Source organism: Robertkochia sediminum (genome assembly GCF_016786255.1).
In the GTDB taxonomy this organism is placed as follows: domain Bacteria; phylum Bacteroidota; class Bacteroidia; order Flavobacteriales; family Flavobacteriaceae; genus Robertkochia; species Robertkochia sediminum.
In genome coordinates this window covers 239,482-297,152 of record NZ_JADMKT010000080.1, presented here as the reverse complement: position 1 = coordinate 297,152, position 57,671 = coordinate 239,482, and the positions used below count along the sequence as shown (strand labels likewise).

Annotated in this window: 41 protein-coding genes and 1 tRNA gene (2 of these 42 only partly in view); 26 read left to right on the top strand and 16 right to left on the bottom strand. The window is 47.4% G+C overall.

From position 1 onward, the window contains the following. The 5 genes from IS446_RS14515 to IS446_RS14495 form a co-directional block, all read left to right on the top strand. A protein-coding gene (locus tag IS446_RS14515) for a SusF/SusE family outer membrane protein (protein ID WP_203061479.1) crosses the window boundary here: on the top strand, positions 1–170 show its end. 1,213 nt of this gene lie to the left of the window's left edge; 170 of the gene's 1,383 nt are visible here — the last part of the coding sequence; its start codon lies beyond the left edge, outside the window; it ends in the stop codon at positions 168–170. A gap of 123 nt (positions 171–293) precedes the next feature. Next, positions 294–3,623 (top strand): alpha-amylase family glycosyl hydrolase, encoded by a 3,330-nt coding sequence (locus IS446_RS14510; protein ID WP_235996516.1) that lies wholly within the window; start codon positions 294–296, stop codon positions 3,621–3,623. Beyond that, positions 3,620–4,336 (top strand): fibronectin type III domain-containing protein, encoded by a 717-nt coding sequence (locus IS446_RS14505; RefSeq protein WP_203061477.1) that lies wholly within the window; start codon positions 3,620–3,622, stop codon positions 4,334–4,336. The genes IS446_RS14510 and IS446_RS14505 overlap by 4 nt, the downstream gene beginning before the upstream one ends. A 237-nt stretch (positions 4,337–4,573) precedes the next feature. Further along, positions 4,574–7,669, top strand: coding sequence for a SusC/RagA family TonB-linked outer membrane protein (locus tag IS446_RS14500; protein ID WP_203061476.1), 3,096 nt, complete (start codon positions 4,574–4,576; stop codon positions 7,667–7,669). Positions 7,670–7,681: 12 nt separating this feature from the next. Continuing rightward, positions 7,682–9,205, top strand: coding sequence for a RagB/SusD family nutrient uptake outer membrane protein (locus IS446_RS14495; RefSeq protein WP_203061475.1), 1,524 nt, complete (start codon positions 7,682–7,684; stop codon positions 9,203–9,205). A gap of 244 nt (positions 9,206–9,449) precedes the next feature. Here IS446_RS14495 and IS446_RS14490 read toward each other — a convergent pair whose 3' ends face one another. Beyond that, positions 9,450–10,160 (bottom strand): response regulator transcription factor, encoded by a 711-nt coding sequence (locus IS446_RS14490; protein ID WP_203061474.1) that lies wholly within the window; start codon positions 10,158–10,160, stop codon positions 9,450–9,452. Next, positions 10,160–11,425 carry a sensor histidine kinase gene (locus tag IS446_RS14485; protein ID WP_203061473.1) on the bottom strand — a complete coding sequence of 422 codons (1,266 nt, stop codon included), beginning with the start codon at positions 11,423–11,425 and terminating at the stop codon, positions 10,160–10,162. The genes IS446_RS14490 and IS446_RS14485 overlap by 1 nt, the downstream gene beginning before the upstream one ends. Positions 11,426–11,699: 274 nt before the next feature. Between IS446_RS14485 and IS446_RS14480 the strand changes: the two genes are divergently transcribed. From IS446_RS14480 to IS446_RS14460, 5 genes are read left to right on the top strand one after another with little or no spacing between them, the layout of a single operon-like run. Beyond that, the gene (locus tag IS446_RS14480; protein ID WP_203061472.1) at positions 11,700–15,008 is read left to right on the top strand and encodes a VCBS repeat-containing protein; all 3,309 of its coding nucleotides are present in this window, start codon (positions 11,700–11,702) and stop codon (positions 15,006–15,008) included. Further along, on the top strand, positions 14,992–18,354 hold the full coding sequence (locus IS446_RS14475; protein WP_203061471.1) for a VCBS repeat-containing protein: 3,363 nt from the start codon (positions 14,992–14,994) through the stop codon (positions 18,352–18,354). Before IS446_RS14480 ends, IS446_RS14475 begins: the two co-directional genes overlap by 17 nt. Next, the gene (locus tag IS446_RS14470) at positions 18,341–21,604 is read left to right on the top strand and encodes a VCBS repeat-containing protein (RefSeq protein WP_235996515.1); all 3,264 of its coding nucleotides are present in this window, start codon (positions 18,341–18,343) and stop codon (positions 21,602–21,604) included. The genes IS446_RS14475 and IS446_RS14470 overlap by 14 nt, the downstream gene beginning before the upstream one ends. Beyond that, complete coding sequence (locus tag IS446_RS14465; RefSeq protein ID WP_394370973.1) at positions 21,604–22,956, top strand: vanadium-dependent haloperoxidase; 1,353 nt, start codon at positions 21,604–21,606, stop codon at positions 22,954–22,956. Before IS446_RS14470 ends, IS446_RS14465 begins: the two co-directional genes overlap by 1 nt. A 5-nt stretch (positions 22,957–22,961) precedes the next feature. Next, entirely contained in the window at positions 22,962–23,861 is a 900-nt protein-coding gene (locus IS446_RS14460) for a GyrI-like domain-containing protein (protein WP_203061469.1), read from the top strand. A 2-nt stretch (positions 23,862–23,863) separates the two neighbouring features. Here the strand turns inward: IS446_RS14460 and IS446_RS14455 are convergent, their stop codons facing one another. Beyond that, positions 23,864–24,883: a LacI family DNA-binding transcriptional regulator gene (locus IS446_RS14455; protein ID WP_203061468.1), complete on the bottom strand. Its 1,020-nt coding sequence runs from the start codon at positions 24,881–24,883 to the stop codon at positions 23,864–23,866. A gap of 92 nt (positions 24,884–24,975) precedes the next feature. On the opposite strand from IS446_RS14455, the gene IS446_RS14450 reads away from it, so the two are divergent. Then, positions 24,976–25,827 (top strand): hypothetical protein, encoded by an 852-nt coding sequence (locus IS446_RS14450; protein WP_203061467.1) that lies wholly within the window; start codon positions 24,976–24,978, stop codon positions 25,825–25,827. Between the two features lie 107 nt (positions 25,828–25,934). Continuing rightward, on the top strand, positions 25,935–26,297 hold the full coding sequence (locus tag IS446_RS14445) for an endonuclease domain-containing protein (RefSeq protein WP_203061466.1): 363 nt from the start codon (positions 25,935–25,937) through the stop codon (positions 26,295–26,297). A gap of 65 nt (positions 26,298–26,362) precedes the next feature. Here IS446_RS14445 and IS446_RS14440 read toward each other — a convergent pair whose 3' ends face one another. From IS446_RS14440 to IS446_RS14430, 3 genes are all read right to left on the bottom strand, one after another. Then, the gene (locus IS446_RS14440; protein WP_203061465.1) at positions 26,363–27,337 is read right to left on the bottom strand and encodes a LuxE/PaaK family acyltransferase; all 975 of its coding nucleotides are present in this window, start codon (positions 27,335–27,337) and stop codon (positions 26,363–26,365) included. Positions 27,338–27,419: 82 nt separating this feature from the next. Next, complete coding sequence (locus IS446_RS14435) at positions 27,420–29,390, bottom strand: hypothetical protein (protein ID WP_203061464.1); 1,971 nt, start codon at positions 29,388–29,390, stop codon at positions 27,420–27,422. Between the two features lie 50 nt (positions 29,391–29,440). Then, positions 29,441–32,230 (bottom strand): TonB-dependent receptor, encoded by a 2,790-nt coding sequence (locus tag IS446_RS14430; protein WP_203061463.1) that lies wholly within the window; start codon positions 32,228–32,230, stop codon positions 29,441–29,443. A gap of 178 nt (positions 32,231–32,408) precedes the next feature. On the opposite strand from IS446_RS14430, the gene IS446_RS14425 reads away from it, so the two are divergent. After that, positions 32,409–33,095, top strand: a complete 687-nt coding sequence (locus IS446_RS14425) for a response regulator transcription factor (protein WP_203061462.1) — start codon at positions 32,409–32,411, stop codon at positions 33,093–33,095. Positions 33,096–33,150: 55 nt separating this feature from the next. After that, entirely contained in the window at positions 33,151–34,239 is a 1,089-nt protein-coding gene (locus IS446_RS14420) for a sensor histidine kinase (RefSeq protein WP_203061461.1), read from the top strand. Here the strand turns inward: IS446_RS14420 and IS446_RS14415 are convergent. Continuing rightward, positions 34,168–35,238: a glycosyltransferase gene (locus IS446_RS14415; RefSeq protein ID WP_203061460.1), complete on the bottom strand. Its 1,071-nt coding sequence runs from the start codon at positions 35,236–35,238 to the stop codon at positions 34,168–34,170. The genes IS446_RS14420 and IS446_RS14415 overlap by 72 nt on opposite strands. 71 nt (positions 35,239–35,309) lie before the next feature. Here IS446_RS14415 and trmB point away from each other — a divergent pair, with 71 nt between their 5' ends. The 7 genes from trmB (at position 35,310) to IS446_RS14380 (ending at position 40,077) form a co-directional block, all read left to right on the top strand. Beyond that, positions 35,310–35,984 carry a tRNA (guanosine(46)-N7)-methyltransferase TrmB gene (gene trmB, locus IS446_RS14410; RefSeq protein WP_203061459.1) on the top strand — a complete coding sequence of 225 codons (675 nt, stop codon included), beginning with the start codon at positions 35,310–35,312 and terminating at the stop codon, positions 35,982–35,984. Continuing rightward, positions 35,984–36,619: a LysE family transporter gene (locus tag IS446_RS14405; protein ID WP_203061458.1), complete on the top strand. Its 636-nt coding sequence runs from the start codon at positions 35,984–35,986 to the stop codon at positions 36,617–36,619. The genes trmB and IS446_RS14405 overlap by 1 nt, the downstream gene beginning before the upstream one ends. Then, positions 36,606–36,959, top strand: coding sequence for an MGMT family protein (locus IS446_RS14400; RefSeq protein WP_203061457.1), 354 nt, complete (start codon positions 36,606–36,608; stop codon positions 36,957–36,959). Before IS446_RS14405 ends, IS446_RS14400 begins: the two co-directional genes overlap by 14 nt. Before the next feature lie 181 nt (positions 36,960–37,140). Continuing rightward, complete coding sequence (locus IS446_RS14395; RefSeq protein ID WP_203061456.1) at positions 37,141–38,274, top strand: Mrp/NBP35 family ATP-binding protein; 1,134 nt, start codon at positions 37,141–37,143, stop codon at positions 38,272–38,274. A 3-nt stretch (positions 38,275–38,277) separates the two neighbouring features. Continuing rightward, a complete protein-coding gene (locus IS446_RS14390) occupies positions 38,278–38,517 on the top strand; it encodes a NifU family protein (protein WP_203061455.1) in 240 nt (79 codons plus the stop codon). Between the two features lie 109 nt (positions 38,518–38,626). Further along, a complete protein-coding gene (locus tag IS446_RS14385) occupies positions 38,627–39,679 on the top strand; it encodes an NAD(P)/FAD-dependent oxidoreductase (RefSeq protein WP_203061454.1) in 1,053 nt (350 codons plus the stop codon). Positions 39,680–39,756: 77 nt separating this feature from the next. Beyond that, complete coding sequence (locus IS446_RS14380) at positions 39,757–40,077, top strand: 2Fe-2S iron-sulfur cluster-binding protein (RefSeq protein WP_203061453.1); 321 nt, start codon at positions 39,757–39,759, stop codon at positions 40,075–40,077. A 76-nt stretch (positions 40,078–40,153) separates the two neighbouring features. Here IS446_RS14380 and IS446_RS14375 read toward each other — a convergent pair whose 3' ends face one another. Continuing rightward, positions 40,154–41,038 carry a metallophosphoesterase gene (locus IS446_RS14375; RefSeq protein WP_203061452.1) on the bottom strand — a complete coding sequence of 295 codons (885 nt, stop codon included), beginning with the start codon at positions 41,036–41,038 and terminating at the stop codon, positions 40,154–40,156. A 397-nt stretch (positions 41,039–41,435) separates the two neighbouring features. Between IS446_RS14375 and IS446_RS14370 the strand changes: the two genes are divergently transcribed. Then, a complete protein-coding gene (locus IS446_RS14370; RefSeq protein WP_203061451.1) occupies positions 41,436–43,799 on the top strand; it encodes a GAF domain-containing protein in 2,364 nt (787 codons plus the stop codon). Positions 43,800–43,830: 31 nt separating this feature from the next. Here IS446_RS14370 and IS446_RS14365 read toward each other — a convergent pair whose 3' ends face one another. After that, on the bottom strand, positions 43,831–45,015 hold the full coding sequence (locus IS446_RS14365) for a Pycsar system effector family protein (protein WP_203061450.1): 1,185 nt from the start codon (positions 45,013–45,015) through the stop codon (positions 43,831–43,833). Between the two features lie 47 nt (positions 45,016–45,062). Here IS446_RS14365 and IS446_RS14360 point away from each other — a divergent pair, with 47 nt between their 5' ends. Next, a complete protein-coding gene (locus IS446_RS14360; RefSeq protein ID WP_203061449.1) occupies positions 45,063–48,764 on the top strand; it encodes a metallophosphoesterase in 3,702 nt (1,233 codons plus the stop codon). On the opposite strand, the gene IS446_RS14355 is transcribed toward IS446_RS14360, so the two are convergent. The 4 genes from IS446_RS14355 to IS446_RS14340 form a co-directional block, all read right to left on the bottom strand. Beyond that, a complete protein-coding gene (locus tag IS446_RS14355) occupies positions 48,754–49,302 on the bottom strand; it encodes a pyridoxamine 5'-phosphate oxidase family protein (RefSeq protein ID WP_203061448.1) in 549 nt (182 codons plus the stop codon). The two genes, IS446_RS14360 and IS446_RS14355, sit on opposite strands and share 11 nt — an antisense overlap. 32 nt (positions 49,303–49,334) lie before the next feature. Beyond that, a complete protein-coding gene (locus IS446_RS14350) occupies positions 49,335–50,435 on the bottom strand; it encodes a DUF4407 domain-containing protein (protein WP_203061447.1) in 1,101 nt (366 codons plus the stop codon). A 91-nt stretch (positions 50,436–50,526) separates the two neighbouring features. Further along, on the bottom strand, positions 50,527–51,009 hold the full coding sequence (locus IS446_RS14345; protein ID WP_203061446.1) for a YybH family protein: 483 nt from the start codon (positions 51,007–51,009) through the stop codon (positions 50,527–50,529). A gap of 376 nt (positions 51,010–51,385) precedes the next feature. After that, positions 51,386–52,777 carry a dipeptidase gene (locus IS446_RS14340; protein ID WP_203061445.1) on the bottom strand — a complete coding sequence of 464 codons (1,392 nt, stop codon included), beginning with the start codon at positions 52,775–52,777 and terminating at the stop codon, positions 51,386–51,388. Positions 52,778–52,875: 98 nt separating this feature from the next. Here IS446_RS14340 and IS446_RS14335 point away from each other — a divergent pair. The 3 genes from IS446_RS14335 to IS446_RS14325 all read left to right on the top strand — a co-directional run bounded on the left by IS446_RS14335 (position 52,876) and on the right by IS446_RS14325 (position 54,746). Beyond that, positions 52,876–52,957, top strand: a tRNA-Leu gene (locus IS446_RS14335). 366 nt (positions 52,958–53,323) lie between these two features. Continuing rightward, positions 53,324–54,064, top strand: coding sequence for an SOS response-associated peptidase (locus IS446_RS14330; protein WP_203061444.1), 741 nt, complete (start codon positions 53,324–53,326; stop codon positions 54,062–54,064). A gap of 214 nt (positions 54,065–54,278) precedes the next feature. Continuing rightward, complete coding sequence (locus IS446_RS14325; RefSeq protein WP_203061443.1) at positions 54,279–54,746, top strand: hypothetical protein; 468 nt, start codon at positions 54,279–54,281, stop codon at positions 54,744–54,746. Between the two features lie 70 nt (positions 54,747–54,816). On the opposite strand, the gene IS446_RS14320 is transcribed toward IS446_RS14325, so the two are convergent. The 3 genes from IS446_RS14320 to IS446_RS14310 form a co-directional block, all read right to left on the bottom strand. Beyond that, positions 54,817–55,584 carry a glycoside hydrolase family 16 protein gene (locus tag IS446_RS14320; RefSeq protein ID WP_203061442.1) on the bottom strand — a complete coding sequence of 256 codons (768 nt, stop codon included), beginning with the start codon at positions 55,582–55,584 and terminating at the stop codon, positions 54,817–54,819. A gap of 76 nt (positions 55,585–55,660) precedes the next feature. Further along, positions 55,661–56,746: a family 16 glycosylhydrolase gene (locus tag IS446_RS14315; protein ID WP_203061441.1), complete on the bottom strand. Its 1,086-nt coding sequence runs from the start codon at positions 56,744–56,746 to the stop codon at positions 55,661–55,663. Positions 56,747–56,892: 146 nt separating this feature from the next. Next, a protein-coding gene (locus IS446_RS14310) for a glucan endo-1,3-beta-D-glucosidase (RefSeq protein ID WP_203061440.1) crosses the window boundary here: on the bottom strand, positions 56,893–57,671 show its 3' portion. 127 nt of this gene lie beyond the right edge of the window; 779 of the gene's 906 nt are visible here — the last part of the coding sequence; the start codon falls outside the window, past its right edge — the gene reads right to left on this strand; it ends in the stop codon at positions 56,893–56,895.

The window sequence follows — 57,671 nt, the reverse complement described above, 5'->3', positions numbered from 1 at the left end:
TGAAGTTCCGTGTGAACAACGACTGGGGAGTGAACTACGGTGATACCGGAGTTGACGGAATCCTCGATCTTGATGGAGACAACATCGCTACTACTGCCGGTACATACCGAGTAATGGTAGACTTTACAGACAGCAGTGCTCCTACCTACACACTTTACGGTTTCGAATAAATGATCTATTCAAAATCCATATAAGTACCAAAGGGAGGGTTTTTGCCGCAAGGCAAAAGCCCTCCCTTATTTTATATTAAATGTTTTATGAAGAAATTTTTACAATTATTAATACTATGCGTCATGCCCGCCACGCTTTTTGCCCAGGTGCAAAATGCTACGGCAAGCATTGACCCTCCGACCTTTGATGAGAACACGGAGATCACCATTACCATCTCCGGGATCGACCCCGCAGCATGGGGTGTTACCGATGTGTATTTCTGGACCTGGTACAACCTGGAGAGCGACACGAATAACAGCAATGATATTGGTGTAGACAGCAATGGTGCCTGGACCAACTCTGATGAATCTCATAAAATGACCGACAACGGCGACGGTTCATTTAGCTACACCCTTACACCAGCTACTTTTTACGGCGCCACAGGCATAGGTAATATCGGTTTTCTAGCCAAGGCTAAAGACGGAACCGGGGACAAGAAGACCCAGGATTTCGAGTTCAAAGTTGGTGGTTACCAGTTAACACTTACCAATCCAACCAGTCCTACCATACAGGTTACTGCAGGTGAAACAGCAACTATCGAAGCCGTAACTTCAGAAAATTCGACCTTTACCCTGACCGCCAACGGCACCCAGGTAGACACCCAAAGTGGAACCGATACGTACACGTATATAACAACGATCAACGAAACGACCAATTTCACCCTGGAGGCCACCAATGGCACCGAAACCCTGAGTGAGAGCTTTACCTACATCATTCCGCCGAATGTGGTAGAGGAAGCCCTTCCCACCGGTCTGGTGAATGGTATCAACTACGATCCGGCAGACAACACCAGGGCCACCCTGGTACTCTTTGCCCCGGGAAAAAGCTTTGCACACGTGATCGGTAGCTTTAACAACTGGGAGATCAATGACGACTACCTGATGAAAAAAGTGCCAGGTGAAGATACCTTCTGGCTGGAACTTACAGGACTCACCCCCGGTGAGAATTACAGTTTCCAGTACCTGGTAGACCTGAGCATCAATGTGGCCGACCCCTACTCGACCACCATCCTGGATCCCTTTAACGATCAGTTCATCGATGAGACCACCTATCCGGGACTTCCGGCCTATCCTGAAGCCACCACCGAGGCGGTAACCCTGCTTCGCACAGGTGATGCACCATACAATTGGTCTGCTGCCACTACCGGGTTTACCCCACCGGCAAAGACCGACCTGGTGATCTATGAATTGCTTATCAGGGATTTTGATGAGCTACACAGCTTTGCAGCAGTAGAAGCGCGATTGGACTACCTGGAAACGCTTGGGATCAATGCCATTGAGCTTATGCCCGTAAATGAATTTGACGGTAACGAAAGCTGGGGGTACAACCCTGCTTTCCATATGGCGCTCGATAAATACTACGGAACACCGGAAGCTTTTAAACAATTCATCGATGCCTGCCACGCCAGAGGTATGGCCGTGATCATTGATGTGGTGTACAACCACGCAACGGGACAACATCCATACGTACGACTGTGGAACCAGACCAACGGCACCCCAAGTGGAGCGCCTTCAGAAGAAAACCCTTTCTTTAATACCCAGGCCACCCACAGCTACAGTGTATTTAACGACTTTGACCACTCTTCAGAATTCACCAGAGACTACGTAAACCGCACCCTGGAATACTGGATCGAAGAGTATAAGGTAGACGGTTTCCGTTGGGACCTTACCAAAGGATTTACCCAGAATTGTAGTGATGCCGACCAGGGGTGTACCAACAGCACCCAGGCCGACCGTATCGCCTATCTCAAGGAATACGCCGATACCCAATGGGCTGTCGATGACGACTTCTACGTGATCTTCGAACACCTCGGAGGCTTGCAAGAAGAAGAGCAATGGGCCGATTACCGTGCTGAAGAGGGAAAAGGCATTATGCTTTGGAATAAGATGACCGGACCTTACAACGAGGCTACCATGGGTTATAATGCGACCTCAGACTTTTCAGGAGTTTCCTGGAAGGCCAAAGGCTTTAAACAACCTTCGGCGGTTTCGTATATGGAAAGTCACGATGAAGAGCGCCTGATGTTCAAAAACCTCCAATTCGGTAATGGTGAAGGCGGGTACAATGTCACCGACCTGAACACCGCATTAAGCAGGATGCCTGCTGCCGGAGCCGTATTTTTTACCGTTCCCGGACCTAAAATGATCTGGCAGTTCGGAGAACTGGGATACGATATCAGTATCGATGAGAACGGAAGAACAGGAAACAAACCCATTCTCTGGCAGTATTTTGATGTAGCCGAAAGAAAGGCTATCTACGACAGCTGGAGCGACCTGATCAAACTCAGAACCGGGGAGCCGATCTTTGAAACGACAGACTTCACCATGGACGTTGGTAACGGAAGCGCCATTAAAAAGATCGATCTCTACGACCCCAATGCGGGAGAAGGAGCTATTTCGCATGTCACCGTGATCGCAAACTTCGCCTTATCTGAAGTGACCACCACTGTGGATTTCTCAGCGATCGGACCATGGTACGAAGTGCTTAAAGAAAATAAGAAGTACGTGGTGGCCAGCTTAGACCAGACCATTACACTTGCTCCCGGCGAGTTCAGACTCTTCGCTAATAATCCGTCTGCCTTATTCCCGGATAATAACATCCCGGACCAGGATCACGATGGAGTAGCCGATACAGAAGACCTTTGTCCGGACACCCCTCTTGGCGCTACAGTTGACCTTACGGGTTGTGAGATCTTCACCCTGCCGGCAGACAACTTCAGCCTTGCATCCAAAGGAGAAAGTTGCCCGGACAGTAATGACGGAAGCATCGCAGTAACTACCCTTGAAACCCATAATTACGAAGTGACCGTTACCGGAACAGCGTATACTTTCAGTGACGCCTTCAACGGTACTTCCTGGAACGTCGGAGACCTCGAAGCAGGACGTTATCAAGTGTGTTTTACCGTAGCAGGAGAAGACGATTTTGAGCAGTGTTTTGAAGTAGAACTGGGAGCACCAGAACCCCTTTCTGTTTACAGTAAGGTGAATACGGCTGCAAGAAGTATGAACCTCGATCTCAGCGGAAGTGATCGCTACCTGATCACCCTTAATGGCTTCACCTATGAGACCAGCGAAGCAACGTATAAACTACCGCTAAAGGAAGGATGGAATGAAGTAAGCGTTAAAACCGCAACACCGTGCCAGGGCGAATACAAGGAACGCATCTTTATTGGCGAGACCGCCATGGCCTATCCGAACCCTGCGCGCGACCATGTTTCAGTAGCCCTCCCTTCGGGAACACAGGCCAATTACAGCCTGTACGACCTGCAAGGACGCCTCGTAACTCAAGGCTCCCTGAACGGCAACACTAGTGCTACCGCAAGGATCGATGTTACCCAACTGGTTCCCGGCACCTATCTCCTGCAATTAAAAGGAGAAGGCCTGAGTAAAACGCTAAAAATCATGAAAAAATGAAAAAGTCAATAATAAAGTTCCTCGCCGGGATCACCTTTGCCTCGGCATTCATGCTGATCGCTTCCTGTGGAGGAAGTTCGTCTGACGATACCACACCTCCTCCGGTACCGGATCCCGTAGCTGCTGAACTCTCCTTTCCGGTAAATAATGAGGTGTGTTTTGACGGCACCGTTATTTCACCAAGCATGAGTGAGGTACCCTTTTCATGGAACCCGGCAGAAAATGCCGACAAATACGAACTGGTGGTTACCAACCTCGAAACAAATGTGATCCAGAGGTATCCCGCTCCTACGGTAGACATTGCAGTTTCCCTTGAACGAGCAACACCCTATTCGTGGTATGTAAAATCCCTGGGGAATAACACCACCGCTGAGGCTACTTCAGAGACGTGGAAGTTCTATCTCGCAGGAGAAGGCGTGACCAATTACGCCCCCTTCCCTGCCGAATTACTGGAACCTGCTTCAGGAAGTACAACCAATGCATCGGGAATCATATTTACCTGGAATGGGGACGACCCTGACAGCAATGTGCTTACCTACGAGCTTTTCGCAGACACCACCGATGGGAAAACCGAATCGCTTGCAGCTAACCTGTCCGAAACTCGTTTTGAAACCTCCCTGCAACCTGCCACCACCTATTACTGGAGTGTGGTAACGACCGACCAGGAAGGTAACACCTCGCGTTCGTCCGTATATTCCTTTAAAACCAACTAGAGGGACATAGGCTATAATTTGCCTGACAGGCAAGACTTATTAACAAATTCATAAACAGAAGGGCTTTTCATTACGAAAAGCCCTTCTTTTTTCTACCTCAAACGTTAAATTTTCTTAATATACTGTTAGAATTTTACTATATTGGCAAGCAATGCGTTTCACGCTTGTTCCACAAACACCAGTAGCACAAGCCGTTACGTATTTTCAACTAACTATTTGAACTTTAAATTTAACTGTATGAAAAGTAATTTACTTAAAAGCTTGATGCTTTTGGGGGCATTTATGTGTTTTGCCTTTACCCAAGCTCAAACTGTAAGTGGTACGGTTTCAGATGCCAGCGGGCCGCTGCCGGGAGCTAATGTCCTGGTAAAAGGCACTACCATTGGTACACAAACCGATTTTGACGGGAACTACACCCTCGAGAACGTACCTTCAGACGGGGTACTGGTGTTTAGTTACGTCGGATTTGTTACCCAGGAGGTTCCGGTTAACGGAAGATCCAACATTAGTGTAACCCTCGAAGAAAATGCCCAGGCACTGGGTGAGGTGGTTGTTATCGGTTACGGTACGCAAGCCGTACAAGATGCGACCGGTGCTGTAGATGTAGTATCTTCAGACGACTTCCAAAAAGGGGTTATCTCATCCCCTGAACAATTAATACAAGGTAAGACCGCCGGGGTACAGATCACCCAAACCAGTGGTGAGCCAGGAGCGGGAGTAAACATCCGTATTCGTGGTACGGCCTCTGTACGTTCCAACAACAACCCGCTTTTCGTGGTTGATGGTGTGCCACTTGCAGCAGACGACAGCCAGAGTGGTGGTACCGATGTAGGGGTTGGAGCTACTTCAGCAAGAAACCCGTTGAACTTCCTTAACCCTAATGATATCGAAAGCATCTCTATCCTTAAGGATGCATCGGCTACAGCGATCTACGGTTCTCGTGGGGCGAACGGGGTGGTACTTATTACCACTAAAGGCGGTAAAGCCGGAGCAGGCGGACGTTGGGAAGTGAATGCCAACGTTGCTCATGCCACACCGGCCAACGATTTTGACCTTCTGGACCGCGATGGTTACCTGGCCGGGATCGCACAGTACGGAAACGATCCTTCCGGACTTGATTTTGGGAGCAACACCGACTGGCAGCAGGTAGTTACCCGTAACGCCATGTCTCCTATTGCCGACATTGCTTATTCAAACAACTGGGGATCCGGTAACGTTCGTACGTCTTTCGGATATCAAAAGCAATTCGGAGTTATTGAAAACTCATCTCAGGAGCGTATCACAGGAAGATTAAACCTTTCTCAGCGCTTTATGGACGATAAATTAAAGATCGACTTCAACGGAACACTTTCAAGAGTGAACGACGAGTCTCCACTGGTAACCAGAAATGCCGGTTCTCAGGGTGATATTCTTGGTGCCGCATATTTTGCGAACCCGACTTACCCTAACGATCCTACCTTCGATCCGGGTGGTGCCGAGCTTAACCCTGCAAACCTGCTTACAGAATACCAGGATCTAGCCAATACCAACAGAGTACTTTTAAATGCTTCTGCTGAGTACGAGATCGTAGAAAACCTTAAAGCCAAAGTGATCTTTGGATACGACTTCTCTAAGTCTGATCGTAACCAAACCCTGACCAAAGACGTTGTAGGGTTTAACAACGGTACGATCGGAAATGGTAGAGGTGCACTTAACGAGGTGAACCAGAAGAACAACCTTCTTGACGCTACCCTTTCTTATAACAAGGAATTCGATAATTCTGCCCTCGAAGCCTTAGTAGGTTATTCTTACCAGAGCTTCCAGCGTTACGGAGCCACCACTCTTGGGTTTGGATATGGTTCTGCAGACCACGGAGACATGAGAGATGCCCTTTACGAAACCAGAGACCTTATGCTGGGTGCAGTTGATGGTGACTTCCAACAGATCATCAATTCTCCGGACCTGGATCAGCTCGCGGTGAACAGACTATTCTCAGACACAGACCCTACGGTATCAAGACCTGGAGGCATTCCGATCGTTTCTTCTGCATACGATCGCTTTGATTTCACCGATGAGCTCCAGTCGTTCTTCGGAAGGGTGAATTATACCATTGCAGACAAATACATTGTTACTGCTACCCTTCGTGCGGACGGATCTACCCGTTTCGGACCAAACAACAAATACGGTTACTTCCCATCTGCTGCGGTAGCATGGAAGATCCACGAAGAAGATTTTATGGGCGATGCCTTCTCTAACCTGAAGTTAAGACTTGGTTGGGGTAGAACCGGTAACCAGGACGGACTGGGGTATGGTAACTACCTGTTCCGTGAGCGCTTTGGAGGTGTTGGGATCCAGAACAACGGAAACATCGTAGTTCCCGGTCTTGCACTACAATCACTTCCTGAAGACGACCTGAAGTGGGAAACCACTACACAGTACAACATCGGTCTTGACTTTGGTCTTGGACTAAACAGACTTAACGGTTCTGTTGACCTGTACTACAAGAATACGACCGACCTCCTGCTGAGAACAGAGACTGCGGCTCCATCGCCACAGGACTTTAACTTTAGCAACCTGGACGCTAACGTGATCAATAAGGGTATCGAATTTGCCATCAACTACGATGTGATCTCTACAGAAAACACCTTCTGGACTGCCGGATTCAACATCGCATATAACGAGAACATGGTTGAAGACCTTGGAGGAATAGCGATCAACACCGGTGAGGTTAACGGTAACGGACTCACAGGTGCTTTTGCTCAGATCCTTACAAACAATGCACCGCTTTTCTCTTACTACCTGAGAGAATTCGGAGGATTTGACGAGAATGGTATCTCGATCTATCCTGATGGTGATGTACAGCAGTTGGTAGGTAAGTCAGCGCTGCCGGATATCACCATGGGATTCAATACCTCTTTCTCATACAAGAGATGGAGTCTTGACGCCTTCATTACCGGACAGTACGGACAGTATATTTACAACAACACCGCCAACGCTTTCTTCACCGCTGGTATTATAAATGGAGGAAAAAACGTAACTTCAGACGTGTTAACCAACGGAGAATCGCCAGCGAATGCTCCTGACGTATCTACAAGATTCCTGGAGAGCGGTGATTTCACCAGGTTGCAGACCCTTAGTCTGGCCTACGATGTACCGCTTAGCGGAGAAGGGTCTTTTGACAGCATGAGACTCTCAGTGACCGGACAGAACCTCTTTGTGATCACTCCTTACAGTGGTCTCGATCCGGAGGTTAACGTAGACAAAAGCTTGAACAACGTTCCTTCTCTTGGGATCGACTATTCAAGTTTCCCTAGACCAAGAACCATTACTGTTGGTTTAAGTGCAACATTTTAAAAAAGTTTAAGAATGAGAAAAATGAATTTAAAACCAATATTGCTGGGGCTACTTGCTATCGGGATCACCGGTTGTACGGATCTTGAGATCGAAGAAACCGACTCTAAGTTCGGTTCACAATCGGGTGAGTTTACCGGAGTAGATGCTACCGGAGCTTTGGACAACGTGTACAATGATGTGCGCGGACAACTAGAGAACCAGGCCGACCTTTATGCCATGGCCGAAGTAAGTACCGACGAATTCCTGGTACCTACCAGAGGTACCGACTGGGGTGATAACGGAGTATGGCGTACCCTGCACTCGCACACCTGGGATGCGAACCACCAGTTCGTACGTGCGGTATGGAACAATATGAACCGTAACGTGTTTAACGCTTCGGCGATCATAGACGAAAAGAGTAGCCCTACACCTCAACAGGTGGCAGAAGCTAAGTTCCTTAGAGCTTACAGTATGTTCTGGGTGAACGACCTGTACGGACAAGTTCCTTTCAGGGATGTGAATTCCGATAATAACGAGTTACCGGTTATTTACAACCGTACTGAGGCTACCGATTTCATTATTCGCGACCTCGAAGAAGCCATTCCGGGACTTCCGGCTGCACAGGCTGGAGGATCTAACCTCGCTACAGCTGAAGCCGCGAAATTCTTGCTGGCAAAGGTATTGCTCAACAAGCATATCTACACCGGAACAGGAACACCTGACGGAGCCGACATGAACCGTGTTGTTGCTCTTGTAGACGAGATCGAAGGCGCAGGATTCTCCCTCCACGAAGGAGATTACTTTGAACTGTTCACCGACGCTGTAGATACTGAAACCATCTGGTATACTACCTCCAGTGTAGGTAACCTGATGTGGAACGGACTTCACTACAAGCAAAACTCTCCTGATAACGAAGGAGGAGGATGGAACGGATTCTCAACGCTTGCGGAATTCTATGACCTCTTCGAAGGAGACCCTAACACCAACGTTCCGGGAAGCGGACAGGAAGATCGTCGTGGATTTGTACCAACAGACGGTTCTAACCTCGGAATTGGATATGGTTTCCTTATCGGACAACAATACGATCAGGACGGAAACGCCATGACCGACCGTCCCGGAAATCCGCTGATCTTTACCAAAGAGCTTCCGGGCCTTTTAGGTAATGACGAGCGCGACGGGATCCGTGTGATCAAATACCATCCTGAGAACGGTGCCTTCGCCGGCCACAAAGTTATTTTCAGATTTGCAGATGCTTACCTTATGAGAGCAGAAGCACAATGGTATCTTGGAAATGACATCACTTCCGACGTGAATGCCCTGAGAGCGCTCCGAGGTGCCTCTGCTCTATCCAGCGTTGGAGCTCAGGAACTTCTTGATGAAAGAGGGCGTGAGTTCTATGCTGAATTCTGGAGAAGAAATGACCTGATCCGTTTCGGACAGTTCACCGCTCCATGGTCTTATAAAGAGATCTCCGGAGACGAAACAAAAGTACTTTATCCGATACCGGTAGCTGCACTTACTTCTAACCCTAACCTGGTTCAAAACCCGGGTTACTAGTAAGCGTAACATTACAAAACTTAAAAGAGGGCTTAATGCCCTCTTTTTTGTTATACGGTGATACGGTTATGAGGTTATGAAGAGTTGCAAAATCGCTGAATCGTTAAAATGCTAAACACCCATAGGCTTACCTGACTACTGCACTTTCTCAGTCGATTCACGACTCCCCATTCCCGATTTCATCCTCCGTAGCTTCAGCGAAGGAAGACCTATTCTCGATTCTCCACTCTCCATTCCCTACTAACTACTCCCTACTAACCACCTTCAACACAAACCCTTCATTATGCAGGTTCTCTAACTTCACGTCCGGATCACGCTCCAGGTACTTTCGGAGGCGGGTAACAAAAACGTTCAGGCTTTTACGGTTAAAGTAGTCGTTCTTACCCCAAATGGCCGTTAAGATCTCCTTGTGCCTGCACACCTTATTCATGCGTGCTGCCAAAAAATGTAACACCTCATTTTCGCGGGTCGTTAACCTCATTTCTTCACCTTCCCATAACAATCTCAGATTTTCAGGCTCGTATTGATACTTCCCTATGCGATAGTGAACCACCTCTGCAGGTACATCCGCTCTTTTATGACGTTGCACCAACTGCAGCAGGTTTTGTATGCGCACAACCAGCTCTTCTTCATCTACAGGTTTTTTAAGATAATCGATAGCCCCGAGTGAAAACCCTTTAAGGACATCGATCTTTAATGATCTCGCCGTTAAAAAGATAAAGGGGAGTTCGGCATACCGTTCCTTGATATGGCCGGCAAGCGTGAATCCGTCCATTTCGGGCATCATCACATCAAGAATGGCCAGATCAAAACCTTTGTCGCCGAGGATATCAAGAGCCTCTGTTCCGTGCTTCGCCCAGGTTACCGTAAACCCTTTCATTCCCAGATATTCCTTTAAAAGATATCCCAGTGCCTGGTCGTCTTCGACCAAAAGTATTGAAGCGAATTGTTCCATTATCTTACTGGTATTTGCAGGGTAAACTCCGACCCCTTTCCGGGAGCACTGTGCAGTGATACCCTGCCCCTGTGCAGTCCGGCAATATGTTTTACATAGTGAAGCCCCAGACCAAAACCTTTAACGTTATGTAGATCGCCGGAACTCACCCGATAATATTTATTAAAGATCTTTTTCTGCTCTTCCTCAGCAATACCAACCCCATTATCGGCTACCGATATAAAGGCCTTCCCGCCTTTAACCGTACATCCAAGCGTTACCTTACGTGGATCTTTAGAATACTTTCTCGCATTATCCAAAAGGGTATCTACGGCATTTTTGAGGTGCCCCCTCATTCCATTGACCTCCACCCCCAAGGCTTCATTGTGAACAGTAAACGCCAGGCCTTCAAGACTGGCAACCCCCTCGAATTCCCCGGCAACTTCCATGATCAATTCGCCAAGATCAAAAACCGACTTCCCCAACACTTCTCCTTTCTCTTCAAGACTGGCCAATTCCAATACGCGCTCAATATGCCCCTTGAGCTTTTCGAGCTGCACCTTGATGATCTCGGCCACCTCCTGTTTATCAACGTCTTTCTTTTCGGTAAGCAAACGGGTGGCCAGGCCTATAGAAAATACAGGCGTCTTAAGTTCATGGGTGAGGTTATTGATAAACTCGTTGGTCACAGAAAGCAGGGATCGCTGCTTGAGGAATCCCCTCATGACCCACACCGTAACACCGACAATAACAAGAAGAAAAAGTATCCCCGGCAGAATGAGTCCGCGTAATTGCGAAATAAAATAGGCGTTGAGATTCTCGAACTGCAATTCGAGGATCAGGTTTTCCCCTGTGAGCTCCGGCAGATAACCCTGCAAACGCACCGGATATGAAAGACCCTTCTCATACCCCCCACTATACCCGGGGGGCCGTAAATAAGTGGTCGTATCACTATTGCGCAACACATAGCCATAAGCGCTGTTAACCCCGTGACGCACCATGACCTCTTTAAGGTAATCGTCGAGAAAGTGACTGGAAGCATCCTGTACACTATCAAGACTAAGACTAAAATAGCTGTCGTCCCTGGTAATGGCCTTACCCAGCAGGAAACTCAATTTGTTTTCATGATGTAATCCCTCTTCAGTATCGATAACCACTTCAGCCATCTTCTCATCAAACTGCACAGCAGCCAGATTAAGCCCTACCCTCAGATATTGGTACTGCACATACAGCAATCCGAGAACAGAAACAATAAAGATGACAATAAGAATATTCCGTAGTCGCATAGGCTACAATATCTGTAAAATTTGTGGCTCTTAATGGCTAAATTAAGGATTCATAAAGCATATTAACTTTTCATTAATCCTTTTTACTCTTCGTTAATCCACTTCACCCCGAAACATGCTTAAATTTATCACGGAGTTCAAATAGTTACACAAGCATAAACACATTAAATTAAAGCTAACAAAAGTTAGCTTTTTTTTATGCTATATTTTAAGTTTACACCACCCGGATCTTTATAAGCACACCACAGGGTTTAATAAGGGTCTCCAACCAACCATGAGAAAACTACTGAGCCTGCATATTAGCGTATTGTTCGCCCTTGCCGCCATTGGCTGCAAGCAAAGGCCGGACGCCTTCACCTATCTTACTGCAGCACAAAGTGGGATCCATTTTGAAAATACCGTCACCAACTCCGAAGAACTCAACATTCTAAACTACCTCTATTTCTATAACGGCGCCGGAGTAGCTGCAGCCGACCTGAATAACGACGGACTCACAGACCTTTATTTCACCGCCAATCAGCAGCCGGACAGGGTTTACCTGAATAAGGGTAATATGCAATTCAGGGAGGTCACCTCCCTCACGGGGATCGACAACAGCACTCCCTGGACCACCGGAGTCACCACCGCCGATATAGACAACAACGGCTATACCGATCTATACATTTGCAAGGTAGCACCGCTTTCTCCCGAAGGCACCCACAACCTCCTTTTCCTTAACCTGGGCCCGGACGAAAATGGAGTACCACAGTTTCGGGAAGCTGCAGCGACCTACGGGCTGGATTTTAGCGGATACAGCACCCAGGCTGCCTTCTTCGATCAGGATGCCGATGGTGATCTCGATATGTTCCTACTGAATCATTCGGTACACCCCAACCAAAGCTACGGCCGGGGAAGCCTGAGAGACCAGACCGATTCGCTCTCCGGAGACCGCTTCTACCGCAATCATAATGGTAAATACATCAACGAAAGTGAAGCTGCCGGCATACATACCGGGAAGATCGGCTATGGTCTGGGAATAAGTATAGGCGACGTCAACGCCGATGGGGCTCCTGATATTTATATAGGCAACGACTTTTTTGAGAACGACTACCTGTACATCAACCAGGGTGACGGCACCTTTAAAGACCTCAACACAACAGGAGAAGCTTTAGGACACACGTCTCATTTCTCCATGGGGAACGATATTGCCGATATCGACAACGACCTGCAACCCGATATCGTATCGGTAGACATGCTTCCCGAAGACCTGAATACCTACAAGACATCAGGCCTGGAATACCCCTACCAGATCTATCAAAACTACCTCAGGAACGGGTATAGACATCAGTACATGCAAAACACCCTCCACCTGAACGCAGGAAACGAAAAGTTCAAAGAAACGGCATACCTCAGTGGGATAGCCGCCAGTGAATGGTCATGGAGTCCGCTGCTCGAAGACCTGGATAACGACGGATTCAAAGACCTGTTCATTACCAACGGCATTCCCGGAGCCACCAACGATATGGACTTTGTGAGTTTTATTGCCAATGAAGAGATCCAAAAACAACTGGGAAGCGGGATGGGAAGTGACGAACTTGCCTTTATCGATAAGCTCCCTGTAAAAAGAACGGCGAATTACCTCTTCAGGAACCGGGGAGATAAAACCTTTTACAAGGACCCAAAATGGAACCAACACCCACCTTCCTTCAGTAACGGAGCTGTTCTTGCCGATCTCGATAATGATCACGACCTGGACCTCGTGGTGAACAATAGCAACGAACCGGCTTTTATTATCAGGAACGACCTCAACACCGGAAATGGCATAACCATAAACCTGAAGGGGCCGGCAAATAACATCAAGGGCATAGGCGCCAGGGTGGTTGCTTATACTGCAGGCAATATGCAATTGGGTGAAAACTATACTTCCGGCGGCTACTTGTCTGCACAGCCTGCAAAACTGCATTTCGGCCTGGGCAAGGCGATGGTCGTCGATTCCGTACGCGTATGGTGGCCGGACAACACCACAGAACTAAGAACCCATATCGAGGCGAATACCGCCATCACGTTGCATCATCATGATGCGCTTCAGGGGCCCGCGTTCATGACCCAACCCGCTCCTGCACTGGTTCAAACCGATCAAGACATAAAACTCGAATACCGCCATAAGGACCAGCCCAGCCTCGAATTCAACATCGATCCGCTTATCCCCTATGCCTCAACCAACCTCGGCCCAAGGGTGAGTGTTGGCCATATCAACAACGACAGCCTCCAGGACCTCATATTGGGAGGCGGTAAATCCCAGCCGGCTTCAGTATACCTGCAAACCCCGGAAGGACATTTTGAAAAAATGCACCTTCCTGAACTGGAGGAAGACCCCATGCCGGAACAAACCGACCAACTGCTATTCGACGCCAATGGAGACGGACTTAATGACCTCCTGCTTATTGCCGGGGGTAATGAATTCACCACTGGAGCTCCCCTTCAGCCGAAGCTCTATATGAATAGCGGTACGGATTTCACCCATCGAAAAAAAGCCTTCCCGGAGATCATCCTTAATGCTTCGCGGGTTAAGGCGGTCGATATAGACGGTGATGGCGACCAGGACCTTCTCATAGGCGCAGACCTCGAACCACGTGCTTTTGGCAAAACTCCGAAGCAATACCTGCTACAGAACGACGGCACCGGGAATTTTAAAGATATCACCGATATCTTTGCGCCTGAACTTCGCCTCCTTGGAAATATCAGGGACTTTGAATGGACCGACCTGAATAACGATAACCGCCCCGACCTTATCATTGCCGGGCACTGGATGCCGTTAACGGTATTTATGCACACCGGCACACAATTAAAACTTCAAAAGAACAATACCCTCGATCGCACCAACGGATGGTGGAATGCTGTAAAGGTGGCCGATTTTGATATGGATGGCGACATGGATATCGTGGCCGGTAACTGGGGCAAGAACACCCGCCTTACTGCCACCCCTGACCAGCCCCTGCGCCTCTATCGGAAAGACATGGATAACAACGGAAGTATAGAGTCGGTTATCACCTTTTACTACCAGGGTATCGAAACACCATTTGCCTCTAAAGACGAATTGAGTAAGCAAATGCCTTACCTGAACAAGAAATACCTCTCCTACGCCGATTTTGCCAGGGCGGGAATGAACGACCTCTTCGGAGCCGAACAACTAAATGACGCAGCGATCAAAGAGGTTTACGAACTCGGAAGCTGTTACTTTGAAAATACCGGAGACGGATCCTTTGTGAAGACAGAACTCCCCTTTCAAACCCAGACTTCTGTGATCAATGATATCGCAATCACCGACCTCAATATCGATGGCTTCCCCGATCTGATCCTGGTAGGTAATCGCTATGAAGTGTCCACACAATTAGGGCGTCCGGACAGCAATCGCGGCACGATACTCCTCAACGACACCAAAGGCAATTTTGTAGAAGCCGGTAATGCCGGACTCAGTGGAGCCATGACAGCAATAGTCCCTGTAACCGTAAAAGACACCACCCGTTTTATGATCACCAGGAATAATGACACCCCGATATTCCTCCAACCAACAAATTTGAAGACCAATGAATCGAATGAATAAACTTTACATGATGGCCATCGCGGCCGGACTTCTTACCGTTTCCTGTAAGCAGGAGGCTTCAACATCAAATGAATCAGCTACCAACCGGGAAACCCTGTTCACCCTGTTGACCCCTGAAGAATCGGGCATTGATTTCTTCAACAAGGTGGAGAACCAGAAAAACTTCAACATCTTTAAATACCGCAACTTTTATAATGGGGGAGGGGTAGCCATAGGCGATATTAATAACGACGGACTGGCAGACATCTACATGACCGCCAATATGGGGGCCAACAAGCTCTACCTTAACAAAGGCAATATGACCTTTGAAGACATATCGGCCTCTGCAGGGATCGAAGGCAATAAGCCCTGGTCTACCGGGGTGAATATGGTTGATATCAATGGTGATGGCTTACTCGATATTTATGTGAGTAACGCCGGAAACCTGGAAGGTAACAACCACGACAACGACCTGTATATTAATAATGGTGACCTTACCTTTACCGAAAGTGCCGAAAAATACAACCTGGCAAAAACAGGATTCAGTACCCATGCCACATTTTTTGATTACGACAAAGACGGTGACCTCGATGCTTATATCCTGAATAACAGCAATATCCCGGTGAGCAGCCTCGGATACGCCCACCAAAGAGACGTAAGAGCCCAGGACTGGGAGGGTGTGCCCTATATCTTCCGCGGGGTTGGCGATATGCTATTGCGTAACGACAACGGGAAATTTACCGATGTAAGCGAAGACGCAGGGATCTACGGAAGTCTTATCGGTTTCGGACTCGGGGTCATGGTAAGCGACTTTAACCAGGACCTCTATCCTGACATCTATGTTTCTAACGACTTTTACGAAAGAGACTACCTGTACATCAACAACCAGGACGGGACCTTTACCGAAGACATCAAGAACTGGACCTCCCACCTGTGCCTTTCGGCCATGGGCGTGGATATGGCAGATATCAATAACGACGGGAATTCAGACATCTTTATCACCGACATGCTACCTGAGCCTGAAGAAAGAGTGAAATCGGTCATGACCTTTGAAGGGTACAATGTTTTCAAACTCAAGCAAAGCAAGGACTTCTACCAGCAGTACATTCAGAACACCCTCCAGCTCAATAACGGAAACGGAAGCTTCTCTGAAGTGGCCCACTTTAGCGGGGTAGCGCGTACAGACTGGAGCTGGGCAGGACTGATCTTTGATATGGATAACGACGGATTTCGCGATATCTATGTAACCAACGGAATCAACCACGATCTTACCGACCTGGATTTTGTGGATTTCTTCGCAAATGATATCATCCAGAAAATGGCGCTTACCGGCAAGAAGGAAGCGATAGATACCATTATTAATAAAATGCCAAGGGTACCGCTGCCTAACTACGCCTTCCACAACCAGAAGGACATTACCTTTAAGAATGCCGCTGCCGATTGGGGCATGGGTACACCCAGCATGTCTAATGGTTGTGCCTATGGGGACCTCGACAACGACGGTGACCTTGACCTGGTCGTGAACAACGTGAATATGGACGCTTTCATCTACCGAAACAATGCCGAGAAATTTAATGGCAACCACTACCTGAAATTAAACTTCAGTGGACCGGAAGGAAATAGCTATGCCATTGGAACTACCGTTAGAATGTACTTCGACGGACAACACTATATGCAGGAACTCAATCCTTCCCGAGGATTTCAGTCTTCTATGGAGTACGGCATGACCATTGGCCTTGGTAAGGCAGAAATTATCGATTCACTTAGAGTGATCTGGCCGGACGATAAAACGCAACGACTGGAAAATATCGCCCCGAACCAAACGCTTACCCTCAATTATGCTGAGGCCGGCGACACATATACGCTACCTGTAAAAAAAGAAGCCCCTACCCTGCTCAAAGAAGTGGATGACCTGCAACTGGCCAGGCACCGCGAAAATGTATACAATGACTTCGATTACGAAGGCCTGATCAGTTCCAAGCTTTCACAGGAAGGTCCGTCCCTCGCCATAGGAGACATTAACGGAGACGGCAATGAAGACCTCTTTATTGGTGGAGCTATGGGGCAGGCAGGAATGATCTACCTGCATACGAAAAACGGAGAAGTAAAGGCTTCTCCCCAGCTCGCACTTCAGGACGATGCAGGACTTGAAGATACGGCAGCAGCATTTGCCGATATCGACGGCGACGGCGATCAGGACCTCCTGGTAGGTTCCGGAGGAAACCAGGCCGGAGATCACAAGAGCTACACCACCCGGGTATATGAAAATGACGGAAAAGGCAGATTTAAGCGTTCCGATATTTCATTGCCTTCGCGATATAAGAATATTGCTGTGATCGCCCCTCATGATTACGATAATGACGGAGACACCGATATCTTTATCGGAAGTCGAAGTGTCGTAGGCACCTATGGGGTAGACCCCGATCACCTCCTCCTTGAAAACCTGGGTGACCGAACTTTTAAAGACGTCACCGAACGCCTGGCCTATGACCTAAAAGATTGCGGTATGATCACCGATGCCCAATGGGCCGACATCGATGGTGATGGCAAAAAAGACCTCATCACGGTATCCGACTGGGGTAGCACCATCGTCCTGAGGAACAATGGCCGACGCCTGGTAAAATCAGACACATCACTCGAAACGCTCACAGGATGGTGGAATACCGTTCAGGTGGCCGACCTCGACAAAGATGGCGATCAGGACCTCATTCTCGGTAACCGGGGCTCTAACATCATCTACAGACCTTCTCAGTCATCGCCCATGGTGCTTTACGTGAACGATTTTGACAATAACGGAACCATTGAGCAGATCCTCACCCAAAGGGTAGATGGTAAAGACTACCCCATACATATGAAAAAGGAACTCACCGCCCAGCTGGTATCCCTGAAAAAAGAGAACCTCAAAGCATCAGATTACGCCAAAAGATCGATCACCGAGCTTTTCCCGGAAGCCCTTATCAAGAACTCTATCGTCAAGGTCATCAATACGCCGGAGAGTCTTATCGCCACCAACCGTGGTGACGGCACCTTTGAAGTTAGTGCGCTGCCGTCAAGAGTTCAGCTTTCATGCGTTTGCGGCATCAGCTGCGAAGATGTGAACAACGACGGCCATACCGACCTGATCATGGCCGGAAATAACTTTGAATTTAAACCTCAGTTCTCTCGTCTGGATGCCAGCTACGGTAACGTATTGCTGGGAGACGGCGCTATGAACTTTAATTGGGTCGATCACAACAAAAGCGGTTTCTTTATCAAGGATGAAGTAAAGCACCTCAGGATATTTCGCGATAAGAAGGGTAACCCATACCTTGTAGCCGCGATCAACGATAACGAACCTAAAATCTACCGTCTGAATGAATCTATGTAGACCCATACTTTATGGCTTTGCGATGGCCTCCCTCCTACTTGGGAGCTGTAACGCTACACCTGAGGTCTTTAAGGAAGCAGACGCAGGCGTTACGGGTATCACCTTTGAAAATACCCTTACTCCTACAGAAGACCTCAATATTCTGGACTACCTGTATTTTTATAACGGTGGCGGGGTTGCTGTGGGTGACATCAATAATGACGGATTGGCCGATATCTACTTCTCCGGGAACCAAACGCCTAATAAACTTTACCTCAACAAGGGTAACCTCCGGTTTGAGGACATTACCGAAAAGGCAGGAGTTGCAGGCCAAAGTCAATGGAATACCGGCGCAGTTATGGCCGACGTCAACGGGGACGGACTCCTGGATATTTACGTTTGTGCCGTTGTAGGACTCAAAGGACTCCGCGGACATAATGAGCTTTTCATCAACAACGGTGACGGAACCTTTACCGAACGATCGGCCCAATACGGACTGGACCTCGACACCTACAGTGCCAATGCTGCATTTTTTGATTACGACCTCGACGGAGACCTTGATATGTATCTGCTCAATCACGCCGTGCACACGCAGGAATCGTTCGGAAGAGCCAGCCTCCGGGAAGATCGCAACTACGAATCGGGCGATCGCCTGTTTAGAAACGATGGCGAACGCTTTACCGATGTAAGCGAGGCCGCCGGGATCTATGGAGGTATCAACGGATACGGATTGGGACTCGCCGTTGCCGACTTTAACCGTGACGGATATCCCGACATCTACGTGGGGAACGATTTTCACGAAGACGACTACTACTACCTCAACCAGGGAGACGGTACTTTTAAAGAATCCATTAAGGAATACTTCGGCCACATCTCCCGCTTTTCCATGGGAAATGATGTAGCCGACCTCAATCACGATGGTTATCCCGACCTCCTTTCGCTCGATATGCTCCCAGAAGAGGAAGTCCCGTTGAAAGCCTCAGAAGGCGATGACAATGTTCAAATGCTGAAAATGCGTACCCGAAACCTGGGATATCACTACCAATTCACACGGAATATGTTACAGGTGAACCAGGGTGGCAAATTCTTCTCTGAACAGGCACTTATGTCAGGGATAGCGGCCACAGACTGGAGCTGGAGCGCACTTTTTGCCGATTACAACCTCGATGGGGAACTCGACGTTTATATTGCTAACGGTATCCCGAAACGCCCGAACGACCTGGACTACATCAGGTACGTATCGAACGAACAAATACAGCAAAAGATCAGCAACACCTCGCTGGTAGATCAAAAGGCCCTGGACATGATGCCGTCAGGCATCACCCCCAATTACGTATTCGAAGGAAGCCCATCGCTTGAATTTACCAACAGAACAGGAAACTGGACCCCCGGTAAGGAACGTATCACCACAGCCATTGCCATGGGTGACCTCGACAATGACGGCGATCCTGACCTTGTACTCAACAACCTGAACGAGCCAGCCGTGATCCTGGAAAACCGGATGGCAGGAAACAATGAAAACCACGCACTAGGCATCAAACTGGAATTCGATAATAAGAATCCATTTGGCATAGGCTCCAGGGTTCTCGCCTATACCGGCGGCACCTTACACTATCGCGAGCTCAATCCGTATCGCGGTTTTCAGGCCTCTTCCCAACCCCGAATCCACCTGGGTACCGGGACGCATAAAAACATCGATTCGATCAGGGTGATCTGGCCGGACCAAACCACCCAACGCATAGATCAGGTACCCGCAAAAGGCCTGCTGACCATTAAGGCAGCCAGCGAGCGCACCCCGTACCGTATGCCCAAAGGCTCAGGAAGGGTAATTTTTGAAAAGGACACCACAGCATTGGGAATTACCTACACCCATAAAGAAGACAACTACCTTGATTTTAACAGCCAGAAACTTATACCCTACAGGATCTCAGACAGGGGGCCTGCTACGGCCATAGGTGATCTTAACGGGGATGGCCGGGAAGATATTTACCTGGGATCCTCCAAATTCACCCCGGCAGCAGTTTTTGTTCAGACAGACAGTTCCTTTACCTCCTACCCTCTTGAGGCCCTGAAAGATTCTGTAACTGAAGAAGTAGCGGCACTAATCACAGACCTGGACGCAGATGGTAAAAACGACCTCTTTGTAGGAACAGGCGGCGGGAATTTCTTCGGAAAAAGTGCCCCCCTGCAGGATCGTATTTTATATCAAACTGAGAACGGATCAAAGGTCCAACTCCTTGACGAATGGTATGCCAATACTTCTGTGGTCAGGGTTGCGGACATCGACAAGGATGGAGATCTGGATATTTTTACCGGGAACCACGCCATTACCTACGAATACGGCCGCCTGCCCGATTCACAACTATGGTTGAGGGATAAGGATACCCTCACACCAGCGTTTAAAGAGCTGTTCGAAAAGGCCGGAATGGTCACCGACGCCCAGTTCACCGATCTTAACGGGGACGGATGGACCGACCTTGTGATCGTTGGAGAATGGATGCAGCCGAAGTTTTTCATTAATTACCAGGGAACGCTTAGGGAAGAATCACTTACAGACGCATCTCTTCAAGGCCTGTGGCAAAAGGTAGTCCCTTTTGATATCGACCGCGATGGAGATATAGACCTCATGCTCGCCAATTGGGGAACGAACACAAAGTTCAGGGCTAGTGAAAAATACCCCTTACACATGTACTACGGCGACCTGGACAATAACGGCACCACAGAGACGATCGTAAGCATGGCCAAAAACGGCACCTACTATCCGCTGGAGAATTTCGACGAGCTGGCATCCCAGATGAACAACTTTATGCGCAAGGCGTTCACCACCTACAGCGCATTTGCCGGAAAATCGACCAAAGAGGTCTTTGGAAAGGAAGCCCTTAAAAAAGCCGGTCGCCTGGAGGTTAATGAGCTTCGATCAGGGTACTTGCTAAATGAAGGCGGACACTTTAAATTTGTGCCGTTTTCCAGGGACCTGCAGATGGCGCCATTAACGGCATTTGCGGTATACGACTTTGATGGGGACGGACAAGATGACCTGCTGGCGGGAGGTAATTATTTTGGCGTAAAACCCTATCACGGCCGGTTTGACGGATTTCCCGGCGGACTCATCACCGATGCGGGTGAAGAAACACTAACCCACCAGCTCGGACTCGATATGAACGGAAGATCTGTAAGACATCTTCATATTATTCAACTAAACAATCAAGCCTACTTGCTGGTAACCGTTAACGATGGCCCGGCAGAAGTATATCACATCAAAAAACCATAATGACGACCATGAGATTTAAAAGTATTTTCGCCTTTGCATCCCTGCTGCTTATTGCCTGTTCTAAACCCAAGCAGCCTATAAACATTACTGCAGAAGATCTCCACGCCTCGGTAGAGAAGGTTACCGAGATCATGATACACGATATCTTTTCTCCCCCGGTAGCCAGCAGGATCTATGTATATCCTAATATCACCGCATACGAGATCATCGCTAAGAACACCGGCGAGTATCCGAGCCTCTACAAGCAGATCGATCACTTGCCCGACTTCCCTGTGATGGATGACCCGGAGGCCAACGCCCAACTTGCAGCACTTATGGCGCATATGGAGATCAGTAAAAAGCTCATCTTTTCAGAAGACCGCATGCAAGCCTACCAGGATAGCCTTTACACCCAATGGACGGCTATGAACGAGGCTCAATTCACCGCTTCAAAAAAGTATGCAGACCAGGTGATCGCCAAGGCCATGGAATGGATCGACAAAGACAACTACAAGGAGACCCGTACCATGCCGAAATTTACCGTAAACAGTGATGAGCCCTCAAGATGGCAACCCACACCACCGGCATATATGGACGGGATCGAACCACACTGGATGAAGATCAGGCCCCTCGTGATCGACTCAGCCAGTCAGTTCAAACCTGTACCTCCACCGGCCTTTTCCCTTGAAGAAGGCTCGCAGTTTCACAAAGAACTCATGGAGGTTTACGAGGTAAGCAACAAGATCACAGACGATGCCTCAGAAGAGGTCGCCATTGCCCAATTCTGGGATTGTAACCCTTATGTATCTGTAACGCGTGGCCACCTGATGTTCGCTACCAAAAAGATCACTCCCGGAGCGCATTGGATCGGGATCTGTAAGATCGCTTCCCGAAAATCGAACCTCGATTTTACCCATACCCTCCACGCTTACACCAAAACCTCTGTCGCGATCTTTGACGGATTTATAAGCTGCTGGGATGAGAAATACCGAAGCAACCTCATTCGTCCGGAAACCCTCATCAACCAGCATATAGACGAGAATTGGAAACCCATACTTCAAACCCCGCCCTTCCCTGAGTATACCAGCGGACACTCGGTGGTCTCAGGAGCTGCAGCCAAAGCCCTTACCTCTATTTTCGGAGACGACTTTGCCTTTGACGACGACACAGAGCTTCCGTACGGACTTCCGGTTCGAAGCTTTACCTCCTTTAACGCTGCGGCCGATGAAGCAGCAGTTAGCCGACTCTACGGCGGAATTCACTATCGCGCGGCCATCGATAACGGGATCGTTCAGGGGCGTGCCCTTGGTGATTTTGTAGTTGAAGAATTAGAAATGAAACACCCGGAACTTCTGGCTCAACAAAAGGAATAACCTGTATGAAACGACTTTTTGGGATCATCACCCTTATCGGTTTGGGGTTTGCATTGTGGTATTTCGCGATCAAACCCCATGATTACAATATCTCGTTCAAGGCAAACACCAGCACAGGACACGTTTATACGGAGCTTCTCAACTGGGGAAAGGTGACCGAGACAACCGTAGCTTCAGTAGGATCAAAATCCCCCTACCAACGGGTGGTTCACCAGCTGAAGGTGGCGAACAAAACGTTTGAGATCGATTGGAACATTATCCGTCTCAACGACTCGGTTACCAGGGTGAAAGCAGGCATCTCACAACCGGGGAAAAGCTTTATTAATCGCCTTCTCATCCCTTTTCAGGATACCGAATACGAGCAAACCACCCTTGACCTTGTACTGGATTACAAATCATTCTTAGATGAAAGCATAAAGCAATTCTCGATCACTATTGACGGGGAAGAAGCAAGTCCGGAACAACTATGCGCCTGCACCCGGTCAAAAACCACACCGGAGAAAAAAGCGTTTAGCATGATGCGAGATTACAGTTATTTGTCAGGGTTCATCGCTTCAAATGGCCTTACCGCCAATGGCCGCCCCCTTGTAGAAGTGATCGACCTGGATGAAGAGAACAGGATGCTTGAATTCAACTTTTGCTTCCCGGTAAAACGCACAGATCTACGGCCGGAAAGTCCTGATATCTTCTTCAGGGAACTCACGGGCAGCAAAGCCTTAAAGGCCACCTATCACGGAGATTATCGATTTTCTGAAAAAAGCTGGTACCGACTTTTCGACTATGCAGAAAAGCATGGTAAGGCTTATAAAAAAGCACCTATAGAGATCTATCACAACAATCCCAATATGGGAGGTGATGCGCTACAGTGGACCACTACGATCTATTTACCTCTGGAAGAAAAGTAGTATCATGTAGATTCCCGCTCTACGATAGAAGTGTGCACGTATTCGGTTGTGTAATCGGGCTCATCATCGCCTTCGAATTCCAGCCGGTCAATAAGTAAGCGTGCTGCGCGTTCGCCGATCTCCTCCCCGTGCTGACTCACCGTAGTAAGTCCCGGATTACTGCTTCGGGAAATGATCCCATCGGTAAATCCGATCACAGAAACATCTTCAGGACAATTCAGACCTTGCTTTTGTGCCGCCTTAATGGCAGAAACCGCAAAGAATTCGGTTACCGCAAACACACCGTCAACCTTATTCTCCTGAAATAATTTCTCGATATCTTCAAATCCTTCGTAGAAATCCTCAAGCTTAACAATGAGGTTTTCATCGACCTCGATACCCGCATCGGTCAACGCCTTCTTATATCCTTCGGTACGCTGTAACCCAACACTACTCATATAATCGGGCATGGTGAGAATGGCAATGCGCTTACGTCCCTGATCGATCAGGTACTTGACGGCATCATAAGACCCTTCAAAATCGTCGATGATCACCTTATCGCATTCCACCTCTTTGGTCACCCGGTCGAACATCACCACCGGCATCCCACGGTTGATCACCTCACGAATGTGGTGGTAATCTCCCTTACGCTCGGTACCCTGAGAAAGTGCCATGATGAATCCGTCGATACTTCCGTTGGCCAACATCTGCATGTTGATCACCTCTTTTTCAAAGGTTTCGTTCGACAAACAGATGATCACATTATACCCCCTTTGAGCGGCGTATTGCTCGATTCCCGTAGTGATCGACGAAAAGAAGAAGTGCTGTAGCTCCGGAAGAACGATCCCGATATTCTTGGTTTGCTGGTTTTTTAAACTAAGTGCAATGTTATTGGGCTTATAGTTGTGCTCCCTGGCAAACTCCTGGATCATTTTACGCGTCTTTTCACTGATCTCCGGACTATCTTTTAATGCCTTGGATACCGTGGATATCGATACGTCAAAACGCTTCGAAATTTCCTTAAGGGTCATCTTCTTTCTCATGATATGTGACTATCGGATTTTGATTACAACCAAAAATAAAGCATAATCTTTAAAACCCTTTTATTTTTATGAGGTTGTTTGTATTTTTTAGTATGAAATGGACATTACCCATACTATTTATGGGGGTATTGGTATTGAATTGCCAACCTCCCCTTCCTGATGGCCTGGAAAAGCTCACCTATTTACCCGATGTCATGAGAGAGAATTCAGGAATGGAGGTCATTCCCGGCAGTGACCTTATCTGGATGATCAACGATTCGGGCAATAAGGACCACCTCTACGGCCTGAACGTACAGGGGAGCATAGAAGCGAACATCAACATCAAGAATGCCTCTAACCGCGATTGGGAAGACCTTACCGCCGATGAAGAGGGTAATCTCTATATAGCCGAGATCGGGAATAATAATTTCAATCGTGACGAACTCTATATCTACAAGGTTCCGAATCCCGGTTCGAATCCTCCCGATGAGCTGAAAGCGGAACAGATCGAGTTCACCTATCCCGGTCATAAAAAAGACCAGCCTTATAATGCAGAGGCCCTGGTGTACTTCAAGGGAAAGCTATACATCTTCACAAAGAACAAAACGGACGAAAAGAAGGCAGTGACCTATGTTTTCTCGGTACCGGCTACTCCCGGAACCTACAAGGCCAGACCTGTTGGCAAGACCACCCTTTGCGACTCCGGAAGTTCCTGCAGGGTTACCGCTGCAGACATCAGCCCGGACGGCAAAACACTGGCCTTGCTCAGCCACGATAAGATCTGGTTATCGGAAAATCGTTTGGAGCAAGATTCCATAGCGCCGTTCAGCGCTATAGACCTAAAGCACCGCACCCAAAAGGAAGGTATTTGCTTCCCCGATAATGAGACCCTGTACATCTCTGACGAGCGGGATCATGGAAGTGGTGGGATTTTGTACAGGTTTAAGCTTAATACTGAGGATTGAGCAAAACCACCCCGGCCTACGGCCACCCCTCCTTTCCAAGGAGGGGAATAGCTCGTGTCTTTAAAAGCAGAGAACTAAATACAGTATATTTTCTGTATTTTTATTAAATGGGTTCGCATTACAACCGAAAAAGTCAAAAGAAGTTTAGGCAAGAACTTCGCAAGCAAAGTACATTTTACGAAAATCTTTTCTGGGACAGATTACAAGGAAAAAAATTAAAAGGGAGGAAATTCAGGCGGCAAGCAGGATTTGGTAAATACATCGCTGATTTTTACTGTCCTTCTGAAAAAATAATAATAGAATTAGACGGTCCTTATCACAGCACTGAGGACAGGACGCTTGAAGATCAAAAGCGAGATTTATTCTTTGAAAAATCAGGAATAACTGTAATACGTATTTCAAACCCGATCGATAGGGAAGCATTTGAAAAGGCCTTAGATTTGATTTCAAGTCACTTCTCTGACGATTAGAATTTAAATTATCCCCCTCCTTTCCAAGGAGGGGTGGGCACTGCGATAGCAGTGGTCGGGGAGGTTTACACCACCATCAGGTTACAGCCGCGGATATCACTATTATCAAAGCGGCCAAGTACTTCAAAACCATTTTCCTGATAACGCCCAAGGTCCTGGGTAGCGATAAAGGAACAGGAATGAATATTAGCGAGGTCGATCACGTTGATGCCGCCCGTCTTCCCTTTCTCCACATAGGCAAAGGGATCTTCCATATCGCGAATAAGCACCTTCATCCAGGGCGGAGTCTCAAAGAGTCCGTTACCCTTAGAATACGACTGGCTCAACAATTCGGTCATTCCGTATTCCGAATGAATGGCTTCCAGACCAAAACCGTTTTTCAGGATCTCATGAAGCTCGGCGCGGATAAGCTCCTTGCGTCGCCCCTTCATGCCCCCGGTTTCCATAACGATGGTATGATTTAGGGAGAACCTATGGGTTTCCACGAGATCGAGCAGGGCAAAGGAAACACCGATCAGGAGCACCTTTTTCCCTTCAGCATCCAGACGTTTCAGTAAGGTGGCAAGGGTATCCAAGTCGTGGAGGAAAAAGCCGCTTTCCGGATAAGCAGAACGCCGGATCATATCATTCACCATATAGATAAGCGAAGAGCCTTTACGCTCGAGATAGGCAGGCAATAGCGCCAAGACAACATAGTCCTCAACCGCACCGTAAAAACGTTCAAATCCGTCCCGGAAACTCATCTTATAGACCTCGGGATCGAGCACATAGTGCGAGCTCGTCTTACTCCCCGTAGTCCCGCTACTGGTAAAGATCTCCTTTGCCATTCCTTCGGCGGAAACCACCTTGTGGGTCTTAAAAAAGTCAATAGGCATAAAGGGAATAGATTCCAGGTTGGTTACCGTCCCGGGGGTGCGCGATAATAGATCACAAAACCTTCGGTACACCGGGTTATTCAGGTACTGATACCTGTACACCTCCAGGGTGGCCCGGGTGAAATCTGCATTTCCGTTGATCTGAAATATTTTTCGGGTATCCATAGTAGTTACAGGCTACAAAAGTAGCCAAAATAAAAAAGCACCCCGAAGGGTGCTTTTCAATATTTCTACAAACAACTAATGCTTACAGAGAAGCGTCTTTCCAGCTCCAGTTGCTGATATCTACAGCAGTACCGTTAGCGAATACATTGTCGGTAGCATTGGCTACTGGAGTACCATCGATGATCACGTTGGTCGTAGGACCTTCGTTAGGCATATCAAGGTTCGTATCGTATCCTTCGATATAAAGGTTCTCGAAAGTAGCTCCCGACTGCTTCTTGAACTGAAGTGCGAGACCTCCTACAGAAGAAACAGCAGTGAAGTTTACAAGTTGTGGGTTAGCATTGTCTCCATCGGCCTCAACAGCAGTAGAAAAACCGGCAAGGGTGTGAGAAACATAGGTATTGGTAGCAGTTCCGCTCCATCCTTCTGTCCAGTCTACAGCATCATCCTCAAGGTTCTCAAGGTAGATATTGGTAGCGTTAACTGTACCTCCGAAGAATTCAACTCCGTCATCAGCACCGTTAAAGATCGCGATGTTCTCAACAGTAGTACCTGATCCTACAGCGTAGAAAGAGATTCCGTTGTACTGAGACTCAGAGTTGATCTGTGCTCCGGTTCCGTAAAGTACAAGGTTTTGGATGCTTCCTGAAGAATCGGCATCGTTATCACCTCCGTAGATGAATCCACCTACCTCTGCAACAGCATCGATACCGGCAGTAGTGGTAGCATCACCACAGATGGTCAATCCACCCCAGTCACCAGGATTCCCGCTGGCAGAAGCCATCACTACAGGATTGGTTTCGGTACCTTCTACATTGATAGTTGCTCCTTTAAGCACAGCGATGTACACATCGGTACCTCCGTCACGGGCAGTGATCTTAGTTCCAGCAGGGATGGTCAAAGAAGCACCAGCCTCAACGATGTATGAAGAGTTAAGCGTGTAAGCCACAGAAGCGTCAAGAACAACATCTCCGGTTACAGTTCCCTGAAGAATGTTCCCTTCAACAGCGTCACGGTTAGACACCCAGTCAAATTCGTTAACATCTACAGTAGGAGCAGTCGTATAGGTTTTACCCGGGTCTGCATTTTCACCTTCGATCTGAATATTAGCAAGCTCAGTATCGGTTGGGTTTCCGGGATCGGCAGCATTTGGAAGATCTACTGAAGTATCATATCCGGTAAGTGAAAGACCGGTGATCGTCGCACCAGACTGCTTCTTGAACTGAAGGGCAAGACCTCCGGTCTCAGACACAGCAGTGAAGTTATTGATCGTAGGGTTCGCGTTATCTCCGTCAGCCTCAACAGCAGTAGAGAAACCAGCGATAGTGTGAAGCACGTATGTATTGGTAACACCACCGTTCCATCCTTCAGTCCAGTCTACAGCGTCATCCTCGTTGTTCTCCAGGTAGAGGTTGGTTACAGAAACCGATCCTCCGAAGAACTCCACTCCATCGTCTGCCCCGTTAAGGATAGCCACGTTAGAGATCGAAGTCCCTGAACCAACAGCGTAAAGTGAAAGTCCGTTGTACTGCGACTCAGAGTTGATCTGAGCTCCGGCTCCTTCGATGATCAGGTAATCGATAGACCCTGAATTGTCGGCAGGATTAGCCCCCCCGTAAATAAGTCCACCTACTTCTGCAACAGCATCGGCACCGGCAGTGGTCTCTGCATCACCACAGATCACTAAACCTCCCCAGTCACCGGGGTTTCCGTTGCTAGAAGTAAGTACTACAGGATTGGCTGCAGTTCCCTGGATGTCGATCATCCCTCCTTTTTGTACTACGATATAACGATCTGTACCTCTCTCAGAAGTAATGGTCGTTCCCGCAGGAATGGTAAGCGTAGCTCCGGCTTCTACAGAAAGAATTCCGGTAAGCTCGTAAGGAACGGCTGCATCAAGGGTGGTATCTTCTGTGATGTCACCCACCAGTTCGTTTTCAGGCTCGATGATCGGTGGATCGGTGATCACACCTTCGTCATCACTACAACCTACGATTGCGAAAGAGGCAAACAAAGCTGCTACTGCACTGATTTTAAGAAATGATTTTCTCATGATTAAAATAATAAATGAAGATTAAGAATTATTAGTGATTTGATTATTGATTAAAAGTCGTATTGTACTCCAAGGCTGAATACCGAACCATTGGTATACGACCTTACGATCTCATTGGTTTCAACACCACCGTTAGGTTTCACAAATTGTGTTCTCTGAATATCCGGATTCAACAGGTTGAGTCCTCTTAATTGCAGGTTCCAGTGCTCTCCGATACGCTTACCGAGTACCAGGTCAAGGGTAACAAAACCTTTTTCGATGATCTCGTCATTGTATTCGGTCTCGCTCTCCTGCTGGTTAAGCGGTGCCCCACCAAGTGAGAAGATCTTATCTGAAGAATAGTTTGCTGTAAGTGCTGCTGTGAACGGATTCTCAGACTTAGCTTCAAAGTTCAGGGTCCCGTTAAAGATCCAGTCGGCAGCTCCCTGCAGTCCGGTCTCGGTCTTCCCTTTATAACGGAAGGTCTGAACGATCCTTCCGGTTTCAGGATCTACATTCTCTTTAAGATCCTGGTTGTGCCACATACGGGTAGCGTTCATGCTCAACCCAAGGTCTACGCCTTGCTTTTCCTCTTCTGATTTAAGCAGGTCAAGTCGACTCTCGAATTCCAGTCCGAAAACTTCTGCTTTCTCACTGGTGTTGAAATAAGAGAAGATATTCGATGCCCCTCTTGTGATCACACGGTTAATAGGATCCTGGATCTCTTTGTAAAAAGCTGCTAGTGAGATCAACTCACCTCTGCTTGGGAAATACTCCCATTTCAGGTCATAGTTGAAGTTGGTAGAAGCTTCAAGATCAGGATTACCTCTGGTGATCTGTCCGGTCTGAGATACGTATTCGAAAGGAGCGATCTCCTTGAACTCGGGAAGGGTAATGGTACGGCTGGTTGCAAAACGCAGGGCACTGTTCTCCCCAAGGGTATATTTTACGTTAAAACTTGGATAGATATTTTGATACGCTTTATCATTCTCCCCGATACGTCCGGGAATGTTTCCTACGTTGTAAACCACTTTCAGGTCGTCGTCCTGGAAACGGGCTCCAAGGTTGAAGTTCCACTTATCAAGTCCGAGGTTAAAACTTGCAAATCCGGCAATAGACTGTAGATCGGCCTCATAACGGTCAGGCGACTGCACGTTGAAGCTCAGCAACTGGTTTGCAAAGTTAGAGCGGATAAAGATCGATCCCAGATCGTCTATTGAAGGAGGATTCACTGCATCGGTAAAGGCCTCCTCTACCCCGTACACCTGAGAAACGAAGTTACGCTCCTTGTAACGGAAACTACCTCCCAGAGTAAGCGCCATCTTGTAATCGTCTTCATCCTTGAAGGTGATCACGTCTTTAAGTTTGGCGTTGTATTCATCGTCCCCGATCTTTTGAAGGGACTTACGTTGCTGGAATCCACCGGTTCTCGCCAACTGAACTTTCTCTTCATTAAAGTTCACCTCGTTACGAATACGGTTAGGCTCGTCGGCATCTACACGGTTGTACCCGATGGCCCAATCGATCTGATTGTTCTTGAACAGCGGGTGCGTACCCGAAAGCTGGGTTACCCAAAGGCGGGTTTGCTTGATATTCTGGTCTCTGATGAACTGTGAAAGCCCTTCAGCAGGGTTGGTCTCTTCGAAGATCAATCCTTTCCCGTCACGACCGGCCTCATAGAGTTCTCCTCTAAGGGTGTTGATCAAAAGGGTATTAAATTTGATCTTGTTGTTGTAATCAAAGGCATAGGTCGCATCGAAAAGCCCTGAAGTCGTTACATTCTTATTGTATTCGGTAACATCGTTCAGACTATCGTCCAGGAAGTTCTGATCGAACTGCTTGAAGGTACCTTCGCGGTATTGATGCGATGCCGATTGTGACCCTGTGAAGAAAAGCTTTAGTTTCTCTCCGATCTTTTTACCGGCTGTGATAGCGACACTTCCGTTATAAGGAGCAGAAGTGGTCTGGGTGTTCCATGACTGTCCCAGCATATTGTTAAAGGTAAGGTCCTTCTGATCGTAGAAACCTAAGGTCACATCGTCTTCCATTGGAGATACCTTAAAATTATCGGCAACACCATCAGAAAGCACGTTGGTATTAGCACCTCCTCTAACGCGAACGCTAAACTGCTGATCTCCCACAAGCTCCCTTGACGATACATCTACAGTACCTGAAGCCTGATCGGCCACGTTCTCAACGCTATAGGTTTTAGAGATCCCTACATTCTGGATCACTCGTGTTGGGAATAATCCCAGGTCGATATTCTTTCTGTTTACATCATCTGACGGAATTGGAAGTCCGTTAAGGGTGGTACTCAGGTAACGATCTCCGAGTCCGCGAATAAACACGTCTCCGGAACCTTCACTACTGGTAACCCCTGAGATCTTAGTGGTTGCTGTAGCAGCATCAGAAACCCCGATCTTGGTAAGTTGCTGGGCTCCGATACTTTCTTTGATCTCTACAGCCTTCTTTTGATCTAATAATAAAGCAGTTTCTGAATCTCTTCTAACGGTAGTTGTAACCACTACTTCATCGAGGCTTACGCTACCGGCACCTAAAGTGGTGTTTACTTCGGTAACCTTACCTGCCTCTACTACCACTCCGGGGATCTGGAGGGTTTCATACCCTACAAAACTCACTACTACGGTATACGTACCTGGAGCGATATTGGTAAGCTCATACAAACCATCAAAGTCGGTTGTGGTCCCCTTGGTAGTTCCTGCAAGCTGCACATTAGCAAAAGGTAGGGGATCATTGTTCATTTCTTTGTCGAGAATCTTCCCGGCAATAGAACCATTCTGATCTTGGGCAAAGGTTAAGGCGGAAAAAAGCACCGCTGTCAACAATAAAATACGTCTCATTACTTCGTTTAAATGTTCTGGTGCAAATAAACTGCGCTTATCCCGTTAGGATGTTACACGTGAGTTAAAACGCCACGGGGGTGGTGTTACCTTTTTGTTACGATATTAAATCATTGTTAAGCGGTTTTGTATTTTAGTTTTATCTTTACTTTTGAGCATAAATTCAATCATAAATCGTATGAAAAAGAAGGAAATAAAGATCCTTTTAGTAGACGATGAACCGGATATCCTGGAGATCGTAGGCTATAATCTTTCATCTGAAGGCTACCGTGTAAGCACAGCCGAAAACGGAGTGGAAGCCATTCAGATAGCCAAAAAAGAAAAACCTCACCTGATCATCCTGGATGTCATGATGCCGGAAATGGACGGGATCGAGACCTGCGAAAAACTCAGAGCCAATCCGGACCTCAGTAACACCCTTATCACCTTTCTTACCGCTCGTGGTGAAGACTACTCCCAGGTAGCAGGATTTGATGCCGGAGCAGACGATTACATCACCAAACCCATCAAACCAAAACTCCTGACCAGTAAGGTAAAATCCCTGTTGAGACGCCTTAAAGAGCAGGACGAACCTGAAGATGACATAGTAAGGGCCGGAGACATTATTATTAACCGGGACGAATACAAGATCATCCAGGACGGGAAGGAGATCATTCTTCCGAGAAAAGAGTTCGAACTGCTTTCACTACTGGCATCCCGACCCGGAAAAGTATTTAAGCGCGAAGATATTCTCGACCAGGTTTGGGGTAACGAGGTTGTTGTTGGTGGCCGTACCATTGATGTACACATCAGAAAGCTTCGTGAAAAGATCGGCGACGAGCATTTTAAGACCGTTAAGGGCGTAGGGTACAAGTTTGTGCAATAAGCATCATTTCTGCCCCTATACTATATTTCCCTAACTTTGAGGAAAACATACCCTCTTGGCACAAAAATTAAAAAAATCATATCGGTTTGCCCTGAGGTCATCAGCGTACATCACTGGGATAAGCACCTTTTTACTCGCATCCTTCCTGTTCGCTTTTGACATCTTTCACTTATGGGCGGTCCTGGCCTTTTCGGTCTGCCTCTTTCTCATTGCCTTTCTAATCATCCAGTTCAGAGTAGAACGTTTTATTTACAGAAGGGTTAAACGTATCTACGACGATGTGTCCTTACTTGAGCAAAGTGACCTAAACGAGCAACCCGTAACGACCGACATGCAGACTCTAACCAGGGAGATCGAACGTTTTGCCAATAAGAAAAAGGTTGAGATCGAAAGCCTTAAGGTCCGCGATTCCTACCGAAAGGAATTCCTGGGTAATATCTCACACGAATTGAAAACACCCCTGTTTACCGTTCAGGGTTATATCGAAACCCTGATAGACGGCGCCATAGACGACAAGACCGTTCGTAAAAAATACCTACAGCGTGCCGGCAAAGGTTTAGACCGACTGATCTATATTGTTCGCGACCTCGATATGATCTCCAAATTAGAGACCGGTGATCTTCACCTGGAAAAAGAAGACTTCAATATCATAGAATTGGTACAGAATGTTTTCGATATGATGGAGATGAAGGCTGCCAGAAAGAACATCAAACTCACCTTCGACATGAACTATCCGAAACCGATCATGGTTCATGCAGACCGGGAGCGTATTCAGCAGGTGGTCACCAACCTGGTGGTCAACTCCATTAAATATGGAAAGGTAGACGGAACCACCGAAGTAAGTGTGGAAGACCTTATCAAAAATAAGATCATCGTTCGGATTACCGACAACGGAGAAGGTATTGAAGAACAAAATATCCCAAGGTTGTTCGAACGTTTTTATCGTGTAGATAAAAGCGGAAACCGCAAAGAAGGAGGTTCAGGACTCGGTCTTTCTATCGTTAAACACATTATTGAAGCCCACCATGAGCGCATCTATGTGGAAAGTGTATTTGGAGTAGGATCGGAGTTTTCATTTACTCTGGAACGAAGCAAAGACATCAAAGATCCCATGGGTATCGAAGTCGAGGTTAAATCCTCCTAGACCTTTATAGTCTTTCACCCGGTTGAGCATGTCTACTTTAAAAGTATCCTGAGCTGCAAAAGGTACCAACCCCTGCTCGTCGAGTCTCTTTGCAAGATACTCCTGTTCGTATTGACCCGGTGTGGGTATAAAGAAAGCCTTCTTTTCGAGCTTAGCGAGGTCCATGATGGTCGTATAGCCCGAACGACAAAGTGCCAGGCTGCTTTTACTGAAGGCTACCTCGAGTTGTTCAGAATTCATAAAGTTATAAACCTTCATATGCCCTTTAGACATTACGGTTTGCCTGGCTTCTATTTTCCCGCGCACAAAGAGCACCTGCCCTGCAAAGTCCTGCAGCTCATCCAATAACCTTTCCTCCAACAGGGTCCTCTGGGGCTCCGGCCCGGAAAGCAGTACGAAGAGATCGTATTTTACCGGCAGTTCAAGCTTCTCCAACCGGCTTAATGGACCTAAGTAACGCACGTCGTGAAGCGGCCTGTCGGGATGACCAAGGACACCACTAAGATTAGGCTCTCCTGCCGTATCCGGCACCCAGCACACATCGAACTTACTGATATACCGTTGGTGGATCGCCGTACTTATGGCACTGGTATTTCCACTGAGCACATTTAACTGATGGGTCATAAATACCGAGGGTACTTTTTTGGAATACACACCCAGTCGGTTATCAGAGATGATCCCATCTAACGCCAGGTCCTTTACCAGTTTTTTAACCAGCTTGCGCTCCTTGGCCACCGCCTTCATCATTTTGGGCGAATTGAGCAATAACTTCCACTTAAAGTACCCTGGTTTTTTGGCGTATTCCACCTGATAGCCCGGCAACTCGACAAATTCCAGATCATCAAATTCGGTCTTCAGCAACTCCAGGGCTACCCCGTCTGAAGCGATCACAGGATCAAATCCGTTCGCTTTGAGCTCCCTGATGATCGGGATACACCGAGTGGCATGACCCAACCCCCAGTTAAGGGGCGCTACGAGTATTCTTTGCATCTTTCTCATTACTGGTAAAATAACCGGATTTTTCCATGAGAAAGATTTCGTTAATTTTGCCATTAAATTAAATAATTGTTGTGGGCAGTAAGAACAAGCTAAAGCGATTCAGAGAGAACGAGAGTTTCTCAAATGTTATCCAGCCCTCGAGAGAGACGGTAACAAACAACCAATTCGAATACAAAGGCAAATGGAGCGAGTTGTATTTTAAGAACAACAACCCTATCGTGCTGGAGCTCGGGTGCGGAAAAGGAGAATACTCGGTGGGAATGGCCCGCAAATTCCCTGAAAAGAATTTTATCGGGATCGATATTAAAGGTGCCCGTTTTTGGAGGGGAGCAAAAACAGCCCTGGAGGAAAATCTGGAGAACGTGTGCTTTCTGCGCACACAGATCGAACTTATCGAAGACCTTTTTGAGGCCAACGAAGTCGATGAGATCTGGATCACCTTCCCAGACCCACAGATCAAATACAAGCGCACCAAGCACAGGCTTACCAACAAGATCTTTCTCGACCGCTACAGAAATATCCTGAAACCCGGTGGTCTCGTTCACCTGAAAACCGACAGTGAATTCATGCATGGATATACCCTGGGTCTTTTACACGGGCTTGAAGAAGAAGTGCTTTACGCCAATCACGACGTCTATAAAAATCACGGCAGCCCCGAAGAAGTGACCACGATACAAACCTTTTACGAAAAGCAGTATCTTGAAGAAGGGAAACCCATAACCTATATCAAGTTCAAACTACGCTAATGGTACATCACATCATCCTGTTCTTTGCAACCTTCTCGGCCGCACTTATGGGGGTGGTCTTTCCCGGCCTCATCAATATCTCAGCAGCTCGTACCGGAGCCAAAAGAGGTAAGCAGGGCGGGATCATTTTCTCAGCCGGAGCTTCGGCAACCGTGGTGATACAGGCCTATATCGGAGTACTAATTTCAAAATACCTGTACAACAATCCGTTCGTGATCGACATTCTCCTGAAGGTCGCTATTGTGGTTTTTGCCTTCTTTGCCGTGTACTTCCTGGTGATCGCCAACAAGAATAAGGTAAAGAAGAAAAGAGTAGTCAAGATAAAGCGCAAGAACCTCTTTTTTAAAGGCATGCTCATTTCCTTTTTCAATGTGCTGCCCATAGCGTATTTCTGCGGACTCAATGCGGCGTGGAACGTATCGGGGTGGATCAAGTTCGAACTTGCCGACATTCTCATCTTTATTCTTGCTGCAGGCTTAGGCACCTTCGCCATGTTGTATATGTATGTGTTCTACTTTGACAAGCTGGAAGCAAAAACCGATTATTTCTCCCGTTATTCCGACTACATTCTCAGCGGACTTATGGGCGTTTTACTCATCATCACCCTGATCCGACTGTTCTATGCCGACCTATAGCGATAAAAGCATATCCTTTTTCCAGAAGGTCTATGAAGTCGTAAAGCTCATACCTTACGGCAGGGTAACCTCTTATGGGGCAATTGCCCGCTATCTGGGTAGCGGCGGAAGTGCCAGAATGGTCGGATGGGCCATGAACGCATCCCACAACAGGGACGATGTTCCGGCACATCGGGTGGTTAACCGTTCCGGCCTTCTTACCGGGAAACACCATTTTCAGGGCACCAATCTCATGCAACAACTTCTGGAAAGCGAAGGGGTGGAGATCGCCAATGACCAGGTGCAAAACCTGGACAAATATTACTGGGACCCAAACACCGAACTAAGCAACGATTTCTAAGGCTCTTCAGGTCGATTTTATGTACTTTTGTGCCGTTCAGTTCCCTAAACCATAAAGAACAACAATTCACTCATAGATGCCCCGAATAGCACCATTTTCATTATGTGCCAACGAAAGTGTATCTTTGCAATTTAGAATGAGTTTAAAAAAGAAACGCTGAAAATCACCAGGACATAACCCTATGAAAATCAATAAAAAAGATGTTATTGCTGCGCTGGAAACGATCTCTGCTCCCGGAGAGGGCCAGAACATGATCGAGAGCGGAGCAGTAACCAATGTAGTTTGTTTCGCAGATGAAGTTGTGGTAGACATCACCATTAACAATCCGAGCTTACAAGCCAAGAAGAAGACCGAAGTAGAGATCCTCAAGACCATTCACGATAAAGTATATCAAAAGGCTAAGGTAAAAGTGAATGTCAAAGTGGAGGCTCCCGAAAAAAAACCGGAGATCAAAGGAAAGGCCATTCCGGGGATCAAGAATATTGTTGCGGTAGCATCAGGAAAAGGAGGGGTAGGAAAATCTACCGTTACCGCCAACCTGGCTGTATCCCTCGCCAAAATGGGCTTTAAGGTAGGATTACTTGATGCCGATATTTACGGGCCGTCCATGCCTATCATGCTCGATGTTGACGGACAGCGCCCACTGGCAGTAAACGTAGATGGAAAATCAAAAATGAAGCCGGTAGAGAACTACGGGGTTCAATTACTCTCCATAGGTTTTTTCACCCAACCTAATCAGGCAGTGATCTGGAGAGGCCCTATGGCTGCAAAGGCCTTGAACCAAATGATCTTCGATGCCGATTGGGGAGAACTGGATTTCCTTCTGCTCGACCTGCCTCCGGGAACCGGAGACATTCACCTGAGCATCATGCAGTCGCTTCCGATCACCGGAGCTGTTGTGGTGAGTACACCTCAGAACATTGCCCTTGCCGACGCGAAAAAAGGAGTGGCGATGTTCCGTCAGGACAGCATCAATGTTCCGGTACTGGGTATCATAGAAAACATGGCTTATTTCACTCCGGAAGAGCTACCTGAAAATAAATATTACATCTTCGGAAAGGAAGGTGCCAAGAACCTCGCAGAAGACCTTGAAGTGCCATTCCTCGGAGAGATCCCGATCGTACAAAGTATTCGTGAGGCAGGAGACTACGGAAGACCCGCAGCGCTGCAAACCGAAACCCCTCTGGCAGAGGCCTTCGAAGAACTTACGAGAAACGTGGTTCAGGAAGTAGTGAACAGAAACACCAGTTTACCACCGACAGAGGCGATCAAGATCACCACTATGGCCGGTTGTTCTGCCGTTAATAAAAAATAGCACATGACCTCAGAAGAAATCAAAATTAACGTGGAAAAGGCGCTGGCAGAGATCAGACCCTTTTTACAAAATGACGGGGGAGACATCTCCCTGGTAGCCATTGAAAATGACAAATTCGTTAAGGTCAGGCTCGAAGGCACCTGCGTCGGGTGTAGCGTAAACCAGATGACCCTGAAGAGCGGGGTCGAAATGACCATAAAAAAATACGTCCCCCAGATCGAACAAGTTGTTAATGTAGAGTGATCTGTTACGACTAAGGGCATGACCCGGGTAAACGCAGTCCATAAAAAAGCGGTGTTAACCCTTTATGCTATATAACAGATCAGGACTTATGTCCTAAAAAGATTACACTATGATCAAAACAGACATCTTAATAATCGGAGCCGGTCCTACCGGACTTTTTACCGTATTTGAAGCCGGATTATTAAAACTTAAATGTCACCTTATCGATGCCTTGCCTCAACCGGGAGGACAGTGTGCAGAGATCTACCCGAAGAAGCCTATCTACGATATCCCCGGATTTCCCGAGGTTTTGGCAGGTGACCTGGTAGACAACCTCATGGAACAGATCAAACCTTTTGACCCGGGATTCACCCTGGGAGAAAGAGCAGAAACCATTGAGAAACAAGAAGACGGTTCATTTATCGTAACCACCAATAAAGGTACGAAACACCACGCTCCCGTGGTTGCTATTGCCGGCGGACTCGGAAGTTTCGAGCCGCGTAAGCCACTGCTCGAGAACCTGGATAAGTTTGAAGATAAAGGGGTTGAATACATAATCAGAGACCCGGAGATGTACCGCGACAAAAAGGTGGTGATCGCCGGTGGTGGTGACTCTGCCCTCGACTGGAGCATCTTCCTGGCCGATGTGGCCTCTGAGGTAACCCTCATTCACCGACGCAACGAATTTCGCGGAGCCCTGGATTCTGTAGAAAAGGTAGAAGAACTTAAAAAGCTCGGTAAGATCAACCTGATCACCCCGGCAGAAGTTACCGAACTTCACGGAGAAGACCACCTGGAGGCGCTTACGGTAGAAAGAGAAGATGAAAAGATACGCCTGGAAACCGATCATTTTATTCCGCTTTTTGGGCTGTCCCCCAAATTGGGGCCTATTGGCGACTGGGGACTGGAGATCGAGAAGAATGCTATCAAGGTAGACAACACACTGGATTACCAGACCAATATCCCGGGAATCTATGCTATTGGGGATGTGAACACCTACCCCGGAAAACTGAAGCTTATCCTGTGTGGTTTTCACGAAGCTACCCTGATGTGTCAAAGTGCGTATAAGCTTATCTATCCTGAAAAACGTTACGTGATGAAATACACCACGGTGAGTGGTATTGACGGATTTGATGGAACAAGAAAGGAAGCCGAGAAAGCCGTGATCAAAACGATCAACTAACTCGGTATCACAATATTGCATAAAGCCCTGTGAAAGCAGGGCTTTTTTTATTTACTTTTGCGCATTATTTGAGCATTATGTCCGATATCAATATAAAGATCACAGACCGCGAAGGTGTTGTACACGACGTACAAGCCCCTACTGATATGGGGATGAACCTGATGGAACTATGTAAAGCCTACGAATTGCCTGTAGAAGGTACGTGCGGAGGCATGGCCATGTGTGCATCCTGCCAGATCTATGTGCACTCAGATCACCCGCTGCCTGAAATGACAGACGACGAAGACCTGATGCTCGCCGAGGCCTTTCACGTTAAAGACAACAGCCGACTTGGCTGCCAGATCCAGATCACCGAAGCGCTTGAAGGCCTGGAGATCGAGATCGCCCCTGAAGTGTAGAAATCTTTGTTCGTACAGGAATACAGAAACATGTTAACCTGATCTATCAGACCAAACGCTCGGGCCTGCGCTTTGATCAATAAAGGTCAATGGCTGTAGGACCTTCTAAAACCGTGCGTCTCACCTGCAGGTAACCTTCCTCTGTTGTATCCAGATTCCACTTGATCAGGGTAAGCTTACCCTGCCAAAGTTCAAGTCCGGTAATGCTCCTGGGGTGCACACAACTCCCATCGTTAAAAAGGGCAGGATCGCCGGGCTCAGGAAATCGCGGACGGTGGGTATGTCCCATGATGGTCACCATATTCCCCATTGAAGCGATCCACTGCTTCATGCGTCTCTCTACCTTAAAAAGCTCCTTATTGTTCTTTGCCGGACTGGTCGGGTCGGAGATCCCAACAACCTGTAAAGGGCGCCATAGCACACGCACCATAAAACGAGCCAATGGCCACATGACATAATTGAACCAGTCGGCCTGATGCCCGTGCACCAAAAACAATTCCCGGCCGGTTTCCGTATGCTTTAAAACAAGAGACTCATGAAATTTTAATCCGGGCATTAAAGCTTCCTCTTCCTGGTTTTCGGGATTGATCCAGCTTTGATAATGCTTTTTAACTACTTCATTATTGCGATACAGCACATCGTGATTCCCGTAAAGCATATGTAAACGGCCCTTGTTATAGAAATCTCTGAGTAAAAAGAAGATGTTCTTATGGGCTTCGAAGATGTCTTCGAACTTACTCTCCCAAAGCTCGTCGCCATCACCCAATTCGATATAGGTAAACCCCTCCCGGTAATACTGCTTGAGCGCGTGGAAATAGATATTACGATTATTGGCGAATTCATCGGCAAAACTGTTGTCTCCCCTGTGGCAATCGCTAAAAAAAATAAAACGCGAATCATCGTCAAAGGGAATCACCTTCGCGTTCTTATAAGCCCTGTTAAGCCTGTTGATCGTTGACATTCTTCCGAAGTTATATTTACACGTTCAGGTGTTTTAAAAGATAAGGACCTGTAATGCCAGGTGCTCCCAGTCTGCTTAGGAGGAATGATGAATTATAAATGGTGAATGCATTCACGTCTCACTCCTGTCGCTTCACCCTTAACTCATCACTCTTCACCCTTCACCCTTCACTCCTAAAAATACAAAACTTAAACACCACCCTCTCCTTCCGTCAGAAGAAATACCTCTTGAACGGGATATACCGTACTTCAGTCAGGATAACGTAAATAGGCACGACATATACACCCCCTTCTTTCAAATATGCATTTCACCGATGAAAATGCGCTTTTAATCGTGTGTCATGGAAGTTCATGGACACCTCTCAGACCAATGGGTCGGAATATCGTAATTTTAGTATATGAGAAGAAAACAACTCCAGGAATCGCCCTTAGACATTAACATTAGCTTCAATATGCTATTAAAGCGTTACGAAGACCTCTTAACGGAGTCTGCGGACCCTGAGTTGATCGATCATGCAAAAAAGGTACTGGCTGTTGCCGAAGCCTATCCTGAGTTGCGGGAAGGCACCAGTGACCTCAACCGCATTGCCGAGCTAAAACCTCAGATCGACCTGATCCTGAGAGATTCTTTTAGTCCGATACTCACCCATAACGAGATCAAAACTGCCGGAATCCCCTTCGAGGGCCTCATTTTCAAATCTTCTCAGCGATTCGACGACATCTTAGCTAAAGCTCCGGACGACTATGAGTTCGAGATCAGGAATATGCCGGAAGGCCATATCTACATTATGGCCTGTAGTGTGATATTGAAGGCTCAATACGGCATTGACGTGCAGTTTCGCCGCCCATTATACTTTGACATCCCCGATGAGCAGGGTATCTTGAAGCACTACCGCATTACCTACAATGCCGATTTTGTGGAATTACTGCCAACAGATAAGGCCAAAGAACTTACCCCGGAAGACATCGAAGAACTCATTGACGGATTCAATGACCTTGAATTATGGAAAGAAAAGATCCCACCGGGCAGTTGGCTGTTCAAAGGCTTTGTGATATCAAATATCTTTGATGTGACCCTTGACAATGCCATCTCTGAGTTAAAGACCTGGCTACTCAATTCAGACAGTGAGCGGTTTACCGATGTCTCTGTATTTCAAAAGATCTTCCAATCGCTCTTTGGGATCAAAGACCTGCATGTAGGCTTCCTCAACTACGACCCCGATCTGGATACCTTTGACCAGGTGAGTCATGAGGTTCCTTGTTTTATGCTCGACAAGGAAAACAACGATTGCCATTCAGTCATGTGCAGAGACTTTAAAGACAACATCCTCAATAAACACGAGTACTTTGCGATCTCCAATATTGATAAATACCATGAGGTTTCCAACGGAGCTGAGCCCTATGCCTCTTATTTCCGTCAGGGATTCAAGAGTGCGATACTTGCTCCCATCACCCATAAAGGACAACTACTGGGGGTACTCGAATTACTTTCTCCCAAAACTCACCAGCTAAATAGTGTTAATGCACACAAGCTTACCGATATCATGGCCTTTATCGTTGCCGCTACCATCCGCACAAAACAGGAAAAGAAAAACCGTATAGAAGCCATTATCCAGAACGAATACACCTCCCTTCATCGAAGTGTACGCTGGAAGTTCGTCAAGGAGGCAAAACGCTACCTCTCCGATCTGAACAACGGAATAACCACCTCCCTGAAAGACATCACATTCAAGGAAGTATATCCGCTGTACGGACAGATCGACATACGCAACTCTTCGGTAGTTCGAAACGAGGCCACCAAAAAGGACCTGGGAGACCAGCTAAATGCGCTTAAGGCCATATTCAGGGAAGCGATCACCAGCCAGGGACTTCCTATATATGAAGAGTATATTTTTCAGATCGATAGTTTCCTGAACGAGATCAACAAGAACTTCAGAACAAATTCTGAAGCCCTCATCACCGAATTCCTCGAGAATGAGATCCATCCGGCTCTGGAAGCTGTAGCCGCACTTAACAACGACCTCAGCAACTTAGTGCAGGCTTACAGAAGTGAGCTCAACGATCCGGTTAAAATGTATTATACGGCCAGGCAACGATACGACACCACCGTAAAGCGTATCAATAAGGAAATGGCCCGGGTGATCGATGAAAAACACAAGGAAGCCTACGCCATGTTTCCTCATTATTTTGAGCGTTACAAAACAGATGGTGTAGAGCACAATATGTATATAGGCCAGTCTATTGCCAATAACCGCAAATTCGAAGAGGTATACCTGCAAAACCTCAAATTATGGCAATTACAGACCATGTGCCATATGGAAAATATGTATTACAACCTCAAACCGCAGTTAGCGATCCCCATGGAGGTCGCTTCCCTGATCCTGGTGCACAGCTCCCCCTTATCGATACGTTTCCGCATGGACGAAAAGCATTTTGATGTAGACGGCACCTATAACGCGAGGTATGAGATCCTTAAAAAGCGTATTGATAAGGTACACATCAAGGGAACTAAAAAAAGGGTGACCGAACCCGGAAAGATCACCATAATCTATTCTCAAAAACAGGAGGAAGCAGAATACCTGAGGTACATCAGGCTTTTACAGGCCAAACAAGTGCTTGCGCCCAACGTTAAGATCCATGAATTAGAAGATCTGCAAGGGGTAAGCGGACTCAGAGCGATCACCGTTGGGATACTCTACAAAAAAGAAGATCAAAGTCCGCTGCTGAGCTACGACGAGCTCATGGAAGAGATCTCCAAATAAAAGATCCGCCCCTGAATCAGGACTTCCGCCATCAGCCGTTAGCGAAGTTCACATAGGCCATAATAAAGCTCACCACAGAGATGATCGTACCGATGAGAAAAACGGTATAGGTCATTCGCAGCAATTTGTATTTTCTTCCCAAGACGAGTCCGAGGTTATAGAGATCCCGTGTTAAGGCCTCGTAAATATCATCGTTGTTATGGATGAGTTCACTAATGGCCTCCCGATACTGATCGTATGGCATTCCGAAGAAGGTCCCGAAAAACAGCAAATTCACCTTTTTTGCTTTGACATCGGCTTCTGTGAACTTCCCGGTAGTGATATTAGGACGAGTGGCCATAATAGCGAATATAATGGAGATCACGCTAAAAAAGAGCAACACCATGGTGGGGATCACCAGGAATTTATTGCTGGGATTATCGAGCTTTGGGATCAGGTTAGAAAGTGCCACCGAGATAATGATCGCATTCACCGACAGGAGGATATTGGCCTTGGTGTCGGCGATCGAGCTCAGTCGTAAATGGTTATTCAACGCGATACGGTACATGGTTTGTACACCGCGATCGGAGTACTCATACTTGTATTTGGCCTTGAGCTTTTCTTTTTTTCCCTTTTTAGCTTCTTTCTTTTCTTCTTCCAGTAAAGCCTTCAGGTTCTCATCCTTTCCCGCCTGCCAAAGTTCCATGGCATAAGGCGTGTAATAATGGTGTTTTGCAGAAAGAAGTTTGATGTTCTCTTCCCTCCAAGCTCCCGGAGAATAATCGGCCTCTCCCCTGCGAAGCAGCTCCAGCCGAAGCAGCTCTGAAGTATCTGCGAAAGAAGGCCTTCCTAAATGGGAACAATCGGCATCCCGCAGGATCTTTTGCGGCAAGGTAACCGGCTCAATATCCAGGTTGGTGGCCATGATCATATCACACACCCTGTCTACACGCCCTGGATCTAACCCTTCCTTTTGCAACACTTCCCGGGCGATCACGCAACTTGCCGCTTCGTGTTTAGCGGCATCAGATACATAGCCAGTATCGTGAAGCCAGGCGGCGAGCAGGAGGTCCTCTTGCTCTTCAGTACTCAGTTGTTCGGCATTTTCTATAAGAACTTTCGTATTTTTAACCACACGTTGCGTATGCCTGAGATTGTGATACAGGAAGTTTGGATCCAGCTTATTAATGAGCAGATCGGTTACAAAATCTTGTGTTCTTTGTACGAGTTCAGACATAGGGAAGTGTACTTTTTAAAAACATAATATTACGAAATAAATAGCTAATGAACCTGATGCGCAAAGGCCACTTCACAATACTATGCTTCTTCGCCCTGGCCGTAATCTCCTGTGCCACCCACGAATTGCGCTTCAGCGATGACCATATTGATCCTACCCCGGCTACTGAAGACCCGGCCCTAAGCATCTATTTGCTTGGCGATGCAGGGAACTCCCCTGCAGGCGGCACAAGCAAGGGTATTACAGCATTTCAAAAAGCGATCACCAAAGGCCATAAGAATGACCTCCTCCTTATCCTTGGAGATAATATTTACGAGAAAGGTATGCCTTCAAAAAGCCATCCGGACAGGGCATTGGCAACACATCGCCTGCAAGTACAACTGGAGGCCGTAAAAGATTTTAAAGGAAAGATCGTAGTGATCCCGGGGAACCACGACTGGTATTCGAATCTGAGCGGACTAAAAGCCCAGGAGAAGTTTACCGAGAAATACCTCGACCACAAGGATGTTTTTCTTCCGGAAAACGGTTGCGGCCTTACGGAGGTCGATATCGACGGGAACACCCACCTTATCGTGATCGATTCACAATGGTATCTCGAAGATTGGGACGAGCACCCTACCATGAACGACGATTGCGAGATCAAAACGCGGAAACGCTTTTTCACCGAATTCGAAAGCATGCTCAAAAAGCAGGAAGGTAAAACGGTGGTGATCGCCATTCATCACCCACTGGACACCTACGGACCCCATGGAGGTTACTTTTCTGCCCGAAAGCACCTTTTCCCCTTTCAGAAAAACATCCCGCTACCGGGACTTGCCTCCCTCATTGCCATTACCCGAAGCGCAGGAGGGGTGAGTCCGCAAGACCTTCAAAATCGGTTCTACCGCCAATTTACCGATCGCATTAAGACCATTGTTAGCAATGCCCCGGTAAAACCCGTTTTTGTTTCCGGCCATGAACACACGCTACAGTATATCGATGGAGGATCTTACAAGCAGATCGTTTCCGGATCGGGATCGAAGACCGCCGCTGCCCGCCAAACCAACAACGCCGTATTCACCTATGGCTACCAGGGCTTCGCCAGGCTCGACATCCATACCGATGGCTCTTCAACTGCGCACTTCTACGGCACAGAGAACGACCAACCGATTTTCAGCACCCGCGTTTTCCCACCGAACGACCAACCGGAGATCCCACCCTATCCGGCCGTATTCCCCGATTCGGTTAGGGCGGCTGTGTACCCTAAGGAAGCCTGGGAGGTTTCCGGAGTGCACAAAAGCCTGTGGGGAGACCATTACCGGGAACTTTACGGCATCGAGGTCCTTGCCCCTACCGTCAGGTTAGACACCCTTTACGGTGGTTTAACCCCGGTGAGAATGGGAGGCGGACACCAATCCAAAACCCTTCGCCTTCGCGACAGTGCCGGCCGCGAGTACAATATGCGGGCATTAAAAAAGAGCGGGGTGAAATTTTTACAGACGGTCGTGCTCAACGATAAGAACCTGAGCACCGAAGACCTTACGGGTACACTTCCCGACAAGCTCCTGATGGATTTCTTTACTGCAGCCCACCCGTACGCATCTTTTGTGGTCCCTGAGCTCTCCAGGGCTGCAGGGGTTTATCACACCAATCCGCGGCTCTTTTACATCCCAAAGCAATCGGCCCTGGGAACCTATAACAATCGCTATGGCGACGCCCTCTATATGATCGAAGAACGCCCGGGCGATGCTTTCGCCGGAGCGGTCAATTTCGGGCAGCCCGATGAGATCGAAAGCACCGATAAGCTCTATGAACAGTTACGCGAAGACGAAGAAAATCGCCTTGATGAAAACAGCTACCTTCGGGCTCGTTTGTTCGATATGCTAATTGGAGACTGGGACCGCCATGGCGATCAGTGGCGATGGGCAGAATTCCATAAAAAAGGCGGTAAGGTGTACCGGCCAATACCAAGAGACCGCGATCAGGCCTTTTCCGACTTTGATGGGGCCCTTTTATCTACGGCACGTACGCTGGCTGCACCGGCAAGAATGGTACAGCGCTACGAACCGGAAGTCAACAACCTGGCGTGGTTCAACATAGAGCCCTTACCCATGGACAGGGTACTCATACAACAAAGCACCAAAGAAGATTACCTGCGGGAAGCTACCTACCTTCAGGAGCACCTCACCGATGCCGTTATCGAGAATGCCTTTAAGCAGTTCCCAAAGACCATAGCAGAACACCCGGGTACCGCAAAACTTATTACCACCCTGAAAGCCCGTCGCAACAACCTGCAGCAGATTGCAAAGGACTATAACCTTCTGCTTTCTGACCTTGTAGTCTTGCACGGCACAGATAAAGACGATCTTGTTTTAGTGGAACGACTAGCGAACAAAAAAACAAGGGTAAGCATACGACGCATCAAAGACGGTGTACCGGCCGATACCCTGGTTTACAAAACATACAACCCCGAAGAAACCAAAGAGATCTGGATATATGCCCTGGATGACGACGATGTGATCAGGGTGACAGGCAAGGGACAAGCCGGTACAATGGTACGTATTGTTGGCGGACAAAATAATGACATCTACCATATTGAAAATGGCAAAAGGGTAAGGATCTATGACCACAGATCGAAACCCAATACGATCAAAGAACACCAAGGAGGCAAGATCAGGTTTACCGACCAATACGACCTGAACCATTTTGACTTCAACAAGAACAGGAACAACAGCAAAGCCATCCTGCCAGGCATAGGCTTTAACCCCGATGCCGGGATCATTACCGGGTTGAGTTACACCCGGACCCATAACGGCTTTGAAAGGAACCCCTTTACCACAAAGCACAGCTTTAGCGCCTACTATCACTTTGCTACCAACGGATTAGAATTCAATTACGACGGAGCGTTTGCCGGGGTCTTTGACCGGTATAATCTTATTGCCGGCGGACGAATCACCAATCCCACATTTACACGTAACTTCTTTGGTTTCGGGAGTAATACGTCTAATGAGGGCGAGACACTGGGATACGACTATTATCGCGTAAACATGAGCCATGCCAATGCCTATGTCGGACTCTCAAGCACTTCCGACTACGGAGGCAGCTGGAGGGGCTCTCTGGCCTTTGATGCCTTCGAGATAGAAAACAATGAGGATCGATTTCTAGGAACAATAGATAATACGCCGGAATTCTACGACTGGAAATACTTTCTAAACCTCAACAGTAATTTCAGGTTCGAGAATTACGACCAACCTTTGAATCCGCGAAGAGGCATGCTGTTTCAACTGGAAACAGGGTATACCTACAACCTGAAGGATAGCGATCACGGCGTATTCTATTTGAAGCCAAAATGGGAGATCTATTACAACCTTACGAGCGACAAGGCGCTGGTACTTAAAACCAATATCTCAGGTCATGTGAACATCGCCAACGACTTTGAATTCTACCAGGGGGCGTTTTTGGGGGGTAACAGCGGACTCCGCGGGTATCGCCTGAATCGCTTTACCGGGAGAAATGCCATGGTGATCAACGGGGATCTTCGGTATAATTTCAAACCTTTCAGAACAGGAGTTTTACCCTTGCAAATGGGAATTTATACGGGGTACGATCTAGGAAGGGTATGGCATCCAAATGATACATTCAACACCTGGCACGATTCATATGGTGGCGGGATCTATGCCGTGGCCGGGAAACTACTTGCCTTCAGACTGGGCTATTTTATATCTGATGAAGACCAGCGGTTTGGCTTCGGACTCGGATTTAATCTTTAAGGGGGATATGGGTTGCAACCCCATCAATGGTGAATTGGTTCTTTTTCTTCCAATAGGCTTCAACACCTTCCTCACCCAGTTCTTCGGCCCACTCCCGAAGTTCTTCCCTGTCGCCCTCATACGCCATCAAAGGAACCCCCATACCGCAGGAGGTTTGAAGCAGGTCTACTTCCATATCGATAAGTTGCCTGCTCCCGGCGATCTCAGGAAACAAGCCAATGTGCTCTTTATAGGCAGCATCCTCCGGATGATACACCTTAGCCTTCCCATAGAGCCTTAGGATCATTGGAGCGCCCTCAAAGGCACAAAACATAATGGTAAGGCGGTTCTTATTAAGTAAATGGGCCGCGGTTTCATTACCACTACCGGTAAGGTTAAGCCATATGACCCGGTTAGGACCAAGTACGCGGAGGGCATCCATTCCTTTGGGAGAAACATTTACCCGACCATCTTCCATGGCCGTCCCCGTGAAAAAGATCTTCTGCTTTTCTATGAAAGCCTGTAGTCTTGGCGTGATCTTGTCAAACTTCTTACCCATATGCGTGGTTTTCCGGTAAAGATAACCAATAATCAGACACTCCCTTTCTGCCGTTCGTAGAACACATCCGATTGAAATTTCAACACATCGATGGCGTTCTGCCGTTTATGCCGATAGAGTTCTTCGTCCTCCCGGAGATCTTCATAGATCTTGTCATTGATGGCCGCGTCGGTCGTTCGCTGTTGTTTTTGCTGGTCGGCCTGTTGGGCAGCAAAAGACTCCAGCGCAGACAGGGAGCGCTCCAGTTTGATATCGTACTCGCCTTTTGGTGCCATAAGTTTCGAAATGATCGGCATGGTCTCTACGGCGAGAAAAAGTAAAAAGATAAAGAATGAAGGCAACCAGGGCAATGCCTCCAACGCATCGATCCTGGCCATGAGTCCGTCAAATCCGTCGATCACCGGCTGGGTCGTTGTTACCTGTTGCTCATAGTCGTTTTTAAGCAATGCTATCGATTCGCGGTTACCGGCAATAAGAGCATTATTCGCTTCCCGTAAGGCCTGAAGTTCGGCCAGGGTGGCATCGTGTTTTTCACGCTTTTCCTTGTAAACAGGCCCTTTCCCCACCTTGAGTGTACCTTCCCTACCCTCGGCTTCGGCAATATAGGTGCTATACAGGGCATTGACCTCAGCTTCTTTGGTGGCGATCTCTGCTTTTAAGTTCGCGTTCTCTGCTTCGAGGGCTTCGATCTGCGGCGTATAGGTCAGCGCGATCTGTTCCCGGTTATCCAGGGTCATGGCATTTTTCGATTCCAGTAATACGCGGTCGATCTCTTTTTCAAAAAGTTTTAGCTCTAAAGGCTTCGAGATCACCACAGCGATGATCACCGCCAGCAATAGCCTGGGAATCGCCTGAAGGAGCTCGGGCCCGAAGGTGTCCCGCTTGCGGATGGTAGAAACAATAAACCTGTCGAGATTAAAAATAAGCAGTCCCCAAACCAGGCCAAAGAACAAAGCGATCCAGACCTGATCAAAGACGGTGAATAAGGCGTAGGCTGACGAAATAAAGGCCATCAGGGCAGTAAAGAATACCGTACCTCCGATCCCGGCCTGTTTGATCTGTTCAGAACCGGAGCATTGTTCTAACAATGCAGGATCGGCTCCGGAACACATCCAGAAGAATTTTTTTAACATGATACTAGCGCTATTGATTGATGAATGAACACCTATGTAACGCTTTCTTATGCCATATGTTACATTAAAAATGTTAAATCTTAAGAGAAGGCTAGGGTGCAGGATTAAAAGATTCGTGTACGTGCACCACCTTCCACTGTTCGTTGATCTTTTTAAAAACAGCACTCCAATACCCCTTCACGGTCATCGTACTATCGTTCGTTAAGACCATACTGTTGGTGAATTCGGCTAAATGCATGGCTGCATCCCTGTCAAGGACCACGATCTCTTCAGAAGACAAGGTCATTTTGGTATTCTGCCTGCTTTCCATACCCTGCGAAAATCCTCCAATGATCTCATCGTAGCCCTGCATGGCCATTCCGTTCAGGTAGAAGGAAGCGCTGTCGGAACGCCAAAAGTCGCGGAATAATTTATCGGGATCGTTGGTTTCCAGGCCTTCGATCACCACCGCCATAAGCGCTTTGATCTCACTTTTAACAGCTTCGCTCTCTTCAGGGGTTAGTTGCTTACGCTCCTCATGATGGCCTCCCCCGTTGCAACCTGGCAGTACGAGTGCAAAAATCACACCTATCATAAACTTCCTCATCTTTCTTTCTTATTGGTTAGACAATCTTAAATTACACATTAACAGCCAGATAAAGAACAATCAACAAAGAATTTCTCATCAGGAAAGAATACATCCCGATCTAGGGAAGAGATCAGAAATGGGAAGGAAGAGTAGGAAGAGCAGAAGAAGAAGAAGAAGAAGAAGGAGCAAGAGAAAGCAAGAGAAAGCAAGAGAAAGCAAGAGATAGAAAGAGATAGCAAGAGATAGAAAAAGATAGAAAGAGACAGCAAGAGACAGCAAGAGAAAGCGCGGGGATAGAAAAAAAATGCCCCCACAGAATCTCCGCGAGGGCATTGGACATGCATTACGATCTTTTTATATGCGTTAAGATCCTTTGCATACTTTAGGATGTTTTGATCTCTGTAAAGTATTTATAGAAATACGGAATGGTCTCAATTCCCTTGAGGTAATTCCAGATCCCATAGTGTTCGTTAGGTGAGTGAATAGCGTCACTATCGAGTCCGAATCCCATAAGGATGGTCTTACTTTTGAGTTCTTTTTCAAAGAGGGAAACGATCGGAATACTTCCTCCACTGCGTTGTGGGATCGGTGTTTTTCCGAAGGTAGCCTCATAAGCCTTACTGGCCGCCTGGTAGCCGTCGTTATCTATGGGAGTCACATAGGGATAACCGCCATGATGGGGTTTCACCACTACTTTAACTCCGGCAGGAGCGATCGACTCGAAGTGTTTTTGGAACAGGTCGGTGATCTCTTCCCAGTCTTGGTGAGGCACCAGTCGCATGGAGATCTTAGCATAGGCTTTTGAAGCGATAACCGTTTTTGCGCCTTCTCCGGTATATCCGCCCCAGATACCATTTACATCAAGGGTAGGACGAATGGAGTTGCGTTCATTGGTCACGTAACCGGCCTCTCCGTAAACATCGGCAATATCCAGGGCCTTTTTATAGGCGTCGAGAGAAAACGGAGCTTTAGCCATTTCATCACGCTCTTCGCGACTCAATTCCTGCACCTTATCGTAGAATCCCGGAATGGTGATATGGTTATTCTCATCCTGAAGCGAAGCGATCATTTTTGACAAAATATTGATCGGATTGGCTACGGCGCCCCCATAAAGACCACTATGAAGGTCGCGGTTAGGTCCGGTAACTTCCACCTCCACATAGGAGAGTCCGCGTAATCCGGTAGTGATAGAAGGGGTATCTTTAGCGATCATTCCCGTATCGGAGATCAGGATCACATCGTTAGCGAGCTTTTCGCGGTTGCGTTCGAGGAACCATCCGAGGCTTTCAGAACCAACTTCCTCTTCACCTTCGATCATGAATTTCACATTACACGGCAGCTCATCGTTAGCTACCATATACTCGAGGGCTTTAACATGCATATACATTTGCCCCTTATCGTCTGAGGCCCCGCGGGCAAAGATAGCCCCCTCAGGGTGCAGCTCGGTTTCTTTGATCACCGGTTCGAATGGTGGCGAATGCCAAAGATCTACTGGATCCGGCGGCTGCACATCGTAGTGACCATAAACCAACACCGTGGGGAGTTCGGGGTCTACGACCTTTTCGCCGTAAACAATAGGGTAACCCGGAGTCTCACAGATCTCGGTATGATCACACCCTGCTTTTTCAAGGGCACTTCGAACTGCTTCAGCGGTATTGAGCACGTCTTCAGAGAATGCAGGATCGGCACTTACCGAGGGAATCTTTAACAGTTCTATAAGTTCATCAATAAATCGTTGTTGGTGCGTCGTGATATACGACTTTATATTTTCCATGGAGTAGTAATTGTATACCCCAAAAGTACAAAAAATGAAAATTTCATTCACAGTTCTTTGCAATATCAAAAATTGCCTTATATTTGCACCCACAATTCGCGGGTGTGGTGGAATTGGTAGACACGCTAGACTTAGGATCTAGTGCCGCAAGGTGTGAAGGTTCGAGTCCTTTCACCCGCACAAAGAGCTCTTCAGAAATGAAGGGCTTTTTTTTTGATCAAAGATGAAGGGGGTACGGGTGAAGGGTTAAGAGTTTGAGCATTGAGCATGCCTGAATAAGGTTGCCCTATTTCCCCACTTTTCCGCTTACCGGTTTAGCTTCCTCCCCATTTACCCCTCTCGATAAAATTGCTTCGCAATCACCATCCCTTCAGTATGCAGGCATACTTTCGGAAGACAGGCTCGAGGTGACAATTCCCTACTTCCCCCGCCCGCCTACCTACCTACCTACCTACCTACCTACCTACCTACCTACCTACCTACCTACCTCTTCACCCCTTCACCTCTTCACCATTTTCACTATCTTACCTCATCAAACCACCTGACATGTGTTACCACACCAGCCAGACCAAGACCACCTCTCAGCTTGAATCCCGATTTAAGGTAAAACGCAATCCGTCATTCGACATAGGAGAAACCGACTTTACCTTTTACCATCGCAACGGATTCGCCCACGAATACATGCTTATGATCCCTCAGGAGGCTCCTGAGCTACTTACTCCGGCCATGTGGGGACTTATGCCAACCGACCGCCCCGGTGCCGATCACAGGCAATATTACAAGGAGAGTGTTAAATACGGGAGAGGACTCAACGCCCGGTCTGAAAAACTATTCGACCACTTTATCTACAAACATTCGGCATTAACCAAAAGATGCCTGGTACCGCTAAACGGATTCTTTGAACCACACCGCCATAACGGTAAGAACTACCCCTATTTTATTGGCAGGAGCGACCGGGAATCGTTCGCCCTCGCAGGGATCTACAATAAAAGCAACGACGGGTATATCACCCTGGCCATACTCACCAAACAGGCTTCTCCGTATTTTGCAGACATCCACAACGTCAAACAGCGGCAACCGGTATTGCTTAACCCGGAAACAGAAAAACAATGGCTCGACCCCACCTGCACCCCCACCGACCTCAAAACACTGTTAGGTGCTGCATACCCCGAGAGCGAGCTTCAGGCCTATACGGTGAGCAAAGACCTTTACAGCCGAACCAAGGATTCAAACACGTCGCACATCCTGGACCAAGTGCAATATCCCGAACTCTCCAGCTTGTTTTAGATCTCCGAAACAGTCAATTCATGATCAAACAGTCGCAGAAGTATTCAACTAATAAAACAACGGTCTTTTAAAGGCTGTAAATTGCATAATAACAGAGATTTATTAATTTTAATAAAACAGACCGTAACTTACATCCCCGATACCCTGCCCTCCTTACTTCTCCTAAAGAGCCGATGCTATGCTGTGCAGTTAAACATTAAACCTGAGCCGTATCATGCAGTCCGACCGATCCTCCGAAGAGAACAATAAGACCATAGAGAAGAGTCCGCTTTGCGGACTGGAAGAACAGGAAGCCATCATGTGCCTGGCCTATATCATTATGGGCACCCATAACTTTACTCCTGAAGAATTCGTGAGTTACCAGGCCATGTCCAAAAAATTCTGTAGTGCCGACCTGGACCTGATGCAGTGCAAGAGCCGGTTTTACGATATGCTTCGAGAGCATAAGAACGAAGACATTATCAAGGATTGCATAGGGATCATACGCCCCAAGTACCGGGAAATGGTATTCGCCTGGCTCGTAGACGGTGTTGCGGCAGATGCGCATTACACCTATGATGAAGAAGACTACATAAGCCTGTTAAGGCAAGAGATCGGGATCTCCACACAAATGGCCGACCGCATCATGGAGGTCATGACCATAAAAAATAAGAAATACAAACAACCCCGCACAGCAGACTAACAAAGCCTGAGCACAGGGTTGATATAGCTATTGCCAAGCCTCCTCTTTGAAAAAGGCCTATGCTCTTAAATTAATTCTGGTATTCCCATACCTTAACGTAATCGATCTCATAGGTCACAGGGAAAATGCTGTTATCGATCTCGGTTCCACCGAAAGTACCTCCTACAGCCAGGTTCAGCAGGATATAAAAAGGCTGATCATAGGGCCATGTCTCCGCATTTTTCACTTCCGGTGCATAGGTATACACTTTCTTCCCGTCTATGCTAAAGGTGATCGCCTCCGGGGTCCAATTGGCGGTATAGGTATGAAATCCTTCTTCGATATTTGGGATCATATTCTTTTCGGTATTCACGGTTCTGCCATAACTGGAAGGCGTGTGCATAGAGGTATGGATGATCCCCGGCTCTCTCCCGGCATATTCCATAATATCCACCTCCCCGCATGCAGGCCAACCTACCTGATCGATATTCGATCCAAGCAACCAAAATGCAGGCCACGTACCTTTACCGGCGGGCAGCTTTGCTTTCATCTCTACCGTACCGTATTGAAATTCGAACTTCCCTTTGGTATTAATACGAGTCGCTGTATAGCCCGAAGTATCTTGTTTAGCAGTAATAATGAGCTTCCCGTCTTCCAGGTGATGATTGTTGTCGGTATACACCTGCAACTCGTTATTCCCCCATCCACAGGCCTGCGGACAACCATCGCCAAGAGCAAAACTCCACACCGATGTATCCAGGGTATCTCCCGAGAAATCTTCATGCAGAATAAGTGTCTTCTCCTGTTTGCAGGACATGAAGAAAAGAGCTAGTGTAGCAACATAAAATAGGTTTTTCATAACGTCTGTTTAATTAAAAAAAAAAGATGCTGTACTCCTGTTGGAGCACAGCATCAAAGATAACCACTCTTAGGAATTATTGAAAAACCCTGATATAATCAATCTCCATACTTCCCGATTGAAATGCCGGATCGATATCTCCACCAAGATTACCACCCATGGCAATGTTCAGGATCAGGAAAAAGTCCTGGTTGTAGGGCAATGTATTGTCGTTTGGCGAATTAAAGAAGAGTTTATCATCTACGAAGAAATTCATCCCATTCTGATCCCACTCAAGACTGTAAACGTGGAATTCTGTTGAAACATTATCCACATTCGTCGCATTGTAACGGGCACTGGATGAATAAAAGAACTCATCATGAGTAGCAGCAGACACCCTACCAGGGTTGTTACCCACATGCTCCATGATGTCGATCTCGCCACATTTAGGCCAACCCACCTCATTGATATTAGCTCCTAACATCCAGATCGCAGGCCAGGTTCCTCCACCTTCAGGTAATTTAGCACGCACTTCTACTCTACCGTATTGGAAAGAGAATTTATTCTGCGTAGTTATACGCGCCGAAGAATAATCGTAGTCTTGATCACTTTCTGCTCTGGCAGTAATGCGAAGAACATCATTTTCGACAGTTACATTATCCGAGCTATCGGTATACCATTGTTTTTCATTGTTCCCCCAGCCACAGATACCGCGGTCACATCCGTCACCGATCTCATAGTTCCAAAAATCGGTATCAAGTGATCCATCTTCTTCGAATTCCTGAGCCCAAACCAAAGAGGGATCAACAAAGATCTCAAAAGTTACATTCTCACTTACGGTCGTATTACCCTCACCAAGGGCTTCTACCGTAACGGTAAAGGTACCGCTGGCCCCGAAATTAAAAGTGGCCTTACCTTCAGTAGACTCCTTAACAGTATTATTAAATATGAAACGATAATCCAAGGCATTATCTGCTGTAGCTTCGAAATTTACCGTTCCACTACCATTCCCGGCGGGGCTGGCATTGGATCCTACAATGTGAGTTTCGATCTGAAGGTTAGAAGGCGATGTATTATTATCTGGTATCGGATTAGTGACGTCCGAATCACTATCCCCTGAACAGGACACTATAAAAAGTGTCATCACACCCAGAAAGGAAATAGATCTGAATAAATTTTTCATGTATTAGTGTATTTAACGTAGTTATAAATTCTTTGCAATAAAAAAAACTCCCTCTCACCCTCAGAATATAAGAGTAAGAAGGAGTTTTGTATTTAATAAAAGGTAGTTGTTTGATATAAAATTGACTCCCACCTCATAACTTTTATTTATTGGTCAACACCGGAACCGGCATCGGTCGCAATAAGGGTAAACCACCAGTCGAACTCGCCGTTCCCGTCGGTAGTTTTTACCACCATTTCATTCGCGTCACGAGCAAAGATCTGGTAAACATGGCTACCACCGGTGTAGTACCCGAAGAAACCGATCCCGTTAAGGATAAGCACTTCGCTACCATCAACTTCGCTAAGCGCCCAGTTTTCGGTGTAATCTCCAAACTGGTAGTTAATGATATCTGCACCTTCCGATTCTCCTCCGGATCCACCGAGTTCATCGATAAGGCCAACACGACCAAACACATCTCCATTGGTAACATGGGTAAAGGTTCCGTCGGCTCTAAAGGTATAGCGGTCGTCATACATACCACGCCCTTCTTTTTCATTAGCCCCGGCTCCATACCATTCGGTTGGGATCTGACCACCTACAGGTCCAAGACCAAAGTGTCCGGGAGCTTCAGCCTTAATTCTCCACTCACGCTCTCCGTCTGCATAAAGCATATCGAGAAGGTCTTGTGGTGGCTCATAGGTGAACAGCACCTCTACAGGCATGTTTTTGCTGGAACTGAGTCCGCCCTGACCACTGGCCACAACATTAATGTTATACTCGTTTAATCCGGTATTGGTAACACCAAAAGTAGCCTCACCACCGGAAGTGGTTTTAGTCACACCATTTACGGTAAACATATAGGTAATCGCATTCTCTGCAGTAGCTTTAAGATTGATGATCCCGCTACCGTCCCCGTAAGGGTTCGCTTCATCTGCGCCAACGA

Excerpts from the sequence above, each read along its gene's own strand:
- IS446_RS14510 (WP_235996516.1), top strand. The coding sequence starts at position 294 with ATGCCCGCCACGCTTTTTGCCCAGGTGCAAAATGCTACGGCAAGCATT.
- IS446_RS14505 (WP_203061477.1), top strand. The coding sequence starts at position 3,620 with ATGAAAAAGTCAATAATAAAGTTCCTCGCCGGGATCACCTTTGCCTCG.
- IS446_RS14500 (WP_203061476.1), top strand. The coding sequence starts at position 4,574 with ATGAAAAGTAATTTACTTAAAAGCTTGATGCTTTTGGGGGCATTTATG.
- IS446_RS14495 (WP_203061475.1), top strand. The coding sequence starts at position 7,682 with ATGAGAAAAATGAATTTAAAACCAATATTGCTGGGGCTACTTGCTATC.
- IS446_RS14490 (WP_203061474.1), bottom strand. The coding sequence starts at position 10,160 with ATGGAACAATTCGCTTCAATACTTTTGGTCGAAGACGACCAGGCACTG.
- IS446_RS14485 (WP_203061473.1), bottom strand. The coding sequence starts at position 11,425 with ATGCGACTACGGAATATTCTTATTGTCATCTTTATTGTTTCTGTTCTC.
- IS446_RS14480 (WP_203061472.1), top strand. The coding sequence starts at position 11,700 with ATGAGAAAACTACTGAGCCTGCATATTAGCGTATTGTTCGCCCTTGCC.
- IS446_RS14475 (WP_203061471.1), top strand. The coding sequence starts at position 14,992 with ATGAATCGAATGAATAAACTTTACATGATGGCCATCGCGGCCGGACTT.
- IS446_RS14470 (WP_235996515.1), top strand. The coding sequence starts at position 18,341 with ATGAATCTATGTAGACCCATACTTTATGGCTTTGCGATGGCCTCCCTC.
- IS446_RS14465 (WP_394370973.1), top strand. The coding sequence starts at position 21,604 with ATGACGACCATGAGATTTAAAAGTATTTTCGCCTTTGCATCCCTGCTG.
- IS446_RS14460 (WP_203061469.1), top strand. The coding sequence starts at position 22,962 with ATGAAACGACTTTTTGGGATCATCACCCTTATCGGTTTGGGGTTTGCA.
- IS446_RS14455 (WP_203061468.1), bottom strand. The coding sequence starts at position 24,883 with ATGAGAAAGAAGATGACCCTTAAGGAAATTTCGAAGCGTTTTGACGTA.
- IS446_RS14450 (WP_203061467.1), top strand. The coding sequence starts at position 24,976 with ATGAAATGGACATTACCCATACTATTTATGGGGGTATTGGTATTGAAT.
- IS446_RS14445 (WP_203061466.1), top strand. The coding sequence starts at position 25,935 with ATGGGTTCGCATTACAACCGAAAAAGTCAAAAGAAGTTTAGGCAAGAA.
- IS446_RS14440 (WP_203061465.1), bottom strand. The coding sequence starts at position 27,337 with ATGGATACCCGAAAAATATTTCAGATCAACGGAAATGCAGATTTCACC.
- IS446_RS14435 (WP_203061464.1), bottom strand. The coding sequence starts at position 29,390 with ATGAGAAAATCATTTCTTAAAATCAGTGCAGTAGCAGCTTTGTTTGCC.
- IS446_RS14430 (WP_203061463.1), bottom strand. The coding sequence starts at position 32,230 with ATGAGACGTATTTTATTGTTGACAGCGGTGCTTTTTTCCGCCTTAACC.
- IS446_RS14425 (WP_203061462.1), top strand. The coding sequence starts at position 32,409 with ATGAAAAAGAAGGAAATAAAGATCCTTTTAGTAGACGATGAACCGGAT.
- IS446_RS14415 (WP_203061460.1), bottom strand. The coding sequence starts at position 35,238 with ATGAGAAAGATGCAAAGAATACTCGTAGCGCCCCTTAACTGGGGGTTG.
- IS446_RS14405 (WP_203061458.1), top strand. The coding sequence starts at position 35,984 with ATGGTACATCACATCATCCTGTTCTTTGCAACCTTCTCGGCCGCACTT.
- IS446_RS14400 (WP_203061457.1), top strand. The coding sequence starts at position 36,606 with ATGCCGACCTATAGCGATAAAAGCATATCCTTTTTCCAGAAGGTCTAT.
- IS446_RS14395 (WP_203061456.1), top strand. The coding sequence starts at position 37,141 with ATGAAAATCAATAAAAAAGATGTTATTGCTGCGCTGGAAACGATCTCT.
- IS446_RS14390 (WP_203061455.1), top strand. The coding sequence starts at position 38,278 with ATGACCTCAGAAGAAATCAAAATTAACGTGGAAAAGGCGCTGGCAGAG.
- IS446_RS14385 (WP_203061454.1), top strand. The coding sequence starts at position 38,627 with ATGATCAAAACAGACATCTTAATAATCGGAGCCGGTCCTACCGGACTT.
- IS446_RS14380 (WP_203061453.1), top strand. The coding sequence starts at position 39,757 with ATGTCCGATATCAATATAAAGATCACAGACCGCGAAGGTGTTGTACAC.
- IS446_RS14375 (WP_203061452.1), bottom strand. The coding sequence starts at position 41,038 with ATGTCAACGATCAACAGGCTTAACAGGGCTTATAAGAACGCGAAGGTG.
- IS446_RS14370 (WP_203061451.1), top strand. The coding sequence starts at position 41,436 with ATGAGAAGAAAACAACTCCAGGAATCGCCCTTAGACATTAACATTAGC.
- IS446_RS14365 (WP_203061450.1), bottom strand. The coding sequence starts at position 45,015 with ATGTCTGAACTCGTACAAAGAACACAAGATTTTGTAACCGATCTGCTC.
- IS446_RS14360 (WP_203061449.1), top strand. The coding sequence starts at position 45,063 with ATGAACCTGATGCGCAAAGGCCACTTCACAATACTATGCTTCTTCGCC.
- IS446_RS14355 (WP_203061448.1), bottom strand. The coding sequence starts at position 49,302 with ATGGGTAAGAAGTTTGACAAGATCACGCCAAGACTACAGGCTTTCATA.
- IS446_RS14350 (WP_203061447.1), bottom strand. The coding sequence starts at position 50,435 with ATGTTAAAAAAATTCTTCTGGATGTGTTCCGGAGCCGATCCTGCATTG.
- IS446_RS14345 (WP_203061446.1), bottom strand. The coding sequence starts at position 51,009 with ATGATAGGTGTGATTTTTGCACTCGTACTGCCAGGTTGCAACGGGGGA.
- IS446_RS14340 (WP_203061445.1), bottom strand. The coding sequence starts at position 52,777 with ATGGAAAATATAAAGTCGTATATCACGACGCACCAACAACGATTTATT.
- IS446_RS14330 (WP_203061444.1), top strand. The coding sequence starts at position 53,324 with ATGTGTTACCACACCAGCCAGACCAAGACCACCTCTCAGCTTGAATCC.
- IS446_RS14325 (WP_203061443.1), top strand. The coding sequence starts at position 54,279 with ATGCAGTCCGACCGATCCTCCGAAGAGAACAATAAGACCATAGAGAAG.
- IS446_RS14320 (WP_203061442.1), bottom strand. The coding sequence starts at position 55,584 with ATGAAAAACCTATTTTATGTTGCTACACTAGCTCTTTTCTTCATGTCC.
- IS446_RS14315 (WP_203061441.1), bottom strand. The coding sequence starts at position 56,746 with ATGAAAAATTTATTCAGATCTATTTCCTTTCTGGGTGTGATGACACTT.